General features: G+C 37.0%; 65 protein-coding genes, 6 tRNA genes, 2 pseudogenes and 1 riboswitch (2 of these 74 running past the window's edge). Of the genes and pseudogenes, 20 read left to right on the top strand and 53 right to left on the bottom strand.

Going from position 1 to position 56,792, the window contains the following annotated elements; translation table 11 throughout:
• From C8270_RS12710 to C8270_RS20010, 22 genes are all read right to left on the bottom strand, one after another.
• Positions 1-244: the beginning of a TlyA family RNA methyltransferase gene (locus C8270_RS12710; RefSeq protein ID WP_106497188.1), read on the bottom strand. 584 nt of this gene lie to the left of the window's left edge; only the first 244 of its 828 coding nucleotides appear in the window; its start codon is at positions 242-244; the stop codon falls past the left edge of the window.
• A 13-nt stretch (positions 245-257) separates the two neighbouring features.
• The gene (locus C8270_RS12705; protein ID WP_106497187.1) at positions 258-854 is read right to left on the bottom strand and encodes a hypothetical protein; all 597 of its coding nucleotides are present in this window, start codon (positions 852-854) and stop codon (positions 258-260) included.
• Positions 855-1,620: 766 nt separating this feature from the next.
• The gene (locus C8270_RS12700) at positions 1,621-2,505 is read right to left on the bottom strand and encodes a polyprenyl synthetase family protein (protein WP_234028561.1); all 885 of its coding nucleotides are present in this window, start codon (positions 2,503-2,505) and stop codon (positions 1,621-1,623) included.
• A 2-nt stretch (positions 2,506-2,507) separates the two neighbouring features.
• A complete protein-coding gene (locus C8270_RS12695) occupies positions 2,508-2,741 on the bottom strand; it encodes an exodeoxyribonuclease VII small subunit (protein WP_106497186.1) in 234 nt (77 codons plus the stop codon).
• A complete protein-coding gene (gene xseA / locus C8270_RS12690) occupies positions 2,728-4,083 on the bottom strand; it encodes an exodeoxyribonuclease VII large subunit (RefSeq protein WP_106497185.1) in 1,356 nt (451 codons plus the stop codon). Before xseA ends, C8270_RS12695 begins: the two co-directional genes overlap by 14 nt.
• Positions 4,080-4,931, bottom strand: coding sequence for a bifunctional methylenetetrahydrofolate dehydrogenase/methenyltetrahydrofolate cyclohydrolase FolD (folD, locus tag C8270_RS12685; RefSeq protein ID WP_106497184.1), 852 nt, complete (start codon positions 4,929-4,931; stop codon positions 4,080-4,082). The genes xseA and folD overlap by 4 nt, the downstream gene beginning before the upstream one ends.
• Before the next feature lie 15 nt (positions 4,932-4,946).
• The gene (nusB, locus tag C8270_RS12680; RefSeq protein WP_106497183.1) at positions 4,947-5,327 is read right to left on the bottom strand and encodes a transcription antitermination factor NusB; all 381 of its coding nucleotides are present in this window, start codon (positions 5,325-5,327) and stop codon (positions 4,947-4,949) included.
• Between the two features lie 829 nt (positions 5,328-6,156).
• A complete protein-coding gene (locus tag C8270_RS12675) occupies positions 6,157-6,555 on the bottom strand; it encodes an Asp23/Gls24 family envelope stress response protein (protein WP_106497182.1) in 399 nt (132 codons plus the stop codon).
• Between the two features lie 10 nt (positions 6,556-6,565).
• Positions 6,566-7,927, bottom strand: coding sequence for an acetyl-CoA carboxylase biotin carboxylase subunit (gene accC, locus C8270_RS12670; RefSeq protein ID WP_106497181.1), 1,362 nt, complete (start codon positions 7,925-7,927; stop codon positions 6,566-6,568).
• Positions 7,928-7,941: 14 nt separating this feature from the next.
• The gene (accB, locus tag C8270_RS12665; RefSeq protein WP_106497180.1) at positions 7,942-8,451 is read right to left on the bottom strand and encodes an acetyl-CoA carboxylase biotin carboxyl carrier protein; all 510 of its coding nucleotides are present in this window, start codon (positions 8,449-8,451) and stop codon (positions 7,942-7,944) included.
• 360 nt (positions 8,452-8,811) lie between these two features.
• Entirely contained in the window at positions 8,812-9,372 is a 561-nt protein-coding gene (locus C8270_RS12660; RefSeq protein ID WP_106497179.1) for a SpoIIIAH-like family protein, read from the bottom strand.
• A 12-nt stretch (positions 9,373-9,384) separates the two neighbouring features.
• Entirely contained in the window at positions 9,385-10,023 is a 639-nt protein-coding gene (spoIIIAG, locus tag C8270_RS12655; protein WP_234028560.1) for a stage III sporulation protein AG, read from the bottom strand.
• On the bottom strand, positions 10,020-10,646 hold the full coding sequence (gene spoIIIAF / locus C8270_RS12650; protein WP_106497177.1) for a stage III sporulation protein AF: 627 nt from the start codon (positions 10,644-10,646) through the stop codon (positions 10,020-10,022). Before spoIIIAF ends, spoIIIAG begins: the two co-directional genes overlap by 4 nt.
• Positions 10,647-10,657: 11 nt before the next feature.
• Positions 10,658-11,833, bottom strand: coding sequence for a stage III sporulation protein AE (spoIIIAE, locus tag C8270_RS12645; RefSeq protein ID WP_106497176.1), 1,176 nt, complete (start codon positions 11,831-11,833; stop codon positions 10,658-10,660).
• A 92-nt stretch (positions 11,834-11,925) separates the two neighbouring features.
• Complete coding sequence (gene spoIIIAD, locus C8270_RS12640; RefSeq protein ID WP_106497175.1) at positions 11,926-12,318, bottom strand: stage III sporulation protein AD; 393 nt, start codon at positions 12,316-12,318, stop codon at positions 11,926-11,928.
• Between the two features lie 6 nt (positions 12,319-12,324).
• Positions 12,325-12,531, bottom strand: coding sequence for a stage III sporulation protein AC (spoIIIAC, locus tag C8270_RS12635; RefSeq protein WP_106497174.1), 207 nt, complete (start codon positions 12,529-12,531; stop codon positions 12,325-12,327).
• 36 nt (positions 12,532-12,567) lie between these two features.
• Positions 12,568-13,080 (bottom strand): stage III sporulation protein SpoIIIAB, encoded by a 513-nt coding sequence (gene spoIIIAB, locus C8270_RS12630; RefSeq protein ID WP_106497173.1) that lies wholly within the window; start codon positions 13,078-13,080, stop codon positions 12,568-12,570.
• On the bottom strand, positions 13,076-14,008 hold the full coding sequence (gene spoIIIAA / locus C8270_RS12625) for a stage III sporulation protein AA (RefSeq protein WP_106497172.1): 933 nt from the start codon (positions 14,006-14,008) through the stop codon (positions 13,076-13,078). Before spoIIIAA ends, spoIIIAB begins: the two co-directional genes overlap by 5 nt.
• A 724-nt stretch (positions 14,009-14,732) precedes the next feature.
• Entirely contained in the window at positions 14,733-15,290 is a 558-nt protein-coding gene (gene efp, locus C8270_RS12620) for an elongation factor P (RefSeq protein WP_106497171.1), read from the bottom strand.
• Between the two features lie 34 nt (positions 15,291-15,324).
• Complete coding sequence (locus C8270_RS12615) at positions 15,325-16,386, bottom strand: M24 family metallopeptidase (protein ID WP_106497170.1); 1,062 nt, start codon at positions 16,384-16,386, stop codon at positions 15,325-15,327.
• Between the two features lie 214 nt (positions 16,387-16,600).
• Positions 16,601-17,119: a YqhR family membrane protein gene (locus C8270_RS12610; protein WP_234028559.1), complete on the bottom strand. Its 519-nt coding sequence runs from the start codon at positions 17,117-17,119 to the stop codon at positions 16,601-16,603.
• Positions 17,094-17,273, bottom strand: coding sequence for a hypothetical protein (locus tag C8270_RS20010; RefSeq protein ID WP_158701709.1), 180 nt, complete (start codon positions 17,271-17,273; stop codon positions 17,094-17,096). Before C8270_RS20010 ends, C8270_RS12610 begins: the two co-directional genes overlap by 26 nt.
• Positions 17,274-17,422: 149 nt before the next feature.
• Here C8270_RS20010 and C8270_RS12605 point away from each other — a divergent pair, with 149 nt between their 5' ends.
• Positions 17,423-17,791, top strand: a complete 369-nt coding sequence (locus tag C8270_RS12605; protein ID WP_106497169.1) for an SA1362 family protein — start codon at positions 17,423-17,425, stop codon at positions 17,789-17,791.
• A 26-nt stretch (positions 17,792-17,817) separates the two neighbouring features.
• Here the strand turns inward: C8270_RS12605 and C8270_RS12600 are convergent, their stop codons facing one another.
• From C8270_RS12600 to C8270_RS12580, 5 genes and pseudogenes are all read right to left on the bottom strand, one after another.
• Positions 17,818-18,708: a patatin-like phospholipase family protein gene (locus C8270_RS12600; protein ID WP_106497168.1), complete on the bottom strand. Its 891-nt coding sequence runs from the start codon at positions 18,706-18,708 to the stop codon at positions 17,818-17,820.
• Between the two features lie 317 nt (positions 18,709-19,025).
• Positions 19,026-19,442, bottom strand: a complete 417-nt coding sequence (mntR, locus tag C8270_RS12595; RefSeq protein ID WP_106497167.1) for a transcriptional regulator MntR — start codon at positions 19,440-19,442, stop codon at positions 19,026-19,028.
• Positions 19,443-19,590: 148 nt separating this feature from the next.
• A pseudogene (locus C8270_RS12590) lies at positions 19,591-20,199 on the bottom strand (vitamin B12-dependent ribonucleotide reductase); the annotation flags it as partial.
• Between the two features lie 69 nt (positions 20,200-20,268).
• Entirely contained in the window at positions 20,269-20,574 is a 306-nt protein-coding gene (locus tag C8270_RS12585; RefSeq protein ID WP_106497166.1) for an HNH endonuclease, read from the bottom strand.
• Positions 20,575-20,855: 281 nt separating this feature from the next.
• Positions 20,856-22,811: pseudogene (locus C8270_RS12580) on the bottom strand (vitamin B12-dependent ribonucleotide reductase); the annotation flags it as partial.
• Positions 22,812-23,255: 444 nt separating this feature from the next.
• On the opposite strand from C8270_RS12580, the gene C8270_RS12575 reads away from it, so the two are divergent.
• Complete coding sequence (locus C8270_RS12575; protein WP_106497164.1) at positions 23,256-23,624, top strand: rhodanese-like domain-containing protein; 369 nt, start codon at positions 23,256-23,258, stop codon at positions 23,622-23,624.
• Between the two features lie 63 nt (positions 23,625-23,687).
• Here C8270_RS12575 and gcvPB read toward each other — a convergent pair whose 3' ends face one another.
• From gcvPB to gcvT, 3 genes are read right to left on the bottom strand one after another with little or no spacing between them, the layout of a single operon-like run.
• Complete coding sequence (gene gcvPB / locus C8270_RS12570; RefSeq protein WP_106497163.1) at positions 23,688-25,145, bottom strand: aminomethyl-transferring glycine dehydrogenase subunit GcvPB; 1,458 nt, start codon at positions 25,143-25,145, stop codon at positions 23,688-23,690.
• Positions 25,138-26,487, bottom strand: a complete 1,350-nt coding sequence (gene gcvPA / locus C8270_RS12565) for an aminomethyl-transferring glycine dehydrogenase subunit GcvPA (protein WP_106497162.1) — start codon at positions 26,485-26,487, stop codon at positions 25,138-25,140. The genes gcvPB and gcvPA overlap by 8 nt, the downstream gene beginning before the upstream one ends.
• A gap of 13 nt (positions 26,488-26,500) precedes the next feature.
• Complete coding sequence (gcvT, locus tag C8270_RS12560) at positions 26,501-27,607, bottom strand: glycine cleavage system aminomethyltransferase GcvT (RefSeq protein WP_106497161.1); 1,107 nt, start codon at positions 27,605-27,607, stop codon at positions 26,501-26,503.
• Positions 27,608-27,855: 248 nt separating this feature from the next.
• A riboswitch (glycine riboswitch) is annotated at positions 27,856-27,951 on the bottom strand.
• A 167-nt stretch (positions 27,952-28,118) separates the two neighbouring features.
• Between gcvT and C8270_RS12555 the strand changes: the two genes are divergently transcribed.
• Together C8270_RS12555 and C8270_RS12550 are read left to right on the top strand one after the other, a co-directional pair.
• On the top strand, positions 28,119-29,771 hold the full coding sequence (locus C8270_RS12555; protein ID WP_106497160.1) for a DEAD/DEAH box helicase: 1,653 nt from the start codon (positions 28,119-28,121) through the stop codon (positions 29,769-29,771).
• Positions 29,761-30,552, top strand: a complete 792-nt coding sequence (locus C8270_RS12550; protein WP_106497159.1) for a YqhG family protein — start codon at positions 29,761-29,763, stop codon at positions 30,550-30,552. Before C8270_RS12555 ends, C8270_RS12550 begins: the two co-directional genes overlap by 11 nt.
• A gap of 31 nt (positions 30,553-30,583) precedes the next feature.
• Here the strand turns inward: C8270_RS12550 and C8270_RS12545 are convergent, their stop codons facing one another.
• Entirely contained in the window at positions 30,584-30,802 is a 219-nt protein-coding gene (locus C8270_RS12545; protein ID WP_234028558.1) for a YqzE family protein, read from the bottom strand.
• A 168-nt stretch (positions 30,803-30,970) separates the two neighbouring features.
• Between C8270_RS12545 and comGA the strand changes: the two genes are divergently transcribed.
• The 9 genes from comGA to C8270_RS12500 all read left to right on the top strand — a co-directional run bounded on the left by comGA (position 30,971) and on the right by C8270_RS12500 (position 36,006).
• Positions 30,971-31,981 (top strand): competence type IV pilus ATPase ComGA, encoded by a 1,011-nt coding sequence (gene comGA / locus C8270_RS12540; RefSeq protein ID WP_106497158.1) that lies wholly within the window; start codon positions 30,971-30,973, stop codon positions 31,979-31,981.
• On the top strand, positions 31,944-32,999 hold the full coding sequence (comGB, locus tag C8270_RS12535; RefSeq protein ID WP_106497157.1) for a competence type IV pilus assembly protein ComGB: 1,056 nt from the start codon (positions 31,944-31,946) through the stop codon (positions 32,997-32,999). Before comGA ends, comGB begins: the two co-directional genes overlap by 38 nt.
• A gap of 17 nt (positions 33,000-33,016) precedes the next feature.
• Complete coding sequence (gene comGC, locus C8270_RS12530; protein ID WP_106497156.1) at positions 33,017-33,325, top strand: competence type IV pilus major pilin ComGC; 309 nt, start codon at positions 33,017-33,019, stop codon at positions 33,323-33,325.
• Between the two features lie 9 nt (positions 33,326-33,334).
• Positions 33,335-33,763, top strand: coding sequence for a competence type IV pilus minor pilin ComGD (gene comGD / locus C8270_RS12525; RefSeq protein ID WP_106497155.1), 429 nt, complete (start codon positions 33,335-33,337; stop codon positions 33,761-33,763).
• Positions 33,753-34,094 carry a prepilin-type N-terminal cleavage/methylation domain-containing protein gene (locus C8270_RS12520; RefSeq protein WP_158701708.1) on the top strand — a complete coding sequence of 114 codons (342 nt, stop codon included), beginning with the start codon at positions 33,753-33,755 and terminating at the stop codon, positions 34,092-34,094. Before comGD ends, C8270_RS12520 begins: the two co-directional genes overlap by 11 nt.
• Positions 34,075-34,491, top strand: coding sequence for a ComGF family competence protein (locus tag C8270_RS12515; RefSeq protein ID WP_158701707.1), 417 nt, complete (start codon positions 34,075-34,077; stop codon positions 34,489-34,491). The genes C8270_RS12520 and C8270_RS12515 overlap by 20 nt, the downstream gene beginning before the upstream one ends.
• A complete protein-coding gene (locus tag C8270_RS12510) occupies positions 34,463-34,867 on the top strand; it encodes a hypothetical protein (RefSeq protein ID WP_106497152.1) in 405 nt (134 codons plus the stop codon). The genes C8270_RS12515 and C8270_RS12510 overlap by 29 nt, the downstream gene beginning before the upstream one ends.
• Before the next feature lie 128 nt (positions 34,868-34,995).
• Positions 34,996-35,691 (top strand): helix-turn-helix transcriptional regulator, encoded by a 696-nt coding sequence (locus C8270_RS12505; protein WP_106497151.1) that lies wholly within the window; start codon positions 34,996-34,998, stop codon positions 35,689-35,691.
• 75 nt (positions 35,692-35,766) lie between these two features.
• Positions 35,767-36,006: a DUF2626 domain-containing protein gene (locus C8270_RS12500; protein WP_106497150.1), complete on the top strand. Its 240-nt coding sequence runs from the start codon at positions 35,767-35,769 to the stop codon at positions 36,004-36,006.
• A gap of 274 nt (positions 36,007-36,280) precedes the next feature.
• On the opposite strand, the gene C8270_RS12495 is transcribed toward C8270_RS12500, so the two are convergent.
• Positions 36,281-36,907: an MBL fold metallo-hydrolase gene (locus C8270_RS12495; RefSeq protein WP_106497149.1), complete on the bottom strand. Its 627-nt coding sequence runs from the start codon at positions 36,905-36,907 to the stop codon at positions 36,281-36,283.
• A gap of 183 nt (positions 36,908-37,090) precedes the next feature.
• Here C8270_RS12495 and C8270_RS12490 point away from each other — a divergent pair, with 183 nt between their 5' ends.
• Positions 37,091-37,261, top strand: coding sequence for a DUF2759 family protein (locus C8270_RS12490; RefSeq protein WP_106497148.1), 171 nt, complete (start codon positions 37,091-37,093; stop codon positions 37,259-37,261).
• A 105-nt stretch (positions 37,262-37,366) separates the two neighbouring features.
• On the opposite strand, the gene C8270_RS12485 is transcribed toward C8270_RS12490, so the two are convergent.
• The 3 genes from C8270_RS12485 to C8270_RS12475 form a co-directional block, all read right to left on the bottom strand.
• Positions 37,367-39,265 carry an LTA synthase family protein gene (locus C8270_RS12485; protein ID WP_106497147.1) on the bottom strand — a complete coding sequence of 633 codons (1,899 nt, stop codon included), beginning with the start codon at positions 39,263-39,265 and terminating at the stop codon, positions 37,367-37,369.
• A gap of 187 nt (positions 39,266-39,452) precedes the next feature.
• Entirely contained in the window at positions 39,453-40,412 is a 960-nt protein-coding gene (locus C8270_RS12480; RefSeq protein WP_106497146.1) for an ROK family glucokinase, read from the bottom strand.
• Positions 40,405-40,623: a YqgQ family protein gene (locus C8270_RS12475; RefSeq protein WP_106497145.1), complete on the bottom strand. Its 219-nt coding sequence runs from the start codon at positions 40,621-40,623 to the stop codon at positions 40,405-40,407. The genes C8270_RS12480 and C8270_RS12475 overlap by 8 nt, the downstream gene beginning before the upstream one ends.
• A 128-nt stretch (positions 40,624-40,751) precedes the next feature.
• Between C8270_RS12475 and C8270_RS12470 the strand changes: the two genes are divergently transcribed.
• On the top strand, positions 40,752-41,603 hold the full coding sequence (locus C8270_RS12470; RefSeq protein WP_106497144.1) for a hypothetical protein: 852 nt from the start codon (positions 40,752-40,754) through the stop codon (positions 41,601-41,603).
• Positions 41,604-41,687: 84 nt separating this feature from the next.
• Here C8270_RS12470 and C8270_RS12465 read toward each other — a convergent pair whose 3' ends face one another.
• The 5 genes from C8270_RS12465 to rpmG form a co-directional block, all read right to left on the bottom strand.
• A complete protein-coding gene (locus tag C8270_RS12465; protein ID WP_106497143.1) occupies positions 41,688-43,238 on the bottom strand; it encodes a rhomboid family intramembrane serine protease in 1,551 nt (516 codons plus the stop codon).
• A gap of 174 nt (positions 43,239-43,412) precedes the next feature.
• Entirely contained in the window at positions 43,413-43,604 is a 192-nt protein-coding gene (locus tag C8270_RS12460) for a hypothetical protein (RefSeq protein ID WP_106497142.1), read from the bottom strand.
• Positions 43,605-43,667: 63 nt separating this feature from the next.
• Positions 43,668-44,681: a ThiF family adenylyltransferase gene (locus C8270_RS12455; protein WP_106497141.1), complete on the bottom strand. Its 1,014-nt coding sequence runs from the start codon at positions 44,679-44,681 to the stop codon at positions 43,668-43,670.
• Between the two features lie 13 nt (positions 44,682-44,694).
• The gene (locus tag C8270_RS12450; RefSeq protein WP_106497140.1) at positions 44,695-45,258 is read right to left on the bottom strand and encodes a 5-formyltetrahydrofolate cyclo-ligase; all 564 of its coding nucleotides are present in this window, start codon (positions 45,256-45,258) and stop codon (positions 44,695-44,697) included.
• Positions 45,259-45,348: 90 nt separating this feature from the next.
• Complete coding sequence (rpmG, locus tag C8270_RS12445) at positions 45,349-45,498, bottom strand: 50S ribosomal protein L33 (RefSeq protein WP_026681152.1); 150 nt, start codon at positions 45,496-45,498, stop codon at positions 45,349-45,351.
• A 148-nt stretch (positions 45,499-45,646) separates the two neighbouring features.
• Here rpmG and C8270_RS12440 point away from each other — a divergent pair, with 148 nt between their 5' ends.
• Both C8270_RS12440 and C8270_RS12435 read left to right on the top strand, forming a co-directional pair.
• Complete coding sequence (locus C8270_RS12440; protein WP_234028556.1) at positions 45,647-46,018, top strand: hypothetical protein; 372 nt, start codon at positions 45,647-45,649, stop codon at positions 46,016-46,018.
• Positions 46,019-46,039: 21 nt separating this feature from the next.
• Positions 46,040-46,573 (top strand): hypothetical protein, encoded by a 534-nt coding sequence (locus C8270_RS12435; RefSeq protein ID WP_106497138.1) that lies wholly within the window; start codon positions 46,040-46,042, stop codon positions 46,571-46,573.
• Positions 46,574-46,693: 120 nt separating this feature from the next.
• Here C8270_RS12435 and C8270_RS12430 read toward each other — a convergent pair whose 3' ends face one another.
• The 3 genes from C8270_RS12430 to C8270_RS12420 all read right to left on the bottom strand — a co-directional run bounded on the left by C8270_RS12430 (position 46,694) and on the right by C8270_RS12420 (position 50,820).
• Entirely contained in the window at positions 46,694-48,748 is a 2,055-nt protein-coding gene (locus C8270_RS12430) for a peptidoglycan D,D-transpeptidase FtsI family protein (protein ID WP_106497137.1), read from the bottom strand.
• A 67-nt stretch (positions 48,749-48,815) separates the two neighbouring features.
• Positions 48,816-50,087: an MFS transporter gene (locus C8270_RS12425; RefSeq protein WP_106497136.1), complete on the bottom strand. Its 1,272-nt coding sequence runs from the start codon at positions 50,085-50,087 to the stop codon at positions 48,816-48,818.
• 121 nt (positions 50,088-50,208) lie between these two features.
• The gene (locus C8270_RS12420) at positions 50,209-50,820 is read right to left on the bottom strand and encodes a superoxide dismutase (RefSeq protein WP_106497135.1); all 612 of its coding nucleotides are present in this window, start codon (positions 50,818-50,820) and stop codon (positions 50,209-50,211) included.
• Positions 50,821-51,234: 414 nt separating this feature from the next.
• On the opposite strand from C8270_RS12420, the gene C8270_RS12415 reads away from it, so the two are divergent.
• Entirely contained in the window at positions 51,235-51,435 is a 201-nt protein-coding gene (locus C8270_RS12415; RefSeq protein ID WP_106497134.1) for a hypothetical protein, read from the top strand.
• A 199-nt stretch (positions 51,436-51,634) separates the two neighbouring features.
• Here the strand turns inward: C8270_RS12415 and C8270_RS12410 are convergent.
• From C8270_RS12410 to C8270_RS12375, 8 genes are all read right to left on the bottom strand, one after another.
• Positions 51,635-51,710 (bottom strand) — tRNA-Phe (locus C8270_RS12410).
• 76 nt (positions 51,711-51,786) lie between these two features.
• A tRNA-Ser gene (locus tag C8270_RS12405) sits at positions 51,787-51,879 on the bottom strand.
• Between the two features lie 13 nt (positions 51,880-51,892).
• A tRNA-Ile gene (locus C8270_RS12400) sits at positions 51,893-51,969 on the bottom strand.
• 9 nt (positions 51,970-51,978) lie between these two features.
• Positions 51,979-52,054 (bottom strand) — tRNA-His (locus tag C8270_RS12395).
• A gap of 27 nt (positions 52,055-52,081) precedes the next feature.
• A tRNA-Met gene (locus C8270_RS12390) sits at positions 52,082-52,158 on the bottom strand.
• A gap of 3 nt (positions 52,159-52,161) precedes the next feature.
• A tRNA-Asn gene (locus C8270_RS12385) sits at positions 52,162-52,236 on the bottom strand.
• 368 nt (positions 52,237-52,604) lie between these two features.
• Positions 52,605-54,230: a Na/Pi cotransporter family protein gene (locus tag C8270_RS12380; protein WP_106497133.1), complete on the bottom strand. Its 1,626-nt coding sequence runs from the start codon at positions 54,228-54,230 to the stop codon at positions 52,605-52,607.
• 178 nt (positions 54,231-54,408) lie between these two features.
• Positions 54,409-55,041 (bottom strand): NfeD family protein, encoded by a 633-nt coding sequence (locus tag C8270_RS12375; RefSeq protein ID WP_106497132.1) that lies wholly within the window; start codon positions 55,039-55,041, stop codon positions 54,409-54,411.
• A gap of 74 nt (positions 55,042-55,115) precedes the next feature.
• Here C8270_RS12375 and C8270_RS12370 point away from each other — a divergent pair, with 74 nt between their 5' ends.
• Positions 55,116-55,454 carry a hypothetical protein gene (locus C8270_RS12370; protein ID WP_106497131.1) on the top strand — a complete coding sequence of 113 codons (339 nt, stop codon included), beginning with the start codon at positions 55,116-55,118 and terminating at the stop codon, positions 55,452-55,454.
• A 35-nt stretch (positions 55,455-55,489) separates the two neighbouring features.
• Here C8270_RS12370 and C8270_RS12365 read toward each other — a convergent pair whose 3' ends face one another.
• Positions 55,490-55,894: a hypothetical protein gene (locus C8270_RS12365; protein WP_442785802.1), complete on the bottom strand. Its 405-nt coding sequence runs from the start codon at positions 55,892-55,894 to the stop codon at positions 55,490-55,492.
• A gap of 150 nt (positions 55,895-56,044) precedes the next feature.
• Between C8270_RS12365 and C8270_RS12360 the strand changes: the two genes are divergently transcribed.
• Entirely contained in the window at positions 56,045-56,329 is a 285-nt protein-coding gene (locus tag C8270_RS12360) for a DUF2624 domain-containing protein (protein WP_106497129.1), read from the top strand.
• Positions 56,330-56,374: 45 nt separating this feature from the next.
• Here C8270_RS12360 and C8270_RS12355 read toward each other — a convergent pair whose 3' ends face one another.
• Positions 56,375-56,792, bottom strand: the end of a protein-coding gene (locus C8270_RS12355; protein ID WP_106497128.1) for a deoxyribonuclease IV. The gene runs 476 nt beyond the window's last position; 418 of the gene's 894 nt are visible here — the last part of the coding sequence; its start codon lies off the right edge, out of view — the gene reads right to left on this strand; it ends in the stop codon at positions 56,375-56,377.

Raw genomic sequence — 56,792 nt, 5'->3', positions numbered from 1 at the left:
TATTCTTCACTGAAATAGAAAAATGGTTCAGTGCTTTTTCCAGTTTTAATCCACCACGACCAACATAGGGGATCAATTTCCCTTTTACAGTTAATGGAATCGTCTCGTCCACCTTCATCCCAGGTTTATCTAGACGTTGTTGCTCGGAAAAGACCAAACCAGCCATGATGACACGTTTAGCTTTTTCTCTCGTTTCGATTAATTTCTTTTCTACTAATAAAACATCTAACCTAACTTTAGCCATATCATATAGTCCTTTATTTTGACATTTTTGTTTTGTTTGCTTTTGGTAAGACACGAATTTTTAACTTGTTTTCCACAATTGAAATTAATTTTCCCGCAAAAAAAACAATATTCGTTGAAGCGTTAATTGCAAAGTATTTACCGAGTGCTTTTCCACCGACTGTCAAAGCAGCGACAAGACTTGTTAATAGAACCTGCAATGTAATTTGTGTTGGTGATCCTTCACCATTACCGGTTAATTTGGCAATTTGGAGTACAACAATTGCTGATGCTGTACCACTAACAATTCCAGAAATATCACCAATAACATCATTACAGAAACTAGCAAATTTATCGGCATTACGAATAATCGCGACTGATTCTTTTGCCCCGTTTACCTTTTCCGCTGCCATCGCATGAAATGGTTTTTCATCGGCTGAAGTTGAAGCTATGCCAAGCATGTCGAATACCACACCAATTAAGACAATAAGTAAGACAATAACTAAACCAATGATCCACATCACGTCACTTAAGACAGATTGTGAGATAACTGCAAAAATAGCCGCTAGCACAAAGGTGATAACGGCGATGGTTAAACTAAATTTAATCGAGCTTTTTATATGTGATTTCATTCTCTACCTCAATTTTTAATCTATTATATAGATAACTAATTTCGTCTAAAATAATTCCCTTGCAACTAGTAGACTTTCTTGTTTCATGTGGGGGAAGTCCACAGCGAAGTATGTAAGTACGGAATGGTCCCATAAAAGGTAAAAACTGTGGCTTAGGTCCAGTAGGTTTTCCCAGATAGCTACCCTATGTTGCCATATAGGCGGTTCCCCATTAAAGCTACCTTAGCCTCGTCACCAAAAGCTAGACTGGATTACCACTTAGTCCACACTATAATCCCTTTTATAGGTCCATTAGAACAGTCTAGGAGATTTCCTCAGCAACCTTTAACCGTTCCCTAGCCTCTTTTGCAGTCCTGATTTCATGGAGAAAATAATAGTCAAACAAGTGGCCACCTCGTTTGCTTTTTTAAAGTCCAATCCTCTCAGTACCACTCAAGGCAGGCTACGCTGCTTGTAAGTTGTCCCTTACCTTACAATTGCAGGTTCATACCCCATTCCATAGTGATTACTAGGCTTAGCAATCACTACAGATATGGGCCTCCGCGGTAATAGGGTCAACGCCCACATGCCTTTGTGGATCGCCCTAAAACCTTAACTCCCAGCACTGACCCAAGGCTGGGCGCCTCAAGCCAACACAAGGAACTTCATCGATGTGCCCTTTGGCGGATTTTTAGGCCCGCCTTCAGGAGCGGAGGGCTGACTAGAATACTGCACCATTCCGTTTGTAATTATTATAACATAATATGCGAAAAAATTCTATTTGGAATTAGCTATCCCGCTTACTAAAATAGTCTGTTAATCCCATTAGATAGGAATCATCAGCCATTGCTTGTTGCAAGGCTGTTTTTGCCTTTTCTACATATTGTTCTTTTTTCTTGATAGCACCTTCTATCCCTAGTAATTTCGGATAAGTGCTTTTATGATTACCTTCATCACTTCCAACTGGTTTTCCTAATTTCTCTGGATCCCCAGTCACGTCTAATATATCATCTTGAACTTGAAAAATTAAGCCTAAATAATCGGCAAACTCACCCAGATACTCTAATTGCTCTGTTGAGGCACCACCGATATAAGCACCAGCTGTAATAGCAAACTTAATTAATTCTCCCGTCTTACGTGCATGAATTTCTTCTAATTGTTCTAGTGAAACGGCATGGTTCTCCGCCTCCATGTCTAAAATCTGTCCGGCAACCATCCCTTTGGGTCCGCTAGCTTGAGCTAACATCTTAAGAAGAACAACCTTTTGTTGATCCGTTAGCAAGGGATCATTCGAAATAATTTCAAAACTATACGTTAATAAAGCATCACCAGCCAAGATGGCAGTTGCTTCATCAAAAATACGATGGTTTGTTGGTTTTCCCCTACGGTAATCGTCATTGTCCATTGCAGGTAAATCATCATGAATGAGCGAATACGTGTGAATCATTTCTAGTGCCGCTGCCGTAGATAGTACAAACTTTTTATCATCGCTATAGGATTCAAAACTTGCGATTAAAAGAATTGGCCTAAGCCGTTTTCCACCTGCCTCCGTGGAATATAACATAGACTCTTTCAGTTGGTTGGGGATTGGCATTTTATCAAGATGTTGAACTAGTTCATCATAGATTAGTTTTTTATTGACATCGATATAATTCTCAAGCTGTTGTTGCACGTTTATTCTTCCCCCTGGATTTCAAAGGGCTTTGTTTCACCCTGTTCGTTCATTATTTGTGTCATTTTTGCTTGTACTTGTTTTAATTTATCATTGCATAGTTTGGATAGTTTCATACCTTCCTGATAGTACGAAATAGCTTTTTCCAAAGGTACATCGCCCTCTTCAAGCCGTTCGACGATTTTTTCCAACTCCAGCATTGCCTCCTCGAAGGAAGTCTCTTCATGTGTTTCCATTGGTCTCCTCCTTTATTTCTAACACTTCACACGCTAATGTCCCGTCTGATAATCGAACAGTGATCGTGTCATGCTTCCCTACTTTTTCGGTAGAATTTATAATTTCGCCATTATGAGAATAAGGGATCGCATAACCACGTTTCATCGTTTCCAATGGGTTCAATAGAGCTAATTTGTCAATCGTTGTTGTAAACTGAACCGATTTCTTATCGATAATTTGTTTCATAAAATACGTATTTTGCTTCTCGAATTGGTTCAATTCCTTTTCCAATTGATTAACCCGACTCTGTGGATGTTGATTGATAAACCGTTTTTCAATATTTTTCAGAGAGTCATTTTTTGATTGGATAAATTGGTTAAATGCTTTTTCTAGTCGTTCTACTTGCTTGTCCAGTTCCTGTTCCTTTTGAATAACAAGTTGTTCCGGATAACGGAAGGCGTAAGAGTCTTTCATCCGCTTTAACTGAAGCTGCGAATTATTCATCGTTGTCGTTAAGGCTTTTGTTAAGGAACGGGTCAGTCCGGAAACTTTTTCTTTCAATTCAATCTGTGAAGGTACAGCCAATTCCGCCGCCCCTGTTGGTGTAGGTGCTCGCAAATCCGCAATAAAATCACTAATAGTTATATCTGTTTCATGACCAACTGCAGAAATAACGGGGATCTTTGAATGGAAAATAGCGTGTGCAACCATTTCTTCATTGAAGCTCCACAATTCCTCAATTGAACCCCCACCACGACCAACAATTAACACATCAAAATCCGCTTTTTCATTCGCAAATTCAATTGCTCGTTTGATCGAAGCAGCAGCATTTTGGCCTTGTACTAATACTGGAATGACAGTAGTAGTAACAATTGGGTACCGTCGCTTAATCGTTGTAATAATATCGCGAACAGCAGCCCCAGTTGGCGAAGTAATGACACCAATATGTTTAGGGTACGTTGGTATTTTCTTTTTGATTGTCTCATCAAAAAAGCCTTGTTTATGTAATTTCTCTTTTAATTGTTCAAAAGCTAAATACAATGAGCCAATTCCGTCTGGCTCCATTTGCTGAATATACAATTGGTATTGGCCGTATGGTTCAAAAACGCCAATTTCGCCCCTTATCAATACATTCATGCCATTCTCCGGATTAAATTTCAGCCGTCTGTTGTTACCTGCAAACATGACTGCTTGTATCCGGGTATTCTCATCCTTAATTGTCAGATACATATGGCCACGGCTATGGTGTTTAAAGTTTGATATTTCACCTTTTAGCCAAATATTTTTCAGATGTGGATCCGTGTCAAATTTACGCTTAATGTACTTTGTCAGTGCAGTAACCGTTAAATATTTATCGTTCAATTTTCTAACCCTTTTGCCGCTTTAATCGTATTTTTTAAGAGCATGGTAATTGTCATTGGTCCTACACCTCTTGGAACCGGCGTTATATAGGAAGCCTTTTCCTTAGCCTGTTCAAAATCAACATCCCCTGTCAATGTTCCATCTTCTACACGATTTATACCAACATCTATAACAACTGCGTCTTCTTTAATGTCCTCAGCATGAATTGCATTTGCTTTTCCAACAGCAACAATCAAAATATCAGCATTTTTCGTAAAGCTTTGCAAACCCTTTGTTCTGGAATGACAATAGGTAACCGTCGCATTTTCATTCAACAATAATTGGCCAACTGGTTTGCCAACGATATTGCTTCGGCCGATGATCACTGCATGACGCCCCTCGATTTGAATGTCTCTTGATTTTAACATCGTGATAATGCCAAATGGTGTGCATGGCAAAAATGTATCCTTACCTGCCATCATTCTGCCAATATTAATTGGATGAAAACCATCAACATCTTTTTGGGGATCGATTGCTTCAATTACGGACTGTTCCTTGATATGTTCTGGTAAAGGAAGCTGCACCAAAATACCATGGATCGCTTGATCATGATTTAGTTTATCAATTAATTGCAGCAGTTCGGTTTCTGTTGTTGAAGTAGGCAATTCAATGATGTCTGACGATATACCTGTTTCTTTTGAAGCTTTTTTCTTCCCATTCACATATGATTTTGATGCTGGGTCATCACCAACTAAAACCACCGTTAAATGCGGGGTGAGTCCCTTTTCTTTTAACTCAGACACTTCTTCTTTCATAGCTAGTTTAAGTTCGGCTGCTAATTCTTTTCCGTTAATTACTTCTGCAGACATAGCTTTCATCCCCTCTTAGGCTACGATTTTTGATAAAACCCCATTAACAAATTTACCGGATTTTTCATCTCCATATTTATTTGCTAATTCAACAGCTTCGTTGATGGAAACATTCGTTGGAATATCTTCCAAATAACGTATTTCATATGTAGCAATTCGTAAAATTGTTTTTTCCACTGTAGCGATACGTTCCATGGACCACTTTTCTAAATGATCTGAAATCGTGTTGTCGATCGTTGTCTGGTAATTGGCAACTCCTTGTACAAGGTTATTTAAAAATGCATCGACATGGTCGGTTTCTAAATGTTCTGTTGCTGCTTTTACTGGATCAAACTCGTTCAAATCCAATTGAAATAGAATTTGGAAGGCATTTTCTCTCGCTGTATGACGTTTCATCAATCATTACTCCTTTTAATATATCTCTACAAATAATAACATGATTACTTTTCCAATGCTAGAAGAACAATAGCTTTTGATTTTACTGTATTAAAACTTTATGATTGGTTGTTACACAATAGATATATTATGTGCAATAACTAGAAATCAAGTTCGGAGATTTGACAACCGCTACGGGAAAACACTACGCTTTCCGCGGGCACGGCTTCAGCCTCCGAAGCGGAAAACCGTCGCTTCGAAGTCTTCAGACACGTGCTGTTCCCGCAGGAGTCTCCGTGTTTCCCTTCGCTAGTAAGTGCTATTACTTTATATACATGCTATATCTACACAAAAATTAGGGAACTTCTACTAGCGGAGTCAGAATACGTAGACTCCTTGAAAATACAGTTCGATTTTCTGCGTGCGATGTAACGCTGCCGAAGCATCCCTTGTCCTATGGGAACAATGGTCTTCGGTGGGGCGAGTTAGCGCAGCCCCAGCACGAGTCCGAAGACCCCGCAGGACAAGGAAAACTTCAGTGGTATTACATCGCACGCAGAAAAAGTGGTTTTCTTTTTCAAGGAAGCGCTCTTTGCTTCCGAGGAGGCTGAGGCCGTGCCCATGGAAAGCGGAGTATTCTGACGGAGTGAATCCAAGCACTCATATACCATTGGAACGGGAAGAAAGTGTCACCAAAGAGAACTTCATTACTGCGCGTTTTATATCAACTACGAATTAAAAAGCAACAAACATTACGAAAGAGCCAAGTTTATTTCTTCAAAAACCACAGAAAAAAGATCATAAATAAACCAAGGCTGATAGGTTCAACTCCTATCAGCCTTGGTTTTATTTATTCGTCTTTATTTTCTATATTTTCCTGTTCTTCCATTTGGATACCAACGACATGAACGTTTATTTCCGCTATTTCCAATGCTGTCATATTTTTTAACGTTTGCCTAATATTTGTTTGCAGTTTTTGGGCGATTTCTGGAATCGAAACACCAAAGTTTAACACGACGTAAAGATCAATTAAGATTCCCGTATCTGTTAATTCTACTTTGACACCTTTACTGTGTGATTTCTTGCCAAAACGTTCAACGACACCTGTTGCAAAATTACCGCGCATGGATGAGATTCCCTCTACTTCAGATGCGGCAATGCCCGTTATGACTTCAATTACTTCTGGTGCGATTTCTACTGTACCTAGACTTGCATCATCACTTACATCCAACAATGGTTGTTCACTCATGTGATCACTCCTATTTGTTTTCAATTTCCTCGATCGGATTCTCTTCAAGAAATTTCGTGTTAAAGTCGCCTTTAACAAAAACATCATGATCCATTATAATCCGGTGAAACGGAATGGTTGAGTGAATTCCCTCAATAACGTATTCATCCAATGATCGCTTCATACGATTAATTGCTTCCTCACGCGTTGGTCCGTAAGCTATCAACTTAGCAATCATGGAATCGTAGTATGGCGGGATGGAATAGCCTGGATATGCGGCCGAATCAACCCGAACGCCAAATCCACCCGGTGGTAAATACAGATTAATTTTTCCCGGTGAAGGCATAAAGTTTTTAAATGGATTCTCCGCATTAATTCTACATTCAATCGCCCAACCATTAAATTCAATATCATCCTGTTTAAATGATAATTTTTCATTGTTTGCGATTTTGATTTGTTCTTTTATTAAGTCGATCTCTGTTACCATTTCCGTAACTGGATGTTCCACTTGGATTCGTGTATTCATTTCCATGAAATAGAATGCATTCGTTGTTCGATCAAAGATAAATTCAATTGTTCCAGCCCCAACATAGTCAACTGCTTCTGCTGCCTTAACTGCGGCCTCACCCATTTTCGCACGAATTTCTGGTGTTAATGCTGGTGATGGTGACTCCTCAATTAATTTTTGCATTCTTCGTTGGATGGTACAGTCTCTCTCCCCTAAGTGTATAACATTTCCATGTTGATCGGCTAAAATTTGAATTTCTACATGGCGAAAGTCTTCAATAAATTTCTCAATGTAAACACCAGGGTTACCAAATGCTGTTTCAGCTTCTTTTTGGGTAATCCGAATCCCTTTAATTAAATCTTCCTGGTCCTTTGCAACACGAATTCCTTTACCGCCACCACCTGCAGTTGCTTTAATAATGACGGGATAGCCGATTTCTTTGGCAACTTCCATTGCTTCTTCTTCTGTTTCAATTACACCTTCAGACCCCGGAACAATCGGAACATTTGCCTCTTTCATTTTTTCTCTTGCAACATCTTTTATGCCCATTTTTTGAATTGCTTCTGGGGTAGGACCAACAAACGTCACATGACATGCTTTACAGATCTCTGCAAAATCAGCATTTTCCGCTAAAAACCCATATCCAGGGTGAATAGCATCGACCTTCGTTAAGGTAGCAACACTCATGATGTTGGTGAAATTAAGGTAGCTGTCTTTGCTTAATGTCGGTCCAATGCAATAAGCCTCATCTGCCAGTTGGACGTGTAATGAATCCTTATCAGCTTCAGAATACACAGCAACTGTTTCAATATCGAGTTCTTTACATGCGCGTATGATCCGAACGGCAATTTCCCCTCTGTTAGCAATTAACAGTTTTTTAATCATATGTTTTCGTCCCCTTATTTAGTCTTCACTCTAAATAGTGGTTGACCATATTCAACTAGTTGGCCATCTTCCACTAAAATTTCCACGATTTCTCCGTTCGTTTCTGCTTCAATTTCATTAAATAACTTCATTGCTTCCACAATACAAACAACGGTATCTTTTTCCACCGGGCTCCCTTTTCGCACATAAGGATCTGCTTCCGGAGATGGCGACATATAAAGTGTACCTACCATTGGTGATTCAACTTCATAATCGTAATCAACGGTTGTTTGTGTTGGAGTCTCTTCTGCTTCTTTCACTGGTGTTTCTTTTTCTGGTTCTGCTTCAACTTGTTTTACTTCTTGTTTTTTAACTTCAACAGGCTTTTCAACTGTATTCACTACTTGTTCGACTGGTTGCACGGATACATTTCCAGATGACTTTTTCAGTGAAACAGTCGCTCCATCTGCCTCATAACTAAATTCATCAATTGATGATTGATCAATAAGTTTGATTATCTCACGAATTTCTTGTACTTTTAACATTTCTGGCACCCCTTCAGTTTTTCAAAAAAATTAATAACAGGTACTAATAACTCCTCTTAACATTTTACGATAAATACTTGTACTATATCAACCATAAATGATTAAGTGAATACTTCCGAGTTGAATTATCGTCCTATCTGTAACTATCTCAACTTTCGCATTTACTAACATTAATTGTAGTAGTATGTGTTCTACCAAGCCACATTCTACCGTTTCTTTCCGCTGCGAAAGTTGAGTAACTATGTAAAACGTTTTCACAATAATTATAGCAATAATAACTTTATTTTGCGAACAGTAGAATTAAAAAAATAAAACTCCTATCTAATAAGATAAGAGTTTGAATACCCTGGGTTTGTTCGTTTAACCTTCAGCTGGCTGGTAATTAACATCAACTTGAATTTCGCCGAATTCATCACGGACCATTTGCATAATGTTGACTGCTTCTTGCTTTGGCAGCTCGTCAACCTTAACATTAACATGAACGATATTCTCATCATTTTTATCAAATCGGACTAACACATCTTGATAGTCTGCAGTTGCTAAGATGGACTCCTCTAAAATCGATTCCTTTTTCCCACGTTGCTCTAATACTTCTATATCCTCATATGCTTGGTTCTTTTCCTCTGTACTCGCTGTACTCGATGCAACAACATCTTCTAGTCGGGAAATTTGTTTACTTCGTTCGTCCTGTACTTCCAATCTGATATTGGTAAACAACTCGTCCTCACCCATATTCGTGATCTCATCAACCTTCGCATCTTCCCCTTCAGTCTGTTCAGTTGTTGCCGTTTCGTCAGCTTCTTCCTTTCCATTCTCCAAAAAGGCAACTTCTTCGGAATCAGGTGACGTCATGTAATAAACACTTAGGACAATCATCAAACTTAACATGGTTAAAAGCCAAACGGTCTGTTTTTTTAGCATGTTACATCCTCCTTAGTTTTTTGGCATTACAGAAACTTTATGTGTTGGAACATCAAGTACTCTTGCGACAGCTTCAATCACCCATTTTTTTACTGTTGCATGGTCTACACCTTTTGCGACTACAAAGACACCTCGTACTTCCGGTTTTTTCGTTTGAATTAATAGCGGAACTTCTTTATCTCCTTGCCTTACTAAAACAACTTGTGTTTCTTTGGTGTCATCTTCTATTTCCCTTGTGCCGCCACTTTTATCTGATTCATCTGTCGTTTGCTGACCGGTGATTAAATTTTTTTCGTATACTTTCACTTTGGTAGAGTCGAGGTTGACCATTACTTCCACATCGGATACACCCTGAATTTTAGCTAACATTGCTTGCAAATCTTTTTCATAACTCGTTTCTATTTCTCCAACGTCTGTAGTAGTAGAGTCGTCTTTCTTGGATAGTGTACGTTCTGCTTCCTGGTCAGTTGGATTGATAGGAACCATTTCCTCTTGTCCTTCATTGGATGGGGAAGAAAGTGCATTGCTTAAAATGACTAATAGTAATCCAAGTAAACCAAGCACGATTAAATATTTGATTTTCTTTGACGGGTTTCTAATTTTACTGTCAAGTTTTTTTTCACTGAAGAAGTTTCTTATTTTTTCTTTCAAGGTGACCCTCCTTCCCATACAAGCGTTAATTTCTCCGCATTAATCTCCCATTCATCCTCTAGTAACTTTTTAACCTCCTGCACATCTTGTTCATCTTCATCCATTACTGGGTCCTTGGTATCAATCTCGATATTTTCAACTATACTCACTGCTCCCTCCTCGTTTTCTATTTGACCAAGATATACAATGACTTCCTCTAGATCTTCATAGTCGTATGGCGGCTCTGCTTCTTCGATAAATTGAAAATTGATGTCCTGAATTTCAGCTTGATAGTTTTCTGCTAGTGATGGTTTTGCTAGATCTTTTAATTGGACAGCCATTTCTTCTAAAATATATGCACGTTGTGTGTCTTGTATTTCACTTTTTTGCATTTCGATAGAATTTTCCATTGATTCTGTATCCCTTTTTCCGTCTGTAAGTTGCGAAAATGACGTTTCCAATGCTTGTTCAACGTTCATATCAAACAGAAAAAAAACAGGTTTCAAAAAAATTAAAATTAAAATAAGCCCAACAACCAATTTGATATATTTTTTCATCGCAGTAGCTGGAATAATAAGATCAATGATCATCGCTACAATTAAAAAAACGACTATTTGCGTTACCCATTGTATGAGTACATCCACTCAGACCACCCCTAGCGCAGCAGTAAGGTAATATTGCTGGCAGCTACTAATATGACAATTGCCAAGAAAAACATTAATGTGACAGCTAACAACGATGCTAAAATGTAGAAAATATGTTTGCTAATTACGTTTAAACTGGTAATCACTGGTCCATCACCAATTGGCTGCAGGACCGCAGCTGCGATTTTATAAATGAGCGCAATCGCGAAAATTTTCATCGCTGGAAATAACGCCAGAAAAACGATAATAATCAATCCAACGATACCAACCGCATTTTTCAACAGTAAGGAAGCACTCAAAATGGTATCAGCAGCATCCGTAAATGTCCTTCCAACTATCGGGATGAAATTTCCAGTTATAAACTTCGCTGTCTTCATTGCCACCCCGTCCTGGATAGCACTCGCAGCCCCCTGTACAGACATGACGCTAATAAAGATCGTTAAAAACACTCCAAGTACTCCAAGTGCCACTGATTTAAATAAATTTGCCAAATGGGTCACTTTATAATTATCGTTGAGACTGCTAATCACCATTAACAACGCCGATAAAAATAAAAGCGGCAAAATAAACTTTGACACAAGTACACCGCTCACATAGATGAGAAATACAATAATTGGATGAAAAAATGAAACAGATATAACATTACCAAATGTGGCCATAAGCCCTAAAACTAGTGGTAATAACGCAATCAAAAAATTACTCATCGATTCAATCGCATCTTTTGTGTAGGAAAATGCTAAATAAAAGCTGTTCAATGCTAAATAAAGCAAAACTAGATATACCACAAAATAGGCGATTTTGCTCACAGCATTCTGTTCAAAAGCAGTATGCATCGTCTGCAGCATGACAGAGAACAACGTGAGCATTAGCAGTAATCCCAACAGTTTTCCATTTAAAATAATTTCGTAAAATAAATATTTCAGAATACCTGAAAGGATGTCTTTTATTGAAAAAGACCCATTATCTTTAATAAACTCATACAAACTTGTTTTTTCTAATTCTGGTATATACCCACTATAATCACTAACAAGCCCGTCCCAATATTTTTGAATACCTTCTAACGAAATTTCATCAAGCACAGCTGATTCCAGTTTATTGGAATCAGAAGTGGCGAAAACGGTAGATTGACCCCCGGTAAACAGCAAAAGAACAAATAAGACGACAAGAATTCGGTTAGCTTGTTTCATCCATCAACATATGCTCCTTTTTAAAATTTGAGATCTAATTTATTCTCAGACTGGGCAAACCCCGTTGAGCCCCAGCGCGCATTTGCTCATAATTAGTTGGTTGGTAAAAAATTCACGATTGCCTCAATGACAGCGGTTATGATTGGAATTGCTAGCAAGATAATAAAAATTTTTCCAGCAAGTTCGATCTTCGCTGCAACAGATCCCAGTCCTGCGTCTTTGGTAAGATTTGCTCCGAGTTCCGCAATGTAGGCAATACCGATGATTTTTAAGATCGTTTCCATATACATTCCATCAATATTTGCTTTTTCACCCAATGTTTCAAGCAATTGAAAAACGGCACCAATTTGTTGGATGATCGCTAAGAAAATAATAATTCCCGTAATCAAAATAAGGAAAAAGGCGAATGATGTGTTTAAATCCTTTAACACGATATATAAGATACTCGCAACAATTCCAAGCACAACAATTTGTATGATATCCATGCACGATTACCCCTGGAACAGGAATACAGACTTAATTTGCTGAAATAAATCTGCAAGGCCATTGACCACAATAATTAGGACAAGAATAAAACCGACTACTGTTGCCAGATGGGCGATATCTTCTTTTCCCATTTGTTTCATAATCGTATGTATGATTGCGACAATTATCCCAATCCCAGCAATTTGAAATAATATGGTTGCATCAGTCAGCATGGAAGTACCCCTTTCCTTACCTTAGGAAATTCATAATTAAATTAGTAATAATACGATAAACAACCCGCATAAAATCCCTAAACTTTTCGCCATTTTACTGTATTTATATTTGTTATCCCTGGCTTCAGCTAACTCACGATCAAGATGGCTGATGGTTAGTTGGATTTGTTTTTGTTGTTGTGTAAAGTCGTGCTGGCCTAGTGTTTGACCAAATTGATAAATAATCTCTTTCTCAATATCTCCTAAACTTGATTCCTGCATTAATCGATTTACGCTTTGCTCCCATAAGCTTGTCAGCTCGATACCCTTTTTTTGCATCCCATCACTTAATGATTGAAAAAATGACTTCATTGGATTCGGTACTTGTTTGGCGATGATCGTAAAAGCATCCTGCAATGGCAATTGACTATATAATATTTCTGCTTCTAATATTTGCAGCGCATTTTTTAACTGTCTAATATGTTTCGGACGGTTGTCTAATCGTTTACTAACCTCAAACCCGATCCATGTTGTAGTCCCGATTAAGAGAAGTGCCCCAATCCATTTAATAAGGAGTCACCCCCATATATTTTTTAGAAAATATATTATGCTCGTGCTGATCATAAATAGCATTCACCTGGCCAGGGGTTTTCTGTTTATTCAAAACAACAATCCGTTCGAAAACATGATGGTGAAACAAGACATGCAATGAGGGTCTTTTTTTCAATTCGGATAATGTTTGTCCATGAATCGTACAAATTACGACAACACCAGCGTGAATGGCTTCCATCAACGCTTGTACATCTTGTTTGCTACCAATTTCATCAACAACAAGAACATCGGGCGACATCGATCGAATCATCATCATCATGCCTTCCGCTTTAGGACAAGCATCCATTACATCCGCCCGAAAACCCAAATTGTGTTGTGGTATACCTTTTAACGAGGCACCGATTTCCGAACGTTCATCGATTACGGCTACTTTCTTTGCCGGTACATTACGCCAGCCTGAGGCGATCAAGCGTGTTAAATCACGAATAATTGTCGTTTTCCCAGTTTGTGGTGCACCAACGATCAACGTGTTCGCATAATTTTCCCCGTGTAAATAAGGTAAAATAGTAGTTGCTGCACCAATTTTTTCCTTGGCAATTCGTATATTCATAAATGCAATATGTTGAATTGCCTTCACGGAACCATTGATTGTATTGACTTTACCGGCAAGTCCAACCCGGTGACCACCTTCTATCGTGACATATCCTTCCCGTAATTCATCTTCCAGTCGGTATAAAGAGAACTGACTGATTTGATTAAGAACATGCAAGCCATCTTTCTGACTTGGTTTTATCTCTGTTAGCCATTCTGTTTGATGGTCAAATACAAGTTCGATTGGCTTGTTTAATCGAAAGCGTATTTCTTGTAATGCTTCCCATCGTTTTCCTATTTTTGCTTGTACATGTTTCCTGATTAATTCAGGAAATAAGCGTAGAATTTCTTCCATAGCATGTCCTCACCTTGCAATAGCTTTATTATCAATAGTATGTTGGGCTGGAAAAATTATGACTAGCTTTACATTAGAAGAGGAAATTGTGAAGCAGCAGATAAAAAAAGGCTCTTTTCGTAATGTTTATTGCTTTTTAATTCGTGGTTGATATATTATGTGCAATAACTAGAAATCAAGTTCGGAGCTTTAACAACCGCTACAGGAAAACACTACGCTTTCCGCGGGCACGGCTTCAGCCTCCGAAGTGGAAAACCGCCGCTGCGGGGTCTTCAGACTCGTGCTGGGGCTGCGCTAACTCGCCCCACCGAAAACCATTGTTCCCGCAGAAGTCTACGTATTCTGCCTCCGCTAGTAGTGGAGCTCTGATTATCGACAGGGGAAAAGCCATGGATTCTAACATTACACGGACTTTTTCTCCCTTGAACAGAAATTCACTCAAGCAATAGCTGAATGTAATGAGTTTTTAAATCACAACACCAGTGGAGGAAATACGCGTAGACTCCAGCGGGAGGAAAGGCCTAGGTGAGACCCCGCAGTGCGTTAGCACGAGGAGGCTCAGCAGCCGCCCGCGGAAAGCGAAGTGTATTTCCGGAACGGTGAGAGAGCAATTTCTTATTTACATCGCAGTTTATATCTATTGTGTAAAAAACAAACATTCTTAAAAAAAGGCTTAAATAAAAAAGGAGAGCCCAATAATGGACTCTCCTTTTTAATATTGTGCTTATGCGCGTGAAACGTATTTTCCATCGGATGTATTAATCACTAATACATCACCAATATTTACGAAAAATGGAACTTGTACAATGTGACCAGTTTCGAGGGTAGCTGGTTTGGAACCACCACTAGCCGTATCGCCTTTGATTCCCGGTTCCGTTTCAGTAACCTCTAATTCCACGTTATTTGGCAATTCAACACCAAGAATTTCACCTTCATACGTAATGACCGAAACTTCCATATTCTCTTTCATAAATTTTAATTGCTCTTCAATTTGACTCGATTGCAATTCAATTTGCTCATATGTGTTTGTGTCCATAAATGCATGCGTATCACCAGAAGCGTATAAATATTGCATTTTTCTATTTTCAATATGTGCTTTATTTACTTTTTCACCGCCACGGAATGTTTTCTCCTGAATATTGCCGTTTCGTAAATTACGTAATTTGGATCGAACAAACGCAGCACCCTTACCAGGCTTAACATGTTGGAATTCCAATACTTGCCAAATGCCATTATCTACTTCTATTGTTAAACCTGTCTTAAAATCGTTAACTGAAATCATGTTGAAAATCCTCCCTTAAAAAACACGCTTATACTTATAATTGAATCAATTTTTTCTCAGCAAGAGTCAAGCGCTCATTGCCTGTTTCTGTTACAACAAGATCATCCTCAATCCGACAGCCACCTACGTTTGGTACATAGATACCGGGCTCAACGGTCACTACCATACCTGGCTGTAGTTTTATGCTGGAACGATGGGATAGTCCAGGTCCTTCGTGAACTTCCATTCCAACACCATGTCCTGTTGAATGGCCGAAATAATCCCCATACCCTTTTTCCGTAATGTAATCCCGTACGATAGCATCTGCTTCTTTTCCAGTGATCCCTGGTTTGACACCTTCAACACCTGTTAATTGTGCCGTTAATACAGTATCATAGATTGTTTTTAGCTCATCACTAATTTCTCCAACTGCGACCGTTCTTGTTGTATCTGAACAATACCCTTGATATAGAGCGCCATAATCCAATGTTACAAGTTCACCGCTTTGAATTTCTTTATCCGATGCGACACCATGTGGCAATGCCCCACGATAGCCAGAGGCAACAATCGTATCAAAACTAGATGATGTTGCGCCTTGTCTACGCATAAAGAATTCTAATTCATTGGAGATGTCTATTTCTTTAACACCTGGTTTAATGTAGTTTTGAATATGAACAAATGCATCGTCCGCAATTTTAGCTGCCTTTTTTAATGTAGTCAGTTCACTTTCCGACTTAATCAGACGTAACTTTTCAATGATATCGCTGACTGGTAGCAATTCTTGATCAATTGTCTTTTTATACAATTCATACGTAGCAAACGTAACATATTCTTTTTCGAAACCAACTCGTTTAACGTTAAGCTGTTTCAATTGATCACTTATTTCCTGGATGATGAGTTGTTTGTGTTCCACTATTTTAAAATCTTTTGCCTGTTCCGTTGCCTGTTCTATGTAGCGAAAATCTGTGATGAAAAGCGCATCGTTCTGAGTTACAATTGCCACTCCAGCAGTGCCGGTAAATCCTGTAATGTACCGCCGGTTAATTGGACTGGTAATCAATAGTGCATCCAACTTATTTGCTTCGAGTTCTTCTCTAAGTCTTGTTAGTTTCTCCATTCTCCCATCCCTTTCTATTTATTATCATAAAGGACAGCTACCGATAGCCTGACCCTTAAACCAAACAGCTACAAGTTATCACATCTGATGCAACACTTTTTTCATCTAAGTGCTACATGCAAGGCTTTATTCCTTCGTGTTTAGAAGAAATAACTTTTTTAGTTTATCATAAACTGGACCATTTGGATAACTTTTTCAATTTTTTAGCGTGTTCCTAACTTTCGCGTTGTTCTTTTACAATCGTATCATGATAATCGTAAGAAATCGAATAGCCGATAAACGTTCCATACAAGACAAACAAACATAATGTAGAAACAATTGTATTCATATTTAGATCAGTTACTGGTGGAACATTATCGAAAATGGGATGGAAAACATAAAATATAATGACCCAGAGAACAACACCAAATCCTGCAGCTAGCCAAATAGAATTTATCTTTTTAAACAATCCATAATAGACAAGCGCCGCAAAAACGGACAATACCCCAGTCAGCAAAATGGAAATAACATCCCCAAGCCATCCATCTGTCCATCCTTTAACTAGCCAGGACCTAAGTACGAACGATTTTGCTGCTACCTCTGAAAAACTAAAATAGTACATAACCACCCCAAGGATGCTCCAGATCACCCCGCCAACAAATCCGGTAATTAATGATCTTGATAGCAACGACATTGATTTATCACGATTATTTTCTGCTGATTTGTCTTCATCTTGATGTTTTGTTTCTGCCACATCTACCACCTCCACCCTTATTATCACCAATTGTTGTAAAAGCAATCATGCAAATTAGTGGTTTTAACACGTGCAACTGGCGATAGGTTACTTTATTTAGTAAAATAGATGGCGATTTGACTTTGCTCCAGTAAAAATGAAAATAGTATTGCATATTTTTAGTAAAACAGGACAGAATTTAATAGTAACAAAGTTGTAAAAAAAGATTTGAAAAACAATGCTATAAAACGTACTATTCGTGGTATACAATATAGTAAAGAGCATTTATTATGTGCCCGTTGATGGGAAAGGAGGACAATTTTTGTGATTCGTAATAAATTTTCTGTTTTGATCTATATCATCATAGGTCTGGCAGTCATTGGTTTAGTTTCTCAGCTTTTCACAAATACGACAAGCTTTATAACTAGTATTTTCACAATGATTGGTTTCGGTTTGGCAGTATTTGCGGTAATCTATTTTGTTTTTCTCAGAAAAAGGGCCCCTTCCAGTGATATGAAGAAATACAAACAGGCAGTAAAACAATCGAAATCAAAATATAAAGATACCAAAAAGCAAACGCAGACCAAACATACGCAACCAATGCAAATAAAGAAGAAAACACATAAACGTGCTTCCCATTTACGTGTTATAGATGGCAATAAACACAAACGAAAAAACCGAGCAACTTTTTAATTGTCGCTCGGTTTTTTATCTGCCTTTTATTTTGGCCAATTTCGTAAAAACTTTTCCGCTCTATTTTTACCTGCCTCAATTAAATTCGTTTTTGTCTGTTCACTAATTGAAAAATTTGTTGTCTCGACATTTTCAACCGGAATAAAAATAATATTATTCTTTTGCGATTTGGAAATGTAGCGGGAATCATGCGCCTGTTTCATCGTGGAAAAGAGCGCATGGAACATATCAAAAGCGTTTCTAATTTTACGCGGTTGATAATCTTTTATATTTGCACTTAGTTTCACTCCCAATACCGGGCGTTTTTTGATGGTATCCCCATTTTCAAAAATCCATAAAGGAAAATTACTTAATAAGCCCCCATCAACGATTATGCTCTTATCCTTCGTTTTACCTGGCAACTTTTTCGGCATGAAAAAATACGGAAATCCTGCACTCATTCGGATTGCTTTTGCCACAGGAAAATGCTTCGGATTGATTCCATAAATACGCTCTATATCATCTGGTATCACAACAAGTTTACCAAGCGATAAGTCACTAACAACAACCTTCAAATACCCTGGCTTTACATCATTAAATGTATAAACGTCTTTTTCAGCAAGACATTCATAAAGCCAATTTTCCAATTTATCCCCTTTATAAAGTCCCATTTGAAAATAAAAAAATAACCATTTGCTAAATGGGATATAGTTACTAATCGCTGGTTGGTCGAGAAATTTTTTTAAATCCAATTCATTCATTAATTGTTCAATTTCGCCCAAACGATACCCAGCCGCTAAAAATGCCGCAACAATTGCACCGGCTGACGTCCCTGCAACACGTTCCAATTCATGCTTATGTTCTTCAATACTCGTAAGTGCACCTAAAAATGCATATGCCTTCACCCCACCACCAGAAAAAACAACATCAATTTTCATTAGTTCGCCCCTTATGTGGTCTTTATACATTTTTAAGCAATTCCTTTAAAATTAGAACACTTTTTCAGAACAAAAGCGCAAGCGCCCGTTTAGCGACGTATTGACTGGACCATGCCGTGTGAGATAAAGGAAACACGATGAGCGTAAGCGAATCGATGTTGACTTATCGTAAGGAGGTACGGGAAGTCAACTAGTCGCTGGGTGCTGGAGCTGGCCGTGGCTGATTCTGCTATTACGCCACACGCCTATTTTAAGTTATACTTTCTTTACTTTTGAAACAAAAATCCATCCGTAAGATTTGGATGGATTTCATATAACTATTCCACTTCACTGTGTGTTTCTCGCAATTTATCTACCCGGGCTTCGTCTGCTTTAAAGTATTGGACCAAATCACCGATCCGATCAATCGAGTTCCAGCTTAGATGATGTTCAATTCCTTCCACATCTTCATAAATATTTTCATGTTCGACACCAATAATCTCAAGAAATTGTTCCAACAATTCATGACGGAAAACTAAACGCTCGCCAATTTTTTTGCCCTTTGCTGTTAATACAAAACCGCGATATTTCTCATAATTTAAGTATTCATCTTTATCCAATTTCTGCACCATTTTTGTGACCGAAGATGGATGAACCTGCAATGCTTCTGCAATATCAGATACACGAGCATAGCCCTTTGATTCAATTAGATTATAAATTTGTTCTATGTAATCCTCCATACTTGGAGTTGGCATAAAAATCTCCTCATTTCAAAGAATAATTTTTTAGTTAATGCAACATTGTTTCTATATAAAAGCATACAGGAAAAAAGGATGTGAAACAAGTCTTTACACCCAACAAAAAGGAAGGACCAATCAATCATTGATTAGTCCTCCTTGTTGCTTACAATCCACATTTCAACTGGGCACCACAGCTTGTACACGTGTTACAGCCGCCGATGTCTTCTACACTACCTTCTCGGCAAACAGGACATGTATCACCGACTTCCGATCCAATCGTTACATTTGTTTTATCTAATTCCTGAATCGTGTCCATTAGCACAACGCGTGGTTTCTTTGTTGTCTCTTCCACTGCTTCTGCTTCATCGTCAAATGAATTTTCTTCAGCTTTTAATGTTAATACTTGTGTGTCACGGCTACCATCTACATAAACCGTACCACCTTTAGCACCACCATTGTATAACCTGCGATAAACACTTTCAACTTGGTCAACGGAATATCCTTTCGGCGCATTTACCGTTTTTGAAATCGAACTATCAACCCAACGTTGAATAACACATTGTGTGTCCGCATGTGCTTCTGGTGCTAATTCCATCGCAGTCACAAACCAATTCGGTAAATCAGTTGGATCCTGATCCGGATTTCTATCCAAATACTCTTGGACAATATCCGCTTTTACCTCGATAAATTTCCCAAGTCTTCCACTTCTAAAATAAGAAAAGGAAAAGTATGGTTCTAAACCAGTACTAACGCCGACCATCGTACCTGTACTCATTTTTGTTACTCTCTAATTGATAGAGGGCGGGATTATTAGTACCCGCTCCCCATGTCGCCATGAGGATCAGACTATATCATCAACCATGTTATTTTTGTGTCTATTGCGGTGGCATGGGTGTTCACATAAACACACCAAATTTGATAATCTATTTGCTTCTTCCCAGTCTCCCTTAAACTCTCTAAAAGGAATGATATGATGAACGGATAGTTCTTTTCCATATTCCTTTTCAGTTAATCCACAATCTTGACAAGTGAAATTATCTCTTATTCTGGCTTTCTTTCTTTGAGATCGCCAGTTAGGTCCATAATAATCTATATCTCCACCTTGCCAAGCTAGGTTATTTTCGGGAACAAAATTTTTTTCTTTCATAGTGACTGGGTCTAACCTTTATCATTATTCCGCAATTTAAACACTGTTTTTGCAATACGTCACCTTATTTACTTTTTATAAATCTAAGGTGCATATTTCAGGTTGCTCGGCATGTAGTCGTTGAGGGGTCAGCCACGACTTCCCTGCGGATTGGCTCCACCTTTCACTTTTTACTCTATATGAATGTGCTGGCAAGGCACGAGTACGAAAGGATACTGAGTGTTTCCCGCATATAGCCAAGTTTACGCTACATCTTTACAGATATAGGGGGCAACAACTTTACCCGTAGGCGCTACTGTTAAGAGATGGGAATTACGAATACCATATTTAATAATACCTTCTCTTATATCTTCTGGCATTTGCTTCATATACCCTGTATTAATAAACGCTCGACGTAACGATTTTGTTTCGATTTCTGTATCACCAATTAAGAATGGAAAACTTCCTTTTTCTTTAGCTAGCTCAATCGAAGTCCGGTATGCAGTTGTAGCAATCGTTTCAAATATTTTATCGACTAGTTTATTTCCTTCTTCTGAACCGTACGCTGTGTCACAATAAATCAGAAGATCATGAAGACCCATTACCCCTAAGCCTACACGACGTTCACCAAGTGCTTGTTTTCGATTTTCTTCCAGAAAGTATGGTGTCGCATCGATCACATTGTCCTGCATTCTTACGCCTGTTTTTACAGTTTGTTTTAGTTTTTCATAGTTGACTGTTTTCGTATCTTTGTTTGCAAATTGAGCAAGGTTTACTGCCGCTAAATTACAAACAGAATATGGTGCAAGAGGTTGTTCTCCACACGGATTTGTTGCAACTACCTGATCCCCATACGCCTTGGCATTTGTCATGTCATTGGCATTATCAATAAAAAATATCCCCGGCTCAGCTGAATATGTTGCACAAATATTAATCAAATTCCATAATTCTTTAGCTTTTATGCGACGGTAAACACGAATTGGATAACCCATTTCTCCCCATTGACGGACATCGCCAACTTCATGCCAATTCTCGTTGTATTCTTTCATTTGCTCGGTTGTATAATTTTCTACATCTGGAAAACGAAGTTCATACCATCCGTCATTTTCAACGGCTTCCATGAAGTCTTTTGTTAAACATACAGAGATATTTGCTCCTGTTAAAAACTCTGAATTATGAACAGAGTACGTTCCTCCAGTTTGTAGCTTTTCTTCCGCTTCCCTTATTGCCGCTTGCGTGAATCCGCCTTGGCCAGGCATCGATTTATAATTGACTATTCCTTGATACAAATCGAATTCTATCTCTGTTAATGGTGTAAAGTTTAGCTTTTCCTGTGCCAGCTGCTTAATTTGTTCATCTTCCGTGTTTTCAATTAAGTAACGTAAGATTCTAGGATTCTGCATTTTAGAAATAATAAATTCAATAATATCAGGGTGGGAATCAACTAACATTATCATTTGTGCCCCTCTTCGGCTTCCACCCTGTTCTACCAAGTGTGTTAGCTTAGCAATATCATCCAGCCATGATACCGAACCTGATGACTTACCATTAACCCCTTTTGCTAATGTGTTACGCGGGCGTAGTGTTGATCCATTTGTTCCAACCCCGCCGCCTCTCGACATAATCTCCATCACTTGTTTTCGGTGATCAGAAATTCCTTCGCGTGAGTCCTGAATATACGGCATAACGTAACAATTAAAAAAGGTCACATCTGTTTCAGAACCGGCACCATACAGTACCCTACCAGCCGGAATAAAGTTCAAATTCGCTAATTCTTGATTAAACTTCTTAAATGATTCCTGCCGTTTTTCTTCCGTGGTTTCCACATTTGCAAGACCTGTGGCATTCCTTCTAGCGATTTGTTCGTAATAGACTTCTAATGGTTTATCAATCACATCTAATGAACGTTTCACTATTCCAGTTTCAGCTTCCGCTTCATTGTCAAGCACATGGACGAATTCGGGGTTCACTTGAATCGTTGCCTGATTATGAATCCAATCGATTTCATTGATAAATCCTAACCCACGTGCAGGAAATTTCGGATCAGCTTTTACTGTTAAAACAACAAAGTCCCCTGCTTTTAACGTTTTCTTCTCCGTATCTTTAAATGCATAACGGTCAAGCATAACTAGCCGTGATACACCTTTATGAGTTAGCTTCATGTCGTTTGTAATTGGGTGTACTTGTGAGAATAACGCAATATCTTGATTTAGGTTTTTAATATCGATTTTCTTTCTATCTTCAACAGCAATCGACATTTCATCACTCCTTTTTATTCACTAGAATACTAATCTTACCATACCACATTCAAGAAAAAAATAACAACATATTGAGACTGCATTTAAAAACAAACACTATATATTGTGATGCGAGCAAAAAATAGCTTATTTGTCAATAATAGAAATAAACCAATTTTGCTAGATATAAGGAGAAATCAAAAGGAAACAATCCATTACGATGGTTAAATCATTTTTTTCGTAGTTTGCATTCCCAAGCTAAATGGTTTATATAAAATATCGACAAAAAAGCCACAATATTATTGCTCTGTTTTACACCAAATAAATCATACAACTAACTTATAAAAATGGCCATACCTGCAAATCTTATTTCTTACGTAACATCAAAAAATAAACCCTTTGAAAAAATAAGCAATCAACCATATAATAGAGTAGGAAGCAAAAGAAATAAACGGGGGACAAATAATGGAAATCATCATCATTGTACTTGTTATTATTATCGGATTTGGTTTATTCCGCTACTTTAGACAACGTGCTTATTTAAAAATCTTAACCGAAGATCAATTTCGCGAGGGATATCGAAAAGCCCAATTAATCGACGTTAGAGAGCCTCAGGAATTTAAAAAAGGTCATATTCTCGGCGCTAGAAATATACCACTGACTCAAATGAAACAGCGTCTTGTTGAGTTGAGAAAGGACAAGCCTGTCTATCTCTATTGTCAAAGTGGCTCAAGATCAGCACGCGCTGCCCAGCTGCTGCAAAAAAAAGGGTACCAGGATTTAAACCAGCTTAAAGGCGGATTTAAAAAATGGACAGGAAAAGTCAAAATATAAGAAAAGTACAAGCGCCCTTATAAAAAAAGATGCCCGAAGCATGAATAGCTTTGGGCATCTTTTTTATTTAAAATAACGTAAGATCGGCTTCCTTGCAGCGGTAGTTTCATCCATCCGCTTCACAATTGTTGTATGTGGTGCTTCCTGAACGGTTTCAGGATCATTTTTTGTCTCATCAGAAATCGCGAGCATCGTGTCAATGAAACCATCCAAGGTCTCTTTTGATTCTGTTTCTGTCGGTTCCACCATCATTGCCTCTTCCACATTTAATGGGAAATAAATGGTTGGTGGATGATAACCATAGTCAAGTAGACGTTTCGCAATATCCAGTGTACGAACACCTAGTTTTTTCTGTTTTTTCCCTGATAAAACAAATTCATGCTTACAATGTTGCGGATATGGTAAAACATATTCCGCTTCTAATTTACGCATCATGTAATTTGCGTTTAATACTGCATATTCACTTACTTTTTTCAGACCTTCTCCACCCATTGTCCGGATATACGTATAGGCACGTAAGTTTATGCCAAAGTTACCGTAATAAGGTTTAACTCGACCGATTGATTGTGGGCGATTATAATCAAATACATACCCATCATCTTGCTTCACTAGCAATGGTTTTGGTAAAAATGGTGTGAATTCTTCGGTCACACCAACTGGACCTGATCCAGGACCACCACCACCATGTGGACCTGTGAAGGTTTTGTGTAAATTTAAATGCACAACATCAAATCCCATATCACCGGGGCGTGCATACCCCATAATTGCATTTAAATTAGCGCCGTCATAATACAATTTCCCACCAGCACCATGAACAATTTCTGCCATCTCTACTATTTCTGTTTCAAATAGACCCAATGTATTTGGATTTGTTAACATTAATGCAGCTGTATCATCGCCAACAACACGCTTTAAATCTTCTAAATCCACTAAGCCTTTTTCATTTGATTTAACTGTAACTGCATCAAATCCCGCAACCGAAGCAGACGCTGGATTTGTGCCATGTGCAGAATCGGGAACAATTACTTTTGTACGATTCGTATCCCCATTTGCCTCATGAAAGGCACGAATCATCATTAACCCGGTCCATTCACCTTGTGCACCCGCGGCAGGTTGAAGAGAGACTTCATTCATACCAGTAATTTCTTTTAACGATGTTTGTAAATCGTACATCATTTCCATAGCACCTTGAACACTGCTAGGGTCTTGAAGTGGATGAATATGACTAAATCCAGGTAGTCGTGCAACATCTTCATTAATTTTTGGATTATATTTCATTGTACAAGAACCTAATGGATAAAAGCCGGAATCTACGCCATAGTTGCGACGTGATAATCCTGTATAATGACGCATAATTTCCAATTCACTTACTTCAGGTAATTCAGGTGCTGTCTCTCGAATAAAAACAGCGTCTAATTCATTTTCTAAATCTGATTCTGGAACATCTAATTCTGGTAAACTATAACTCGTTCTACCCTCTTTACCACGTTCAAAAATTAACGGAAAATCAAACTCAGCCATGGATATCCCCCAATTCTTTTACAAAAGTATCAATTTCTTCTTTTGTACGAATTTCAGTTACTGCTAGCAGCATATGCCCTTCTAGTTCTGGATCAGCCTGTGCTAAATCATAGCCACCAATAAAGCCTTTTGTTAAAAGTTGTGCATTATAATCAGACACAGATCCCGGAAGCTTTATAACGAGCTCATTAAAAAAGGCCCCAGTTGTTGTCACTTCTATCCCTGCTTCTGTTAATTTCTGTTTCATGTAACGTGCTTTTTGCATATTTAGCATTGCCATTTTCTTAATGCCGTGTTTTCCGATTGAGCTCATCGCAACAGAGCTTGCTAGCGCATTCAATGCTTGATTGGAACAAATATTGGAAGTTGCCTTATCCCGTCTAATATGCTGTTCGCGCGCCTGCAAGGTTAGTACAAATCCTCGTTTTCCATCTTCATCGGTAGTTTGCCCAACCAATCGGCCAGGAACTTTACGCATCAATTTCTGTGTCGTTGCAAAGTACCCGCAATGTGGTCCACCGAATTGTGCTGGGATTCCAAACACTTGTGTATCACCAACAACAATATCAGCACCAAACGAACCAGGAGGTGTTAAATAACCCAATGCCAATGGATTGCTTGATACGACAAACATTGTCTTTTTTTGTTGCTCGATTAACTTGTTCACTTCATGTAACGGCTCTATTTGACCATAAAAGTTTGGATACTGCATGACAACACTCGCCGTATTCTCATCTAGTTCGTCAGCCAATTGCTTTAAATTAGTCTGGCCATTTTCTTGTTCAATCTCAACAATTTCCAGGTTTGGTCCTTTAGCGTATGTCGCAATAACCGCCCTTGATTCAGGATGTATTGCCTTTGAAACGAGAATTTTTTTCTTTTTCGTTGTAGCCGCACTTAAATTTACAGCCTCAGCAAGTGCCGTTCCACCGTCATACATGGATGAATTTGCTACAGGCATTCCGGTAAGTTCACTAATCATCGTTTGGAATTCAAATATTGCCTGCAATTCGCCTTGGGAAATTTCTGGTTGATATGGTGTATATGCCGTATAAAACTCTGACCGAGAAATAACATGATCCACAACAGATGGAATAAAATGATCATAAACACCTGCTCCAAGGAAAGAGCAATACTCTGTTAAATTAGCATTTTTATTTGCAAGATTTACGAGTTCTTTTTTTAATTGCACTTCACTTGTTGATTTTTTGAGATTTAGCTCTCCCTGAAAACGAACATCAGATGGAATATCAGCAAATAAATCATCCGTCGTTTCTACGCCTACCGTTTGCAACATTTCTTGTTTATCTGTTTTTGTCATTGGTAAATAACGAAATTCCATGCTATACCCTCCCCTATTTTGAACGTTTGTAAAATGGTGTCTCGACAACAATTGCTTTTAACTGCCGTTTCCGGACTTGCACCACAACCTCTGTACCAACTTGGGCAAACTCCGATTGTACAAGTGCTAACCCAACGTTTTTTTGTAAAGTTGGTGACTGTGTTCCAGAAGTAATGAAACCAATTTCCTGATCATCAGCGAATACTTCATACCCGTGACGTGGAATTCCTTTATCAATCATTTCGATTCCAACCAGTTTCCTTGGTACCCCAGCTTCTTTTTGCTTTAATAGGGCATCCTTCCCAATAAAAGCAGCATCTTTTTTTACTTTAACCGCAAATGACATCCCTGCTTCCAGTGGTGTAATATCTTTGGATAACTCTTGGCCATATAAAGCTAAATTGGCTTCAAAGCGTAATGTGTCTCTTGCACCAAGTCCAATCGGTTCAAGTCCCTTATCTTTACCCGCTTCCAATAAAAGCTGCCATAATGCCTGGCCATTCTCTGCATTGATATAGATCTCGAATCCATCTTCACCAGTGTACCCTGTTCTAGAAACAATTGCCCCGGCTGAAATTGTTGAAAAGTAAACTGGATTTTCAAAGCGGAAAAATTTAATCTCGCTTAAGTCGGTTTCAGTTAACGACTGCAATATTTCCTCAGCCAATGGTCCTTGAAGCGCTAACTGAACATAATTTTCAGACACATTAGATATTGTCGCACCCTCAGAATTATTTCGCACAAGCCAGTCATAATCTTTCTCCGTATTCGCAGCATTAACAACGAGCAAATAATGGTTCTCTTCAAGCATGTATACAATTAAATCGTCTACCGTTCCACCATCTTCATAGCACATGAACGTATATTGAGCGCGTTTTGGTTGCAGTTTCGCAACATCGTTAGTCATAATCTTCTGTAAAAAAGGTAAACTTTTTTCGCCTTTTACGACAATCTCACCCATATGCGAAACATCAAATAAACCTGCCTTCGTTCTTGTTGTATGATGTTCTTGTTTAATGCCTGTAAATTGCACCGGCAAGTCCCATCCGCCAAAATCAACTGTTTTTGCCCCGTGTTTTTCATATTCTGGATATAAAGGGGTACGTTTTAAATCACTCACACTGATCCACTCCTTCTAAAAAATGGCATAAAAAAATAGAGATTTCATCGCTCGAGGCTGTTCAATCATTACCAAATAATAAGTCAAAACCTATCTTTCTGATTGGTAACATTTTGAACACACTGATACGCAGGAAATCTCTGTCCATCAACCTGAAAGTTGCGCACCTATAGGAATCTAGTTTCCTCACTCCATAGGTACTTGCTTCGTTGGTGGTCTACAAAAGTCGTAAACACTCTCCAGAGTAGCGTCCTACAAGAGTCTTTTTGCCTGAGAGATTCACAGTCGTTTGCTCCTTCGGCGTTACGCAGAATTATATGCGTAAACTCTCCCCTTGTAATCATTCGCTTTATGAAAAAGAATGTAATTGGTTATACTATGTATCAACAAACAAGAAATATCTATTTTATTCGGCTTAAGTATACCATAAAACATGCAACAAAAATAGCTAAAGTAACAAAACATTAAATTCTTTTTCAATTCATTAAACTCGGGGAAAAGGAAGCTGGTTATGACAAAGATTAACATACAAAAAGATACTGCATTTATCGATGAATTTCAGACAAATCTTGATAAGGAAGGCCAGTTCTCCCATTGGGAATTATTTCAAATGGCCTATCAAGCAGAAAAGACAACGATGACACCATCCTTTAACGGATTACGTTCGTTAGACTATCTTCCACATGTGAACTTTTTATCGCATCAAGTTACATGTGCAGAACAAGTGGTTAAAGAAATGAATGGCCGCGCAATTTTAGCAGATGAAGTTGGGTTAGGTAAAACAATTGAGGCTGGTTTAATTTTAAAAGAATACATGATCCGTGGTTTAGTAAAAAAAGCACTAATCTTAGTTCCGGCATCATTAGTAAATCAGTGGGCAAGAGAATTAAACGAAAAGTTTTATATACCTGCGATAACCCACCGAAAGAATTATGCCTGGGAGCAAGGCAACATCATCATTTCTTCCATTGATACAGCAAAACGTTCCCCACACAGGGAAAAGATTTTGGAATTGGATTATGATTTTATTTTAATTGATGAGGCACATAAACTAAAAAATCATAAAACGAAGAACTATGAATTTGTCCGGATGTTAAAAAAGAAATATTGTTTACTCTTGACAGCAACGCCAGTACAAAATCGTTTGGTTGAAATTTTTAATTTAGTATCGATACTCAAGCCTGGTCATTTAGGAAATTATGAATCATTCCTGGAACAGTACGGGAAAGATCGAACAAAAATCAAGCAGGATGCATATTTAAAACAGTTGATTCAAAAGGTAATGGTACGAAATACACGCGAAGATACCGAATTAAGCAATGCAAAACGACACATTGATACCATTTGGATTGATTTTAATCAGGAAGAAAAAGAATTTTATCAAGAACTAGCTAGTGTACCTTTTACATCATCCTTCTCTCGAATAACGCTATTACGGGAAATATGCTCATCACGTGAAGCGTGTTACTTATCACTTAAAAAAATGGGAAATGATGAGCATACAACAAACTTATTCCAAGAACTGGCGGGAAAAATCGAGCAATTACCACATCACTCGAAAGCGGAAAAGGTAGTTGAATTAATTAAACAACATCCGGATGAAAAGATGATTATTTTCACGGAATATCGTGCAACACAACTTTACTTACAATGGTATCTACAACAAAGCAATATAACATCTGTCCCATTTCGTGGTGGCTTTAAACCAAGTAAAAAGGACTGGATGCGTAAACTTTTCCAGGACCATGCACAAGTGTTAATCGCAACAGAAGCTGGTGGCGAAGGGATTAACCTACAGTTCTGTAATTATATGATTAACTATGATCTGCCATGGAATCCAATGCGGCTTGAACAGCGAATTGGTCGTATTCATCGGTATGGCCAAGAAAAAGACGTGCATATCTATAATTTCGCTATCCGGGAGACGGTTGAAGAACACATTATGAATTTATTATATGAAAAAATAAATTTATTCGAATCAGTTATCGGTCAGTTAGATACCATTTTAGCAGAATTGAATATCACGGACATTGAATCAGAAATCCAAACGATCTTCTCTGAATCAGCATCAACAGGAGAAGCAAAAATAAAGCTGAATAACTTATCCTCCGTGATTCAATCAAAAAATGAAGTGACAAGTGAGGAACAACAATATGGCAATTAAAGACCTGAATCACTTTTTAACGGATTATTTTACAGCGCATGATTGTCAAATTATCCATAATCAAAATGGGGTGGCAACCGTTCAGTTAAATGAGAAAATGGATCGCGCCCTAATGAACAGGCCTTTTTACTGGCATTATATTAAAAAAATGGGCCATAATGGTGACCCCATGAGTTTAACACTCATCACCAACCCGAATAAGCAAGATGAAAAAGGCGAATGGATTCACTTTGGCAGTCCAAGATTACAGCAGATTTTCACTCATCTGAAAAATAATGAAAAGTACACCAAGTTATTTCAACAAATAAATACAACAACAAGAACACCGCTACACCCTTGGCTTGTTATTAATATGAAGATTAGTTACATTGGCAAACAAAAAAAGGATGAAATTATCTCGATTGGTTTACATTTGCTAAGCGGAATGATGAAACCGAATATGATGGAGCATTTAGAACAGTTACCACTCCAGCTAACTATTTCTGATTATTGTTTTACATTATCTCCGTTAATCAGAATAAAAAGCGGGTTCTTACGGATCGAATCGGTTATCGATCAACATATTCAAAAACAATCAAATGAATGGGCCGACGATTCCCTGCAAACACTAACAGAGGAAATGAACATGTTAAAACATTTTTATCATGATACAGATGATGAAACACGCGCAAATCAAATGGACAAAGAATTAAAGGAAATCAATAATCGTTACCAGCCAACAATCACCTATGAGGTTATCAATGGCGGAATATTTTACCTTGCTGAAGGTGCAATTCAATAGAAAAGCAGGCCCCCTACTCTGGTGGGCCCGCTTAATCTGTTTTCTTCATAAACATTTTAACCGCAAATGGCAATATACCAAACCAACGATTGGAATAAATCGCAGGTTCCTGTTTTTTCTGTTTCCCTTTTCTTTCCTTGCGTTGTTCTGGCGACGAATCCATGAACGTCACCACTTTTTCTGTCATATATTTAACAAAATCATTTCCGGAAATTTTAATCACCCCACTATGACGTAGCATTTCCTTCATGCCGGACCTTATACATATAGGCTTTTTTTACATAATTTGTTGCTATCTGCCCCCATCCCATCATAACCTCAAAAAATTTTTAAATTAATTTAAAATAAAAGAAGGAATTTGTTGTGTTATGTCGAATGAGTACTATACAACAAATAAAAATATGGAGGCGATAGGTCATTGAGCTCCGCTACAACACTTTCAACCAAACTCCTAAGATCCGCGATTGAAATGCAAGCATCTGATATTCATTTCTATCCTTTTCCGGATCAAACAGACATTTATTTCCGTGTCCATGGGAAGCGAATTTTCAAGCAATCGGTATTAGCTTCACAATACCAAGTGTTATTGACTTATTTTAAGTTCACATCGGGAATGGATATCGGGGAAATCCGAAAGCCCCAAAACGGAACTATAAACTTTGAAACAACAACACAACATTATTCACTTCGATTATCAACTCTCCCTGTCAGTCATATGGAAAGTTTAGCAATTCGTATACTCCCACAAGAAGAACATTTCACACTCGATCAACTTTTTTTATTCCCAAACCAGTTAAACAGATTAAAAAAATGGATATCGCACCGTTCGGGAATTATTCTGTTCACAGGGCCAACCGGGAGTGGAAAAACAACCACATTGTATTCCCTGCTACAAAGCATCTTAAAAGAAAATTCCTATCAAACCATCACATTAGAAGATCCAATCGAAAAAGACATTACGAATATTTTACAAGTTCAGGTTAACGAAAAGGCTGGCATCACTTACCAAGCTGGATTAAAGGCTGCACTCCGACATGATCCCGACATTATTATGGTTGGCGAAATACGCGATGAACAAACAGCCAAATTTGCATTTGATGCATCATTGACCGGTCACCTCGTATTAAGCACCTTACATGCAAAAAATGCGATAGGAACCATTCATAGGCTGTTGGAATTAGGCATGACTATACCCGATTTACAGCAATCTTTAATTTCTGTTGCAGCGCTCGAACTGTTACCGCTTGAATTCAATCAGGCGATCACAAGACGTGCTGCCGTGTTGGAACTTTTAGATGGCAACCTGTTGGAAAACGCATTAAAGGGAGTTAATGTTGAACAAATGAAGGAATTTCAATCGTTTGATCACTTAAGAAAGAAGGCATATGCATATGGCTTTGTATCTGAAAAAGTTTTTCACACAAATTAGACAAAAAAATTTAAACAAAGAAACTCAACTTCTGTTCCTGAATCGCTTATCAAGGTTATTGCAAAATGGATACACCTTAATTGAATCACTCGAGGTTATAAAATGGAACAAAACAATGAAAGAACCAGCATCCATCATAATATTTGCATTAAAAAATGGTAGTACACTCGATCAAGCTTTTGAGAAGGCAAAATTTAATACGATCATAACATCGTACCTCTACTTTGTTCGGGCAAATGGTGATATCGAAGCAAGTATTCGAAAATGTCTTAATATGTACGAACAGCGTCTGCACTACCACAAGAAATTCCAACAAGTTGCACGATACCCCGCTATATTGCTCTTGATATTTTCAGTTCTACTCTATTTCATCAAACAATCCGTTCTTCCTTCTTTTTTGGATCTGTTCCAATCAAGTACAGAAACATCATCCATGTTATTCATATCCATCATGATCATTGACTTTTTAAGCAACTTCGCTTATCTAGTAATCATTTTTGTGGTCATTTGCTACCTGCTTTGGCAAATAAACAAGCGAAAAATTCGGATTGAAAAACAAATCAAGCTTTATAGCAGCTTGCCTGTTTATCGCAAATACAAGCAAATACAAACAACATTTTTATTTGCAACCCACTTTGGATCCCTATTAAAAACCGGGATTCCCATCAAAGAAATTTTAAACACGATGGCACAACAGACGAAGTTACCGATTCTAGCTTACTATTCTACACTCATGATTCAAGAATTGAACCAAGGTAAACACATTACAAGCCTTTTATCCCAACTAAAATTACTTGATAAACAAATACCAATTATTTTTCAAAAAAATGCAGATGCTGCAGCACTGGAAAAAGATTTATCCATTTATGCTGAATTGCTAACAGAGGAATTACACCGTAAGATTTTAAAAACAATCACTTATATTCAACCTGTATTTTTTATCATATTGGCGGGATTTATCGTGTTTATCTACATTACATTGATGTGGCCAATGTTTCAATTAATCAAAACAATCTAAAGGAGCGAATATAAATCATGTTCAAAAACCAAAAAGGATTTACACTAATCGAAATGTTGATTGTCTTAATGATAATTTCTGTATTAATCATCCTAATCGTTCCAAATCTAGGAAAAAAGGGACAAGAAGTCAATTCCAAGGGATGCGAGGCACTGGTATCTGTTGTTCAAGCCCAGGTTGACGCACATTATCTGGAAAAAAACAAATATCCTACCAATTTACAGAACATGGTCGATGAATATATAACCAAGGAACAAATAACTTGTCCAAATAACAAACAACTTAATTATAATAGTTCAACTGGGAAAGTAACTGCTCCTGAGTAAGGGTAAAACATGAAAACGAATGGATTCACATTACTCGAAGTTATCTTCATCCTCGGCATTTGGTCCCTGCTAATTCTACTTAGTTTGCCAATCCAATTTTCATTGCTTGATAAACAGGAAGCAGAACAATTTTTCCGTACGTTTGAATCAGATTTATTATATATGCAAAATATGTCTTTTGCATCAGATGATAATTTCCGATTAAGTATTGACGCAGAGAATAATCGTTACACCATTTATAGTCGTACAAATGAAAAAGTAATTGAACGAACCATCCCAAAAGAATGGAAAATTGATAAGCGAACATTACAGAAGCCGATTTCCTTTAATAAGCTTGGAACGATACGAACCCCCGGCACGTTAGAAATCATTACAAAGAAACAGGAATATAAAATTATTTTCCCATTGGGTAAGGGGCGTTATTATATTGCGGAATGATAATGGATTTTCACTTATTGAAGTGTTGGTCGCTTTTAGCATCGTGTTGATAATCACAACAACGATTATTCCGTTAACATCTTTATTAAACAATGAAGAAGCGGTTTTAAGTGAACGGCGGAAAGTTACGAATCATTTACACGATGAATTGCAACTTTATTTATGGAAAGACAATAAAAAAATACCTGCTTCCTATTCAAAAACACTGGAATCGAACACCGTAACCTATCAGTTTAGTGTTGAAAAAGAATTAATCAAAGGATGTGTCAAATGGCAGAATGTTAAAAAACGAAAAGAAAAGGTCTGTCTATATGGGTATCGCTCGGACTGAACGTGGATTCACCTTTTTAACTTTACTACTAACCGTTACCATTCTGTTTATGACCCTGCCTTTTATTTCCTATCTAATAAAATCAGCTGCCTATTCAACAAATTATCAGGAGGAATCAATACAGCAATTTTTGTATTTCCTACGTGATGATGTGATAAAAGCAACCGATTATGCAGTAACTCCAACAGCTATTAAGTTGATAATAAACGATGAAGAAACAGTAACAATCGAACAATATGAGACGTTAATTCGTCGCCAAGTTAATGGGCAGGGTCACGAAATTTATTTGCGTGATGTTGAAGAAGTATCATTCACATCACTTCCATATGGTATACACGCAAAAATCACATCTATCCAAGGTGAGACGTATGAAAAACAAATTATCATTTATCAATAGACAAGGCGGATTTATTCTGCCTTATGTCTTATTCATCGTAGCAATCGTTTTACTTGTGCTAACAACCAAAGTGAACATGTACAAAAACGATATTCATATAGCAAATAACCACATTGAACAATTAGAAATTGAAACATTATTACAGATGGGAAGAGCAAAATTTGTAGACGAATTCTCATTAGAAACCGCAAAAGAAACAGGGAAGAAAACATATACCTTTCCCCCTGGCATTGTAAAGATCACCTATACACGAATCAATGAAATGGAATACCAATTGTTATTCCAAATTTCCACGGAAGGAAAATCATACTCTAATGTTAGTACCCTGCTACTTCCCAATAGTAATAAAACAGACATTGAATCGCTCACAGAATAAGTTTTACGTTACGAGACAAACTAAAATCAATACATTTATGGATAATTTTCAACAAATCTAACCTATCCCCCACTTTCTAAACGATATCGATTATAATAAAGATATTCATGTTAGTGGGGTGATTTACGATGGAAAAAACATTAAAAATAACCAATGTTTTAAGTGATCCAACCAGGTTTAGTATTTATCAGTACATTGTCAAACATCATCATGAAGTGAGCGTCACAGATATTGCACATATGTTCGAAATACATCCAAATGTGGCACGATTGCATTTGTCGAAACTGGAAGACGTAAAGTTAGTCTATTCATTTTCCAAAAAAACCGGTAAAGGTGGAAGGCCGAGTCGCAGGTACCGGCTTTCTGATGAAGTGATCGAGCTAAACTTCCCGCATCGCGACTATAAATTACTTTCATCCATTGCAATCGAATCTTTTGTCGAGTTAGGTGAGCCCGGGAAAAAGGCATTATATCACACAGGCAAAAAGTATGGAGAAAAGGTTATGGATCATTATCAGATACAATTAACTGAAAACTTGACAATGGAACAAAAATTAGACATTCTAAGAGATGCTGGGACAATGTTAGGGATGTATCCTGATTTTACGTATAATGCGAAAGATCATAGCATTTCATTTCGTATTAATAATTGCCCATTTAAAGAAGTAGCAACCAAAAACCACACAATGGTATGTACGATGCACAACTCATTTTTAAAGGGAATGTTTGAAGCACTCTTCACAGATATCGACTTAATCGAAACAGAAAACATGTTTCAAGGCTGTGAAAACTGTACGTATGTAGCAAAACTTTCAATTGTTTAGTATGATTTATTTACATTATGCAGAACCTAGTTTATAATGACAATGATAAGCATACTTTTAAAGGAGGGGGAAAACATGGATCGGATGTTTCGCGTCCTTGCTTTTTGGACAGGAATCTTTACAGTAATGTTTTATATAGGTGATATGCAAAAAACAGCACTATTATTTCTAGTTCAAACTGCTTTTTTCCTAACAGTAGGTTACTTAAAATTATCTGAACGCATGTATATGTACTTATTCGGAGCTTATTGTACAGTATTTATGGTTGGATTCACTTGGTATTCGAATTTCATACTTGTACCAGGATTCGAATAAAACTGCAAACGTAACACTCCTATATGACTGATGAACAAAAAAACCCTGCTTACATATGATTTTATGCAGGGTTTTTTTATTTTTTTCGTTAACACTATTGACATGTTGTTAAGCTACCTTTATAGTTATAATAGTAGCTTAACTTTTATCCCTAACCAACAAAAGAGCAGAGCACATCCCCCCTAAAACCCTTCTTTTTAAAAAGAAGGGTTTTTTATATGAGAATTACCTTTTATAGCAACAGACATATCCAACTCCAGTACTTTTCTAACGTCTATTCCATACGAACAAATGGATTGTTTCTTTTTTCTTCACCAATTGTTGTAGCGGGACCATGGCCTGGATAAACAACATAGGAATCATCTAAATGATAAAGTTTTTCCCGTATACTATTAATCAATTGTTCCATATTGCCTCCAGGTAAATCAGTTCGACCAATTCCTTGTTGAAACAGTGCATCTCCACCAAAAACAATGGATTTATCCTGACACACAATACTGACACTTCCAGGCGAATGACCAGGTGTATGTAAAATATTGAACGTAAATGTAGCAATTTGCAACTTACCAGGCGTCAGCGATTTCTCTGCTTTTCTTGTTTTTATTTCTTCCCCAATGAATAACGATGAGCCATTCAATTTCGGATCCTCTAGCCAATCCTTCTCTTCTTGATGAAGATAAACGTCAATTCCATAATGGGAACGTAATGCTTCAACAGCCCCAATATGATCAAAATGGGCGTGTGTTAAGACGATTGCCTTAGGGGCGACCTTTTCTTGTTCAATAAATGAGACGACCTTCTCTGCATCGCTACCTGGATCAACAATAATTGCATGTTGCTCATTATACACAATATAACAATTTGTACCCAACGGACCTAAAGACATTCCCTCAATCTTCATATCAGATTTCCCCTCCAATGATTAATGTTGAAAATTGTTCTTAAAATACTACCCATAAACCTCGACAAAAACAATAATTTGCTATAAAATAAATAAGTAGAACTGTTTAGTTACATAATAATATAAACGTAATTCCCATATCAAATTTAATAACGTGGAATTTTGTAAGGAGGAAATGTAACAATGAGAATTGTATTGGCAAGTCTATTATTAATCGTAGCAATATTAGCTGTCATTTCTGTAATTCGTCAGCTAAAATACAAAAACCTTTTCGCTCTAGCATTTTCTGCAGTTGCTGCAGTAGCATTTGGCTTTTTCTCCATTGCGACTATTATTGAAGAAATTACTGGTTGACAACATTACAATATCTTAAGTAAAGCTAACTTTTAAAAGTTAGCTTTTTTAGTTAGAAAAAAGAGGTAATTGGTCAAGACCCCTTACCTCTTTTCCTTAAAGGCATTATTCATTTTCTGCAAAATCAACAAATCGGAATAGATCACCATAAATAATATCATCTGAATAATCCAGCTCTTTTGCCACCTTATCTTCTATCGGTTTACATGGATTATTCGAGGTTGTCGCAACAACAGAGGTATTATCATCAACTGGTTCCCCAGTCGCACGGTCGTAGCAAATATCTCCCGTTGAAATATAGTCATCACTAATAAAATCACCATTTCGTTGCGCGATATATCCTTTGCGATTATTACTAAATAAATCGTTGCCAAAATAAATATCATTTTCGGTTGTTATACCAAGTAAATGTAACAGTGTTGGTTTAATATCAATTTGACCAGATACTTCTGACATAACTTTACCATTTCCATCACCAGGAATATGGACAAAAAATGGTACGCGCTGTAATTGAATGTGATCAAATGGCGTTATTTCTTCTTTTCCTAAATACTGACTCATTGCTTTATTGTGGGTTTCGCTAATCCCATAGTGATCCCCCATAATGATGATGACAGAATCCTCATAGAGTCCTGCATCTTTTAACTGGTCAAAGAATTGCTCAATCGATTCATCCATATATCTTACTGTAGGAAAATAGTTATTTAGTGTATTGGAATTTGAATCATACGGCTCAATTGACCTATCTTCTTCATCAAGATCAAACGGAAAATGATTGGTTAATGTAATGAACTTTGTATAAAATGGTTGTTCCAATGTTTGTAAATATTTAATTGACTGTTCGAAAAATGGTTTGTCTTTTAGACCCCAACCAATTGAATTATCAGCTGTTGTTTCATATGCCTCATCACCATAAAAATGATCGAAACCTATACTGTCATACATTTGATCACGGTTCCAAAAGCTTTTGTTGTTGGCATGAAATGATGCTGTGTAATATCCCTCATCACTTAACAACTCTGGAAGTGCATGATATTCATTTTGCCCATGCGTGAAGAAAACCGCACCTCTAGACAATGGGTAAAGCGAATTTGCAGTTAAAAACTCTGAATCTGATGTTTTACCTTGCATTGTTTGATGGTAAAAGTTTTCAAAGTAATACGTATCCTTATCTCCAACCAAACTATTTAAAAATGGAGTTATCTCTTGCCCGTTAACATCTTCATTTATAACGAAGCTCTGCAGGGATTCAGCAGAAATAAAGATCACATTCTTGTCTTTTGCAACACCAGATAAATCTGACTTTTCATCACTTCGCAACTGATCAACATAGTCCTTAATTTCCGGAAGTTCCGTTCCATCGGCAAAGACCCGTTGTGTTTTTACTTTGGAATGAACGGCCAGATCATAAACATGATAATTAAATAACCCGATATTTTTGACAAGGTATTCGCGATCAAAAGCACGTGTGAATAGTTGTGGTCTTTCCATTTCGGCTAAGAAAAAATTACCCGCCAACAAAACGAATGACATAGCCAAGGCAAAAGCTTTACCACTTCTCGGGTATTTAACAGCAACGCTATCTGATTTTTTCCTACTTAGATACCAAATAATTGCTACATCAGCAAATAAGAAGATATCATAAACTTCAATCAGTGTTAAAATACTTGATCCCAAGTCCCCCATATTACTTGCCTGAAATAATTGAGGAATAGTTATAAAATCTGTAAAGGAACGATAGAATACGAGATTGAAATATAAAATAACAGTTCCGATCAAAGCAGTATAACGCAAAAATTTCATTTGCCTTGATTGTTTCTTAAACCAGACACTTAGTGCAAAAATTAGAAATGCTGAAACAAACGGATTAACAAACAGAATTAATTCCTGCATAGAGTTGTCTAATTCAATGCTGAACATAAAGCGGTAAATAATATATGTCTTTACTCCAAACAGCAACGTCGCTATTATATACAGCGGAATTTTGGGCCATTTCACGTTCATTTTAATTTCCTCCTACAAGAAAACACTTCCTTGATTCGATTATTACATACCCTCGTAATCCTATTTCACAATGGATTACATTCAACCTATACTATATGACGTTTTAAAAGAATAAAAGTTTCATATAAAGATATTTTTTATTTATAATTATCATTCCTATGTTTCAACAACTTGGAATGACACAACATCAACTTAATCCTAATTTCTCCTTCACCAAAAAAGCTGCCCCTATAATCCCGGCATCGTTACCAAGCTGGGCAATTTTGAGCTTACATACCTCGCTTACTCTAGGTAATGCATATTTAGTAAAAGCGGAATTTATGCTAGATAATAATTGGTCGCCAGCTTTTGAGACCCCACCACCTATTAGGAGAGTAGATGGATTGATAACGGTGGCCAAGTTGGCAATTGCAAAGCCAAGAACATCCCCAGTCCGCTCAACGATAGCTTTACAATCTGGGTCTCCATTATGTGCTAGGTCAAAAATATCTTTAGCTGTTACCACACCTGATTGCTGATAAAATGAAGCCAAATGACTAGTTGGTTCTTGTTTAATTCGTTCCATCGCTTGTCGAACAATACCAGTTGCAGAGGCGATTGTTTCCAAACAGCCTTTCTTCCCGCAATTACATGGGTAACCTTCTGGATTAACTGTAATATGACCGATCTCGCCCGCCGTTCCATTTACCCCATTCAAAATGGTTCCGTTAGCAATGATTCCACCACCAACTCCGGTACCAAGCGTTAATGCAATCAAGTTTTCCGATTGATTACCTGCACCTTTCCAGTTTTCTCCTAATACAGCAATATTGGCATCGTTTTCAACAAATACTGGAAGATTAACAATCGAAGAAAAATACGCTGCCAATTGAAAATCCTTCCATCCAATATTTACCGCTTCATATACTAGTCCAGTAGCACCATCTATAAACCCTGGTGCACCGATTCCAATCCCAATAACTGCTTTAATTTGAGAGGTTGATAATGTATCACTAATAGATTGCCAAATATCCTGTACAATGGAATCTCCATTATTCGCTGTTGAAGTCGGAATTTCCCATTTACACACAATTGCCCCTTGTAGATCCAGTAAACCAATTTTACTAGTAGTTCCACCTATATCTATGCCGATGATCAAATCATTCATGAGTATTCCCCTCTTCTTTATCATGAAGTCGTGCCATTTCTTTGCGAAGTATGAGTAATGCCATCTGGTATTCATCTGTTCGAATTAATTGCGATTGATACAAATCTTTTATTTCTATTTCCATTAATTCCATATCAGCTAGTCGGTCGCCAATATAAATAAACGTTCCAAACCGCTTAAGCAGTTGTCGTACATCATATACCGTTTTCATATAAATCACCAAATTATATTATAGCAAAACCTAAACAAGAAAGGAATACAATTAACAGAAAAAAGCATAAAGGCTTGTTTCTGAACATACATCATATTAAAGACATGTTTTCACAGAGGGTGACACGAATGAATAAATGGCTATTCATTAGTATTTTTACATTATTTTGCTGTTTAGCCGGCTACCTATTTTTTCAACGAATAAATTCCGTTCCGACTGTTATTTATTTTCCGATTGACCAAAAGACAACCTTTGATACAACTGATACCAGAATTGAGTTCATAACTGAGCACAAACATAATCAATATGAATTGGCATGGACAAGCAATTCGAAAAGTAGTAAAGAAGTATACTTACGTCAAGATACCTCTTTATTGTTTGATAATGGACTATTAAGAGGTGTTACAAGCAAATGGAGTGAAAACTCAGATACAATCAACTTACAAAAAAACCTTTTAAGTGAAGATAGTAGTTACTTCCAGGCAATCTCTTATCATCACGGGGAGATCCATTATCCAGATGATCAAATTAAAAGTATTCAAAAAATGTCATATGATGAACTGTATGTAGTTGATTCACCAACAACTCCGCTTGTAACTTTCCAATCACCAAAGGAGGCATTTGACAGAGAATGGAAAAAGCTACTGGATGTTACGTCGAAACAACAATTGCTTTATCATTGGAAAAAGCTAATGCGTCATTTCAATATTCAAGCAGAATCCTACGACATTGTTCCTTTAACTTCGCTACACCGCTATAATCAGGAAAGTTTAGCTAACATGACACAGAAACAGACAGACCAAATGATTGGCCAATTATGGGAAGGATTGTATAAAAATTACATTATCCCTGCTTCATCTGGTACAGGTGATTTGAAATCGAGTTATATTCCATTGGTTTTATTCGCCAAGGACCGTACCCATTTAATCGTCTTATTCCAACTCCATGGAGAGAAGCAAAAGCTAATCCAAGAATTTTAAAAAGGAACTTCATTCAGTCCGGGATTTTATCATTCACTTATGCATGCACAAATGGCGCCTTCACTATACGAAAGGCGCCATACTTCATTTTTTCGGATTTTCACCTGTGATTTTCTCATAAAGGTCAGCATATGTTGCTTCATTTGGTTTTAAATCATAAGCCTTTTTGATCATTTCTTCCGCTTGATCCATTTTGCTCTTTTCGTAATACAGTATTGCAAGGTTATAATACGCCTCAGGCATCTCATCAGTCTGTTGAACGACCTTTTCTAAATCAACTGTAGCCAATTCAGGTTTATCAAGCTGTATATACGCATAAGAGCGTTGAAAAAGTAAAGGTACTTTTAGTTCATCTGGATCCTTTAAACCCTCGGTTGCATGATCAACAACCGCAGCATAATTATTTTCCTCAAGCAACTCGCTAACCTTTGCTAGTTGATAGGATGCGCTATTTTCGTTGTTTTGGATACCAAAAATACTGAGCCCCACGATAGCAGCAATATAAAAAATTAATGCACCGAATTGAATAGGCAGCATTTTCTTTTTTGGTAAACTAATAATTGCCGCAGCGAAAAATCCCATTAGCAATCCACCAATATGTGCACTATTGTCAATTTGTTCAACAGAAAAACCAAAGATTATATTGATTCCAATTAATACGAGTATTCCTTTCCCCATTGTTTGAAAGAATATTTTCTTATGAATGAGTCCAAAAAACAGTAATGCACCAAATAAGCCAAACAAAGCTCCAGAAGCACCAGCTGAAACATTCGATGTCATTGCAAAACTAGCAACTCCTGCACCAATTCCTGCGAGGAAATAAATAAAAGTAAACCGCCATGATCCATATATTCGCTCAACCGCCGTACCTAAATAATACAAAGCGAGCATATTCATAAATAAGTGCAGTAAGCCAATATGTAAAAACATGGAGGTAACAATTCGCCACCACTCTCCATCCATGATTGCTGGGTTATATTTTCCTCCAAAGTCAATTAAGGTTTGTGTTGATGTACTTCCTCCATTCAATTCAAGAATTAAAAACATCAACACATTGACGATTAACAGCAAATATGTAATGAACGGCTTGCCATGTGAAAATACCGATTGTACTTCTTTTCGTTTATTATTTAAATTACTAGTTAACTGATTTTGATAATAATCAATTTGTTCTTCTGTTTCACTGCCCGTTGAATAATCTGGCTTTTCTTCTTCAGAACCATCTACGGCCATGTAAAATCTGCTTAGTTCCTCCTGTTTACTGTCATCATCTAAATAATAAACATTCATTTTCACTGGATTTCTTTCATTTAACTGCATTGGTCGTTTCAATTCTTCCCAATCGTCAACAGGGGCATGGGAAGAAACATAAACATTATGTACATGAACATGTTTACCCTGTAATAATCGCTTCATTGCTTTCGTTTTTTGAAATACAATCGCGATATCTTTTTTTAAATGGTTCTTCCAATCAAACCCATGTTGCAGCAAACGAATAATTTGGGATGTTTTATTTTCATAACGTTCCAGCCATATTTCTTCTTCATTATCATTTATATGTATCACGTCAAAATGATCATCTTTTACCAAGTGATATGCCAACTGGTACATTGTATGAGTCTCATTCCTATACATTTTGTCACCACCTTAACGTCCATCATACCAAAACTAGGAACCGATTACGTAACAAAATGTATTTTGTATGAAAACATTTTAGGTTGAAGACATGAAGAAATAAGCCCATCAGATCATTGTTGGTGGTTTATTATAAAAAAAGAAAGCTGCTAAAAATGCAACTTTCTTTATCTGTTATGAATTAGTTTGTCGTTGAAATAATCCGGGAAGTAGCTTATTCTTTATTGCCGGAAGATTCATGGATACCGCAACCGTTAACCTCCGCAAGAAACTGATTGCCAGTAGAGTGTTGATTAACCTATACCGCCATTTATAAATGATCGATAATACAGATACAACCAGTGCAAAGACTACAAATACTCTCATGTGAACACCCTTTTCATTCTTAGTGGTGTTATTAGTTATTTTCCAACGCCGGAAGAATATACATTAAGAGCCGATATATCGGTCGTATAATGTTCTTGCTTTAGTAATATCTTCAGTCCCTTGTACGAGTACACGGCCATCAGGAAAAATAACAAAGGTTTTTTCATTATCCATTTGTGCTTTCACTAAAAATGGGGTCCGTTTAGTTTTCATGATTTTTGCTAACTGACTATCTATTTTTGCAAGATCCCAACTTTGGTTTCGGTGAATTTGCACCGTATTTCGACCACATAAAACAGTTTCTGAGTTCTGAGCTTTTTTTTGTATTGCTGGATATTCTTTTTTTTGGCATGTAGGACATTGTGGATCGGCTTGGGAAAACTTCATATCGTAGTGTTGGTTATACCAGAAATCGACTGTTTTTAATGTATGCCTTAAGTGCTGCTTATTACCAGTCAAATACTTCAACACTTCGATTACTTCCATCGAAGAAATCATATCCACGGCAGGAGCAATAACGCCAACAGTGTCACATGTTTGTCCACTTTCAGATCCTTCTTTTGTAAAACAGCGTAAACAAGGAGTTTCGTTTGGTATAAATAGTGCTGTCATCCCTCTGGAACTAACGACACCACCATACGAAAACGGGATATTTTTCTTAAAACAGATGTCATTCAAAAGGAAGCGAGTCGAAAAATTATCTGTTCCATCCAAAACTACATCAACGTCATCTGTTAACCTATCGACATTTTCATTCGAAACATTCTCGATGAACGCTTCAATCACGACATCACTATTTATTTTTTCTAGCTTCCTCTTTGCTGCAATTGCTTTAGGTAGCGCTTCATTTACATCTGCTTCATCAAATAACATTTGCCGTTGTAAATTACTTAATTCTACATAATCCCGATCAACAATCCTAACTTTACCAACTCCAGCCCGTACTAGATGATTACTAATAACCGTTCCTAAGGCACCAACACCAACGATAAGTGCCGTGCTGTCTGCTAATTTTTTTTGACCAGCTGCTTGGATAGGTGAAAATAATAACTGACGAGAGTAACGCTCCATATTCATCAACTAGTCCTCCCTACTTGATCAAAGTATTCTCTGTCATAAGATGATTAACCGGAATATCGAACGATTCAGATGGAAGATGATCAATAACTTGTTGTTCACTTGCTAAGGAAATGGTTTCATTTGGGAAATTATTTAAAAAGCGATCATAATAGCCTCCACCGAAACCAATCCGAAATCCATTTTTATCAAACAGAATTCCCGGAACAATTAACAATTCAATTTGCTCTTTTTCCACCCGCAATGATTCCTCTGGTTTTGGCTCCAATAAATTGTAATAAACGGTTTCCAATTGATCATATGAATGAAATTGATAAAAGACAAGTCGCTTTTCTTTTGGTTGACATTTTGGTATACAAACAGATTTTCCTTGCTTCCATGCAGACTCAATTATTGGTCTTGTATTCCATTCAAATTGTTGAGATATTGTAATCCCGATTGTTGTTGCCTGCTTCCAATAATCTGATGTTATCAGGTTCGCCATTAGCTTGTGTTCCATTATTTGTCTCTGTTCGTTAGACATCTGTTTCAATTGTGCAATCGTAGCCTTGCGCATTTGTGATTTATCCAATGCCATCCCCCCTACCTAATGAAGTATACCGCAATATTGATAAATCCTAAAAATAAAACCCTTATCAATATTGATAAGGGTTTTATTTTCGTACATTTATTTTGTTTCACGATGTAGAGTATGTTTTTTAAGACGTGGACAATATTTCATAAGCTCTATTCGCTCAGGATTCGTACGCTTGTTTTTAGTAGTAATATAATTACGATCACCAGTTTCTGTACAAGCTAATGTAATGTTTACGCGCATGATTTTTCCCTCCAAACTGTGAGTCTTGCTTAATAGCATATAATATTCACTTCAGACTTAATTATAATAGCAGATCTTTAGCAATCAATCAAGGAGCAAATATAAAAAATACCAGTTTTCTCATTGGCAATTGTATGTTATAACTAATATGGAAGATAAAATGGAGGTATCAAGGATGATTTATGTATTAATTACACTAATAGCAGTGGCTGTGATTTTGTTTATTTTAACATTCTTTATGAATGATAAATTTGATGATCTAGAATCTCAATTTGAACAATTTTCTATTTCAACGATGCAGGATACATATCAATTGAAGAAAAAAGTTAAAATCCTCGAGGAAGAGTTACTAACGGAGGATTTTTCAACTGATATACAATCAACGCGAACAGAAGAAAACAAACCACTTTTAATTCAAAAAGTTAACCACCTGCATCAACAAGGGTATTCCCCTGAAGCTATTTCAGAACGTACTGAGTTAAGTAGCAACGATATAAAAGCTATCTTAAAAAATAATTAAACTGTAAATGAGGAGAAAACCATGAAACAACCTATTCGTTCATTTTCAATCGGACTATTTACAGCGAGTCTGATTTTGTTAATTGTATTTCTGTTTGTTGACGACTCCAAAAGTAAAACAGACGATATAGCTGCTGATGACATGATTGAAGCATTAAAAGAAGATGGTTATCGTGTCTTATCGGAATCAGAATATATATCGTTATCGGTCAATGACAGTGACAAAGATAAAACGGAAGAAGAAAAGGAAGATAAACAAGCAACTGAACAAAAAGACAACGAAAAAGCTGAAAAAGAAGAGAATAAAGTAGATAACGATTCAAAAGAAGAAAAGGAAGAAAAAGAAGCTAAAAAAACATACAGCCTTACGATTAAATCCGGAATGGCATCTTCTGAGATTAGTAATCTATTAGTTGAAAATGATATTATTAATGACGCTGGCAAATTCAGTCAGTACTTAGAGGAAGAAGGATATGCTAAAAAAGTTCAGCTTGGAAAATTCAAGGTATCAAGTGATATGAGTAATTATGAAATTGCCGAAAAAATAACGAAATAAAAAACCAAATCTTATTAGCTGTTTGCACAAGAGTTCTACAACCCTGATGCAAACAGCTTTTTGTTATAAAAAAGGTCTATAACCCTTTAATAGAGTAATAGACCCCGTACATTTATTTACTTAGTCTTCTTTATGTTCCTCTTTTAAGTCAAAATACGAATCAAAAATACGTTCACCAATCTTATTATTAATATGCTCCCCTACACCGGTATTCGGAACAACAATTGCAAATGCTACTTCGGGATCATCATAAGGGGCATACCCAACAAGCGTCAGGTTTTCGGTATAATCACCATCAGCCGTATTCTCTGCAGTACCCGTTTTTCCCGCTGGCTTATAATCTTTTCCAGCAAATTCACTATACGCAGTCCCACCTGGTGTTTGATATGCTCGACGGAACCCTTCTTGAACACGATCAATATATTTTTGATCCATTTGAATTCGGTTCAGTACTTCTGTATTCTCACTTTTAAATACAGGACCTAATCGATCTTCAGACGGTGTAGGTGTGCGAATTTCCTTCAAGAAATGCGGTCGAACGCGATAGCCATCATTTGCGATCGTTGATACATATTGTGCTAACTGCATAGTTGTGAATGTATCATACTGTCCAATCGCAAAGTCAAGCAAGTTACCTGCATTCGGGTTTTCCCCTTTAAACCCTGTCTCCTCATAAGGGAAATCAACCCCAGTTGATGTACCAAGCCCAAATTGACTAAAATAATTTCGCATTCTTTCAAATGGTTTTGACTCCCAATCAAACTGTAAATTTTCACCTTTCGCATAATGGAAGTCACCACCCATACGCATTGCGATGTAAAACATATAGACGTTTGATGATTCTTGTAAGGCGGTAATATCATTTACAAGTCCTAGTGATTTCCAAGAACTTTTTGGTTCGTCACCGGCAATTTGAATCGGTGCATCATAAAATGTTTGGCCAGGGGTTATCACACCTGATTGAAAACCGGATAATACGGTTGCACCTTTTACCGCTGATCCTGGACGGTGCACCTCATATAACGTTTTTAATGCTGCATTCGAAAACTCATGTTCTTCACGATCATAATGCTGTCCAGAAACGGCTAACAATTCTCCTGTTTGCGGATTCATAACGACTGCCATAGCATCTTCCATGTGACGATTATCGTAAGGATATTTATTTATCGTTTTCTTAAATTCCTCACGAATAATTTTATCAACACGTTTTTGTAATTCCATATCAATAGTTAACACTAAATCCTTACCACGCTGCCCTTCCACAGCAACCTTCGTATCAACAACTTTTCCTTCTTTATTTGTTGTGTATTCGATTTGCTCTTTTCTGCCTCTTAAGACAGATTCATATTGCTCTTCCAGTCCGCTTCTACCCACCCGATCATTTGGACTGTATCCACGTGTCAGGTAATAATCCTCTTTTTCCTGCAAAATTCCTTGTGATTGCGAAGTTATTGTACCAAGTAAATTGCTGAATGTTTCATCATAAGGGTATTCCCGATTCCAGTCGGTTGTCGCATTAATTCCATCGAGTTCACTTAAATGTTCAGCAACCCTAGCGTATTCTTCTGGGGTTACATTCTCATTTTTTACAATTTGCGGAGTTAGGGTTAATGCCTTATCTAATTCTTTTTTGATAAGAATAACTTCCAACTGTTCTTCAGTAAGGTCGTTAACCTCTTCTTTTTTTATTCGCTTTAATATCGTCTTATACTGTTTTGCTGGTTCCATATCTGCAGCTTCTTTTTCACTTAATCGCTTTGTTGCTTCCTCTTCATGGTTTAAATACCAGTATTCCTTTTTATCCCGTAATGTTATTGTATCTAATTTTTCTTCTTTATTTTCATCGTTATACATCGAAATATATGTTGACAGCTTTTCTGCTACATCTAACCGGTCTTTTGCTTGTGTTCCTTTTGCCGGTGTATAAGTGATAGAGTACAATGGTTTATTATCCACGATTACATTATGGTAACGGTCATACATTTTCCCACGAGGTACTGGTATTTTTGTGGTATCCTTAATTGTTCGATCAATTTCTTCTTGGAAGCTTTCCCCATTTAAAATTTGAACCACACCCAATTGAAGAATCAGGACAGAAAACATTAAAAATACAACAAAAAATAATATATTTAAACGAAAGGGAAGCTGTCGTTTTTTCTTTTTCTTCTTTACCATTTTCCTCCCCCAATTTTTATAAACATTTCCTCTCATTATATCATCTTTTGAAGCAAACTAACATGTTTTAACGATTTTTTTCATCTGTCAGCTGTTCTTTTATCGGAACCTCTTTTTTACGCAAGCTACCTAAATAAATATCTTTAACAAAAAAATAAATAAATAAATGTCCTGTGCCTAAAACAACCAGCAGTATTGGTATAATTTTTTCTGCAGGAAACAGTGAAACGGTGATAAGAAAGATCGAAATTGATGCAACTCGACCAATATTGACAAAAAGTTCACGAACAACAATATATTCCACCCGTAAGTCCTTTGCCTTCCATGCCTTACCTATCACATCATATGTTAACGAGGCATACGGGACATTGATAATTGGATATGCAATCCCGATTACGACGGCATAGATGATCAGGTTCACATAACTGATCTTGAACAAAATAATGTAAATCGAAAAATAAAGAATTACCCCACCAAGCAAGATTGCCTTCTTCCGTAATGATGGTTTAATGTATTTCGTGGCGATAAAATAAAATACAAAAGACAAACCGGAAAGACATAAATTAAACATCCCTAAAGAAAATTCGCTCTTGGTAACAAGGAAAACCCAAATGGAAATGACGAACAGAAAAATCCCTTCACGTAAACCTTGGAAAACATGAGCATGTAAAATTTTACGCCAATTTTTATTATGATGGCGTTCAATGAATATCCTTTTGAAATGAAAATCCCCTTCTGCTTGCCGACGTTTTAACGCAAAACTACAAGCAACCGCACAAATAAATAAAATAAACGAAATCGTGAATATAGTCGTATATCCAACATTGGCAGTCATTTTTGCGATAATAAAACCAGCTAATACCGGACCAACCATACCACCAAATGATTGTAAAACCCCTAGAAATCCATTAAAGAAATCCCGTGTTTCCGGTTCGGTGATCTCGAACGTTAATACATTGTAAGCAAGCCAATAAAACCCATAGCCAATTCCAAGTACGCTTCCTAACAAAAAGTTATAAGTGGAGGCTTTTTCAGCAATGATTAAAACACTCAAAAAAAATAGAGATAAAAAAATTACCCCCAAACGCAATACGATAACACGATCAATCTTTTTGGCTATTCTCCCAGCAAGGATAAACATGATTGGTTGAAACAAATAAATACCCAAGTTATACATGGCGATTGTAATATAATCTCCGGATTGCTTCCAAAGGTATATGTTCACAAACGTGTTGGAAAGAAAAATTCCTAGAGAATAAAGTCCTCCAATCACCAATAAAAAGATTAAATCCCGATTTATTTCTACTTTTCCTGTTATGTGTTCTAGACTTTTTAGCATGATTTTAAGCTCCTTTTGTATATCTAATAGTTTGAGCAAAACATCATCAGATATGCAAAAGGTTTACCATGAAGACATAAAAAAACGCGGGAAATATTGATCCCGCGTTTTTTAAGTTTATTTATTTAGCTGCATTATAATTTTTAGCTACTTCATCCCAGTTAACAACATTCCAGAATGCCGAAACATATTCAGGACGTTTGTTTTGATATTTGAGATAATATGCATGCTCCCAAACATCAAGGCCAAGAATAGGTGTTTTACCTTCCATTAAAGGTGAATCTTGGTTAGGTGTGCTTGTTACCTCAAGTTCACCATTATTAACAACTAACCATGCCCAGCCAGATCCAAAGCGACCTTTAGCAGCCGTTTCAAATTCTTCTTTAAACTTATCAAGGCTACCAAATTTACCATTTATTTTGTCAGCTAATTCGCCTGATGGTTCGCCGCCACCGTTTGGCGATAACACTTTCCAGAATAAACTATGGTTCGCATGACCGCCACCATTATTGCGTACAGCAGTGCGAATATTTTCAGGTACAGCATCTAGGTTGCTTACAAGATCTTCTAGTGATTTATCTTGAAGATCAGCTTGTCCTTCAAGCGCACCATTAAGTTTTGTAACATAACCATTGTGATGCTTTGTATGGTGGATGTTCATTGTTTCCTTATCAATTGTTGGTTCTAAAGCATCATATGCATAAGGTAATTCTGGTAATTCAAATTTAGCCATTACTAAACGTCCTCCTTCATAATTATGTTAAAAAGGGATGGAATATTCACCCTTTTAATGCAAGATTATCAAAGCTTTATCATACATGCAAATTATATGCATATTTTTACAATAACAATCGTGATAATCAACTTGATCACATATTAAATAATACCCGATTGAAAAAAAATAAAACAACTTGAGATGAAAAAACATTAATCTCCTTGTTACCTCAATCATTGGAAAACCTATGTATATTTTAACTAACAGTAATCAATCATTGGTTCTGTTAGTCAGTTTATCCTATAATGGAATGACAATGAATGCAAAACAAAAACCTGCTAAGATGGTCTATCTATAGCATGGAAATTGAATAGTAAAAAGGCCTTAAATCAGCTTTTTACTCAATAAAACATATAAAGAGGAGTTTTTACCGTGTTAATAAAAAATGCTGGTACACTCAGCCAGAAATATTTCCAATCCTATTTTCAGTTAACGATGAATTCCCAACATTGTAATGCCGACCAAGCTAAAAAAATTATTTTTGACCGTTTTTTTGCTGGTAACACAAAAAAGCTTGGTGCCACTTCATACCAAAATTTCATGAATGCGTATAAACAGTGTAAAGAAGGTTAATAAAACAACCACTTTAAAATTTAAGTGATATCTGGTCTTATCCCCTAGCAAAGTGTTAGCTAATTTCTCCATATTTATTATGTTTTTTAGCGATACTAATTATATCCGAATAGAATATAACTATTTGCTTATATTTATGAAAATAAAAAAACAAGCATTAGCTTAGCTTGTTAATAATGTTGCTTATTACATTTTAAAATGGTGGCTCCGGACGGAATCGAACCGCCGACACACGGATTTTCAGTCCGTTGCTCTACCGACTGAGCTACAGAGCCATGGTTAAGTTATTTATCAAATATTGTTCTTCTACTACAATTTCGATGTTGAATTAATCACATATTTTATTATGTATGGAGGAGGTAGAGGGATTCGAACCCCCGCGCGGTTTGACCCGCCTGTCGGTTTTCAAGACCGATCCCTTCAGCCAGACTTGGGTATACCTCCGTACTCGATTAAATGGTGGACCCTGCAGGATTCGAACCTGCGACCGATCGGTTATGAGCCGATAGCTCTAACCAACTGAGCTAAGGGTCCTAAAATGTATGGGGCGACCGGTGGGGATCGAACCCACGAATGCCGGAGCCACAATCCGGTGCGTTAACCACTTCGCCACGACCGCCATTTAGGCTTTTGATTTTTATAAATATGGTAGCGGCGGAGGGGATCGAACCCCCGACCTCACGGGTATGAACCGTACGCTCTCGCCAGCTGAGCTACACCGCCATATGGCTCCACAGGTAGGATTCGAACCTACGACCGATCGGTTAACAGCCGATAGCTCTACCACTGAGCTACTGTGGAATAATCTAATTTGTATTTCATTGTAAAACAATCAAACAAGGATGTGCTCGTCGTGTTGCAAGATTATTCTGGAAGCTTTCACTCCTCGCATGACCTACATCGAAGAATTTCAATGTTGATTAACGGTCAAGCTACTGTGGAATAATCTTAAAAGTCTATGTCAAACTTTTATCAGCGACGAATAATAATTTACCATATCCGACACAATTTGTCAATCATTTAATCGCAACTTTTTAAAATATGTATGTACCACATTGTCGCTTTTAATGGGAACAACAATAAATACTATAGCATTTTCATTTATAGTTTTCAATACAAATCTTAAAAATTTTTATTTGGCAGGGATTAGCCCCTGCCAAACTTCGCTACTATTCACCAAGAACTTCTTCAGCAATATTTACAGCATGATCCCCGATTCGTTCTAAATTGCTAATAATATCAACAAACACAATACCTGCAGAACCATTACACAAACCTTCATTCATGCGAATAATGTGTTTTTTGCGATATTTCCGTTCCATTTTATCGATTTGATCTTCTTTTTGCGCAACAGCTAATGCTTCCTGACGATCCATTTGATCAAGTGCTTTAACAGCCTGTTTGACCGTTAAAATCGTTAAATCAAACATATTGTTCAGATCTTCTTTTGCTTGTTCCGTTAACTCAACTTTATTTGAAATTTTATAATCAATTAATTCAATAATATTTTCAAAGTGATCCCCGATTCGTTCTATATCACGCACAGAATCCATTAGTGCAGTATGTTTGGCACTTTCTAGTTCTGATAACGAGCCAGATGATACTTCCACAAGGTAATCGGTAATTTTGCGATCCAAATTATTTAATGCACCTTCAACTTGCATCGCCATTTCCGAATGTTTTTGCTGCTGTGTAAACAAGTACTGATTCGTTTCTTCTAACCCGATACAAGCGTATTCTCCCATGCGAATAACCTCTGCCTTTGCCTGTTCAAGTGCAAGTGCAGATGATTGCTGAATAAAAATAGGATCTAAATGCTTTGGTTTATATTCAATTGTAACATCCTCGCCAGGAATTATTTTCGTCACAATCCACGCTAAACCAGCAATAAATGGAAACTGAATTACCGTATTAGCTATGTTAAAACTACCATGCGCAAAAGCTAATGTCATTTCCGGATTCAAATGAAGCTGTCCTTGTAAATAATAAACAAACTGTGAGAATAAATCCAATCCAATAAGAAATATCGTTGCACCAACTAAATTAAAAATCACATGTGTAAAAGCTGCACGTTTCGCCGCGACACTTGCACCAAGCGATGCTAATATCGCTGTGATTGTTGTACCAATGTTATCCCCAAACAGGACAGGTATTGCTGCCTGTAAGTCGATTGCACCTTCTGAAAATAACCCTTGTAATATCCCAATCGTTGCACTCGAACTTTGGACGATAACCGTAAACAATGTACCAATAATGACACCAAGCACAGGATTTGAACTCATTTCAACCGTTAGATCATGAAACGATTCCAGTCCTCTTAATGGTGACATTCCACTACTCATTAAATCGAGTCCAAAAAATAAAGCACCAAAGCCAAAAATAGTTTGTCCGATTGAATTAACTTTTTGATTTTTAAAGAAAAATAGGAGGAAACAACCTACTGCAATAATTGGTAATGCATATTCACCTAAATCAATACCGATAATAAATGCTGTAACAGTTGTACCAATATTTGCACCCATAATAACACCGATAGCTTGTCTTAATGTCATAAAACCCGCATTAACAAGCCCGACCGTTAGTACGGTTGTGCCTGAACTACTTTGAATAAGTATCGTTACAATCATACCCGCAAGTACACCTAAAAAAGGGTTACTTGTCGTTTTATCAAGAATATCTCGCAACCGTTCACCCGCAGTTTTTTGTAATCCTTCGCCCATGAATTTTATTCCAAGCAGGAAAATACCCAAACCGCCCAAAAACTCAAAAAGAAGTGTTTGTAAATCGATACCCAATGGTTTTACCGCCCCTTCACTTTGTTGAATTATGTCATACCTTTTTCATTATTAGCCACGCCCTCGCATTTTGTAAATACTTATTCTACATTCTTAACAATAAATTTACATTCTAATTGCCAAAAAGCTCGCAAAAAAATAATTCTCTTGAATCCTGATGATTCAAGAGAATTATTGTTCAGTTCGTTTCCATTTCAACTAGTATTCGTGTGCCATCAACCTCAACGACACGAATGGTACTACCTTTAGGAATCCATTGCCCATTTGATATTGCACTATAGTTCCTGTTGTTAATCCGGATTGTCCCAACTGGGCGCAAATCGTTTAACGTTGTCCCCTGCTGGTTTAATAAATTTTCATATTCCTCATTCATCGTGTTGTAGCCAGCTTCCTTTGTTAACCGGTCCTTTAATGTGATTTTTGTCCACATGTCCCGATGTTTAAAAACTTTTAAAAACAACAAAGAAGAAAAGCCACCCACTAGAACACCAATAACCGCATACAAACCGACAGATAAACTTGGTGCAGCCAATGCCACAGATGTTAACATGCTTGCGAGTCCCAGCGTAGCAAGTGTGCCATCATTTAGCAGCTTTCCATCGATGATGATAAGTAATAATCCGATAAAATAAATAATAAGCATAATAATAAACAAGCTTGTGTCCAAATAAGCGGAAAAGTAAACAACGATAAATCCAATTCCAAGTAGCCCAAAGAAACCACGCATGTTAACTAAAATTTCACCAATTAAAAATAATGTTCCTAGTCCAGTTATAACAAAACCAACCCAATCGGAAGAAAAAATATCCATAAATCTCCCTCCCCCCTATTACTCTTTATATACGTTTTATGCTTGCTGTTTGTTTCACAAAAGGAGAAATGAATATGTATTTTTTTAAAAAAAGTGGGATTTATTTATTCATTATATTAATAATAGTGAGTATTTATACCGATTTGACTAGTGGTTCACTACTACCACCAAACAACAATTCCATTCCAGCAAAACAAACAGAACCAACTAACACGAGGAAATTCAAGGTCAAAAAGGTTAAAGTGAGATCAGGTGATACAGTACTTTCGATTGTCGAGGAAATCAATGATTTGCTGCCAGCATTAGATATCAACCAGATCTTTGATGACTTCCAATTAATTAATCATACAAACCCGCATAAACTGATTATTGGAGATTACTACTATTTCCCTATATATATGATTATACCATGAAAAAGAGGCTGACAACTTATTGCCAGCCTCTTTTGTTATACAAATGGTAATATAAACAATGAAATGATAATCGAAACAGCACCAGCGATTATGGCTGTATTTCCTAGTGTGTTTGCACCTCGGCTCCGTGCGATAAAACCGATAATGATCCCTGCTCCACCTAGAATAATTGGTAGCCAAAAAAAGGATACAATCGATAATGCCAACGCGATCCAGCCATATGTGCTGTTAACATTGGTATCATCATCGTCCCCTATTCCTGATGGTGTATCAAGATCATCTGCGGTTAGTTCAGCTGCTGTTTCCTCATCGTTTTTGCTTGTAGGATTAAATGTCGATGGGTCTTGACCCGTTAAATTTGTTCCTACTATATCAGTATCATCTTGTCGTTCTCCAAGATCTTCTGAAGATTTATTCGAGTAACGCTCAAAGTCATCCATAAACATACCTCTCTTTCTTATATTGAGGTGCATCTATAGTTTATGGATTCTGTCTTAATCTAATGGTGTTACTTTATGGAAAAAGCAAATTCACTTTTTCTGAGTTGGTTCATATCATAAATAAGCGATAAATTTTAAGGAGGCATGATCATGTCCACATTTATCAAAGATCTGATAGCCAAAAAAATAACCCAATTATCCCCTGAAGAATTATTACACCATAGTCAACAATATGGCTTTTCGATTACCAATTCACAAGCTAAAGCAATTACAACATATTTAAAAACGCACACCATTGACCCGTTTCATGCTGATGGAAGAGCTAAAATGCTTCAAGAATTAGCACGTATAACCGATCTAAAGACTGCCAAGAAAGCTCAGAAATTATTTAATGAAATAATCAAGTCACACGGTTTGGAGTCATTATTTTATTAATATCAAAAGGAATAGCGTTCATTAGCACTATTCCTTTCATACCTTTTATTGATTTTTAATATTTTCTTTTAAATTTTCATCAAAACTTCCCGCTTTTATCATCTCAATCTCAAGTTTATATGGTGGTTTTTTGTTTTTCTTATCTTCCCCAACATATGGTGTCTCCAATATTTTCGGCAGATCGGTTAACTGTGGATGATGAATCACATAGTGAAGTGCATTAAAGCCAATATGACCGAACCCAATATTTTCATGACGGTCCTTATGTGCTCCACGTTCGTTTTTACTGTCATTTACATGTATAACCTTTAGACGATCTAAACCGATAGTTTTATCAAAGTCGTTTAGTACACCATCAAAATCATTCACAATATCATACCCCGCATCATGGATATGGCACGTATCCAAACAAACGGATAATTTCTCATTATGTGTGACTCCATCAAAGATCTTTGCTAACTCA

This window comes from Lentibacillus sp. Marseille-P4043 (genome assembly GCF_900258515.1).
In the GTDB taxonomy this organism is placed as follows: domain Bacteria; phylum Bacillota; class Bacilli; order Bacillales; family Amphibacillaceae; genus Lentibacillus_C.
The sequence above is the reverse complement of the archived record's forward strand: the minus strand, read 5'-3'. Positions and strand labels throughout refer to the sequence as shown.

What these genes read in the sequence shown, in the direction of transcription:
- C8270_RS12705 (WP_106497187.1), bottom strand. Translation starts at nt 854, where the DNA reads ATGAAATCACATATAAAAAGCTCGATTAAATTTAGTTTAACCATCGCC.
- C8270_RS12695 (WP_106497186.1), bottom strand. Translation starts at nt 2,741, where the DNA reads ATGGAAACACATGAAGAGACTTCCTTCGAGGAGGCAATGCTGGAGTTG.
- folD (WP_106497184.1), bottom strand. Translation starts at nt 4,931, where the DNA reads ATGTCTGCAGAAGTAATTAACGGAAAAGAATTAGCAGCCGAACTTAAA.
- nusB (WP_106497183.1), bottom strand. Translation starts at nt 5,327, where the DNA reads ATGAAACGTCATACAGCGAGAGAAAATGCCTTCCAAATTCTATTTCAA.
- C8270_RS12675 (WP_106497182.1), bottom strand. Translation starts at nt 6,555, where the DNA reads ATGAGTGAACAACCATTGTTGGATGTAAGTGATGATGCAAGTCTAGGT.
- accC (WP_106497181.1), bottom strand. Translation starts at nt 7,927, where the DNA reads ATGATTAAAAAACTGTTAATTGCTAACAGAGGGGAAATTGCCGTTCGG.
- accB (WP_106497180.1), bottom strand. Translation starts at nt 8,451, where the DNA reads ATGTTAAAAGTACAAGAAATTCGTGAGATAATCAAACTTATTGATCAA.
- C8270_RS12660 (WP_106497179.1), bottom strand. Translation starts at nt 9,372, where the DNA reads ATGCTAAAAAAACAGACCGTTTGGCTTTTAACCATGTTAAGTTTGATG.
- spoIIIAE (WP_106497176.1), bottom strand. Translation starts at nt 11,833, where the DNA reads ATGAAACAAGCTAACCGAATTCTTGTCGTCTTATTTGTTCTTTTGCTG.
- spoIIIAD (WP_106497175.1), bottom strand. Translation starts at nt 12,318, where the DNA reads ATGGATATCATACAAATTGTTGTGCTTGGAATTGTTGCGAGTATCTTA.
- spoIIIAC (WP_106497174.1), bottom strand. Translation starts at nt 12,531, where the DNA reads ATGCTGACTGATGCAACCATATTATTTCAAATTGCTGGGATTGGGATA.
- spoIIIAA (WP_106497172.1), bottom strand. Translation starts at nt 14,008, where the DNA reads ATGGAAGAAATTCTACGCTTATTTCCTGAATTAATCAGGAAACATGTA.
- efp (WP_106497171.1), bottom strand. Translation starts at nt 15,290, where the DNA reads ATGATTTCAGTTAACGATTTTAAGACAGGTTTAACAATAGAAGTAGAT.
- C8270_RS12615 (WP_106497170.1), bottom strand. Translation starts at nt 16,386, where the DNA reads ATGGAGAAACTAACAAGACTTAGAGAAGAACTCGAAGCAAATAAGTTG.
- C8270_RS20010 (WP_158701709.1), bottom strand. Translation starts at nt 17,273, where the DNA reads ATGCAATACTATTTTCATTTTTACTGGAGCAAAGTCAAATCGCCATCT.
- C8270_RS12600 (WP_106497168.1), bottom strand. Translation starts at nt 18,708, where the DNA reads ATGAAAATTGATGTTGTTTTTTCTGGTGGTGGGGTGAAGGCATATGCA.
- mntR (WP_106497167.1), bottom strand. Translation starts at nt 19,442, where the DNA reads ATGCCAACTCCAAGTATGGAGGATTACATAGAACAAATTTATAATCTA.
- C8270_RS12585 (WP_106497166.1), bottom strand. Translation starts at nt 20,574, where the DNA reads ATGAAAGAAAAAAATTTTGTTCCCGAAAATAACCTAGCTTGGCAAGGT.
- C8270_RS12575 (WP_106497164.1), top strand. Translation starts at nt 23,256, where the DNA reads ATGGAAATCATCATCATTGTACTTGTTATTATTATCGGATTTGGTTTA.
- gcvPB (WP_106497163.1), bottom strand. Translation starts at nt 25,145, where the DNA reads ATGGCTGAGTTTGATTTTCCGTTAATTTTTGAACGTGGTAAAGAGGGT.
- gcvPA (WP_106497162.1), bottom strand. Translation starts at nt 26,487, where the DNA reads ATGGAATTTCGTTATTTACCAATGACAAAAACAGATAAACAAGAAATG.
- C8270_RS12555 (WP_106497160.1), top strand. Translation starts at nt 28,119, where the DNA reads ATGACAAAGATTAACATACAAAAAGATACTGCATTTATCGATGAATTT.
- C8270_RS12550 (WP_106497159.1), top strand. Translation starts at nt 29,761, where the DNA reads ATGGCAATTAAAGACCTGAATCACTTTTTAACGGATTATTTTACAGCG.
- C8270_RS12545 (WP_234028558.1), bottom strand. Translation starts at nt 30,802, where the DNA reads ATGAAGGAAATGCTACGTCATAGTGGGGTGATTAAAATTTCCGGAAAT.
- comGB (WP_106497157.1), top strand. Translation starts at nt 31,944, where the DNA reads ATGGCTTTGTATCTGAAAAAGTTTTTCACACAAATTAGACAAAAAAAT.
- comGC (WP_106497156.1), top strand. Translation starts at nt 33,017, where the DNA reads ATGTTCAAAAACCAAAAAGGATTTACACTAATCGAAATGTTGATTGTC.
- comGD (WP_106497155.1), top strand. Translation starts at nt 33,335, where the DNA reads ATGAAAACGAATGGATTCACATTACTCGAAGTTATCTTCATCCTCGGC.
- C8270_RS12515 (WP_158701707.1), top strand. Translation starts at nt 34,075, where the DNA reads ATGGGTATCGCTCGGACTGAACGTGGATTCACCTTTTTAACTTTACTA.
- C8270_RS12510 (WP_106497152.1), top strand. Translation starts at nt 34,463, where the DNA reads ATGAAAAACAAATTATCATTTATCAATAGACAAGGCGGATTTATTCTG.
- C8270_RS12505 (WP_106497151.1), top strand. Translation starts at nt 34,996, where the DNA reads ATGGAAAAAACATTAAAAATAACCAATGTTTTAAGTGATCCAACCAGG.
- C8270_RS12500 (WP_106497150.1), top strand. Translation starts at nt 35,767, where the DNA reads ATGGATCGGATGTTTCGCGTCCTTGCTTTTTGGACAGGAATCTTTACA.
- C8270_RS12495 (WP_106497149.1), bottom strand. Translation starts at nt 36,907, where the DNA reads ATGAAGATTGAGGGAATGTCTTTAGGTCCGTTGGGTACAAATTGTTAT.
- C8270_RS12490 (WP_106497148.1), top strand. Translation starts at nt 37,091, where the DNA reads ATGAGAATTGTATTGGCAAGTCTATTATTAATCGTAGCAATATTAGCT.
- C8270_RS12485 (WP_106497147.1), bottom strand. Translation starts at nt 39,265, where the DNA reads ATGAACGTGAAATGGCCCAAAATTCCGCTGTATATAATAGCGACGTTG.
- C8270_RS12480 (WP_106497146.1), bottom strand. Translation starts at nt 40,412, where the DNA reads ATGAATGATTTGATCATCGGCATAGATATAGGTGGAACTACTAGTAAA.
- C8270_RS12475 (WP_106497145.1), bottom strand. Translation starts at nt 40,623, where the DNA reads ATGAAAACGGTATATGATGTACGACAACTGCTTAAGCGGTTTGGAACG.
- C8270_RS12470 (WP_106497144.1), top strand. Translation starts at nt 40,752, where the DNA reads ATGAATAAATGGCTATTCATTAGTATTTTTACATTATTTTGCTGTTTA.
- C8270_RS12465 (WP_106497143.1), bottom strand. Translation starts at nt 43,238, where the DNA reads ATGTATAGGAATGAGACTCATACAATGTACCAGTTGGCATATCACTTG.
- C8270_RS12460 (WP_106497142.1), bottom strand. Translation starts at nt 43,604, where the DNA reads ATGAGAGTATTTGTAGTCTTTGCACTGGTTGTATCTGTATTATCGATC.
- C8270_RS12455 (WP_106497141.1), bottom strand. Translation starts at nt 44,681, where the DNA reads ATGAATATGGAGCGTTACTCTCGTCAGTTATTATTTTCACCTATCCAA.
- C8270_RS12450 (WP_106497140.1), bottom strand. Translation starts at nt 45,258, where the DNA reads ATGGCATTGGATAAATCACAAATGCGCAAGGCTACGATTGCACAATTG.
- rpmG (WP_026681152.1), bottom strand. Translation starts at nt 45,498, where the DNA reads ATGCGCGTAAACATTACATTAGCTTGTACAGAAACTGGTGATCGTAAT.
- C8270_RS12440 (WP_234028556.1), top strand. Translation starts at nt 45,647, where the DNA reads ATGGAAGATAAAATGGAGGTATCAAGGATGATTTATGTATTAATTACA.
- C8270_RS12435 (WP_106497138.1), top strand. Translation starts at nt 46,040, where the DNA reads ATGAAACAACCTATTCGTTCATTTTCAATCGGACTATTTACAGCGAGT.
- C8270_RS12430 (WP_106497137.1), bottom strand. Translation starts at nt 48,748, where the DNA reads ATGGTAAAGAAGAAAAAGAAAAAACGACAGCTTCCCTTTCGTTTAAAT.
- C8270_RS12425 (WP_106497136.1), bottom strand. Translation starts at nt 50,087, where the DNA reads ATGCTAAAAAGTCTAGAACACATAACAGGAAAAGTAGAAATAAATCGG.
- C8270_RS12420 (WP_106497135.1), bottom strand. Translation starts at nt 50,820, where the DNA reads ATGGCTAAATTTGAATTACCAGAATTACCTTATGCATATGATGCTTTA.
- C8270_RS12375 (WP_106497132.1), bottom strand. Translation starts at nt 55,041, where the DNA reads ATGGATATTTTTTCTTCCGATTGGGTTGGTTTTGTTATAACTGGACTA.
- C8270_RS12370 (WP_106497131.1), top strand. Translation starts at nt 55,116, where the DNA reads ATGTATTTTTTTAAAAAAAGTGGGATTTATTTATTCATTATATTAATA.
- C8270_RS12365 (WP_442785802.1), bottom strand. Translation starts at nt 55,894, where the DNA reads ATGGATGACTTTGAGCGTTACTCGAATAAATCTTCAGAAGATCTTGGA.
- C8270_RS12360 (WP_106497129.1), top strand. Translation starts at nt 56,045, where the DNA reads ATGTCCACATTTATCAAAGATCTGATAGCCAAAAAAATAACCCAATTA.